This window comes from Stutzerimonas stutzeri (genome assembly GCF_024448695.1).
In the GTDB taxonomy this organism is placed as follows: Bacteria; Pseudomonadota; Gammaproteobacteria; order Pseudomonadales; family Pseudomonadaceae; genus Stutzerimonas; species Stutzerimonas stutzeri_T.
The window spans coordinates 1-57,515 of sequence record NZ_JAMOHY010000007.1 but is presented as its reverse complement, the minus strand read 5'-3'; the positions used below and the strand labels follow the sequence as shown (position 1 = coordinate 57,515).

At 60.5% G+C, this 57,515-nt stretch carries 52 protein-coding genes, 2 tRNA genes, 1 other RNA gene and 2 pseudogenes (1 of these 57 running past the window's edge); 24 read left to right on the top strand and 33 right to left on the bottom strand.

Features of this window, described 5'->3' with window-relative positions:
- The 10 genes from NAV32_RS08340 to NAV32_RS08295 all read left to right on the top strand — a co-directional run.
- Nucleotides 1–312: the 3' end of a polynucleotide adenylyltransferase PcnB gene (locus tag NAV32_RS08340; protein ID WP_256052334.1), read on the top strand. 1,092 nt of this gene lie to the left of the window's left edge; the window shows 312 of its 1,404 coding nt (coding positions 1,093–1,404); the start codon falls outside the window, past its left edge; it ends in the stop codon at nt 310–312.
- On the top strand, nt 312–818 hold the full coding sequence (gene folK / locus NAV32_RS08335) for a 2-amino-4-hydroxy-6-hydroxymethyldihydropteridine diphosphokinase (RefSeq protein ID WP_256052333.1): 507 nt from the start codon (nt 312–314) through the stop codon (nt 816–818). Before NAV32_RS08340 ends, folK begins: the two co-directional genes overlap by 1 nt.
- 133 nt (nt 819–951) lie before the next feature.
- Nucleotides 952–1,752, top strand: a complete 801-nt coding sequence (gene panB / locus NAV32_RS08330; protein WP_256052332.1) for a 3-methyl-2-oxobutanoate hydroxymethyltransferase — start codon at nt 952–954, stop codon at nt 1,750–1,752.
- Complete coding sequence (gene panC / locus NAV32_RS08325; protein WP_256052331.1) at nt 1,749–2,612, top strand: pantoate--beta-alanine ligase; 864 nt, start codon at nt 1,749–1,751, stop codon at nt 2,610–2,612. The genes panB and panC overlap by 4 nt, the downstream gene beginning before the upstream one ends.
- An 88-nt stretch (nt 2,613–2,700) precedes the next feature.
- Entirely contained in the window at nt 2,701–3,081 is a 381-nt protein-coding gene (gene panD, locus NAV32_RS08320) for an aspartate 1-decarboxylase (RefSeq protein ID WP_025240609.1), read from the top strand.
- 351 nt (nt 3,082–3,432) lie between these two features.
- A complete protein-coding gene (gene pgi / locus NAV32_RS08315; protein ID WP_256052330.1) occupies nt 3,433–5,097 on the top strand; it encodes a glucose-6-phosphate isomerase in 1,665 nt (554 codons plus the stop codon).
- Between the two features lie 111 nt (nt 5,098–5,208).
- Nucleotides 5,209–6,084, top strand: coding sequence for an oxygenase MpaB family protein (locus NAV32_RS08310; protein ID WP_256052329.1), 876 nt, complete (start codon nt 5,209–5,211; stop codon nt 6,082–6,084).
- Between the two features lie 92 nt (nt 6,085–6,176).
- A complete protein-coding gene (locus NAV32_RS08305; protein ID WP_256052328.1) occupies nt 6,177–9,080 on the top strand; it encodes a DUF748 domain-containing protein in 2,904 nt (967 codons plus the stop codon).
- 1 nt (nt 9,081) lies between these two features.
- The gene (locus NAV32_RS08300) at nt 9,082–9,378 is read left to right on the top strand and encodes a DUF2845 domain-containing protein (protein ID WP_256052327.1); all 297 of its coding nucleotides are present in this window, start codon (nt 9,082–9,084) and stop codon (nt 9,376–9,378) included.
- Nucleotides 9,379–9,390: 12 nt separating this feature from the next.
- Nucleotides 9,391–9,696 (top strand): DUF2845 domain-containing protein, encoded by a 306-nt coding sequence (locus NAV32_RS08295; protein WP_256052326.1) that lies wholly within the window; start codon nt 9,391–9,393, stop codon nt 9,694–9,696.
- Between the two features lie 76 nt (nt 9,697–9,772).
- On the opposite strand, the gene NAV32_RS08290 is transcribed toward NAV32_RS08295, so the two are convergent.
- The 16 genes and pseudogenes from NAV32_RS08290 to NAV32_RS08215 all read right to left on the bottom strand — a co-directional run bounded on the left by NAV32_RS08290 (nt 9,773) and on the right by NAV32_RS08215 (nt 25,380).
- On the bottom strand, nt 9,773–10,147 hold the full coding sequence (locus NAV32_RS08290; RefSeq protein ID WP_256052325.1) for a BON domain-containing protein: 375 nt from the start codon (nt 10,145–10,147) through the stop codon (nt 9,773–9,775).
- 299 nt (nt 10,148–10,446) lie between these two features.
- Entirely contained in the window at nt 10,447–12,552 is a 2,106-nt protein-coding gene (gene pnp, locus NAV32_RS08285; RefSeq protein WP_256052324.1) for a polyribonucleotide nucleotidyltransferase, read from the bottom strand.
- A 168-nt stretch (nt 12,553–12,720) separates the two neighbouring features.
- Nucleotides 12,721–12,990 (bottom strand): 30S ribosomal protein S15, encoded by a 270-nt coding sequence (gene rpsO, locus NAV32_RS08280; RefSeq protein WP_003280896.1) that lies wholly within the window; start codon nt 12,988–12,990, stop codon nt 12,721–12,723.
- Nucleotides 12,991–13,108: 118 nt separating this feature from the next.
- Complete coding sequence (gene truB / locus NAV32_RS08275; RefSeq protein WP_256052323.1) at nt 13,109–14,026, bottom strand: tRNA pseudouridine(55) synthase TruB; 918 nt, start codon at nt 14,024–14,026, stop codon at nt 13,109–13,111.
- Between the two features lie 3 nt (nt 14,027–14,029).
- The gene (rbfA, locus tag NAV32_RS08270) at nt 14,030–14,413 is read right to left on the bottom strand and encodes a 30S ribosome-binding factor RbfA (RefSeq protein ID WP_256052322.1); all 384 of its coding nucleotides are present in this window, start codon (nt 14,411–14,413) and stop codon (nt 14,030–14,032) included.
- Nucleotides 14,414–14,536: 123 nt separating this feature from the next.
- A complete protein-coding gene (gene infB / locus NAV32_RS08265) occupies nt 14,537–17,023 on the bottom strand; it encodes a translation initiation factor IF-2 (protein WP_256052321.1) in 2,487 nt (828 codons plus the stop codon).
- 28 nt (nt 17,024–17,051) lie between these two features.
- Entirely contained in the window at nt 17,052–18,533 is a 1,482-nt protein-coding gene (gene nusA / locus NAV32_RS08260; protein WP_256052320.1) for a transcription termination factor NusA, read from the bottom strand.
- Nucleotides 18,534–18,581: 48 nt separating this feature from the next.
- Complete coding sequence (rimP, locus tag NAV32_RS08255; protein WP_256052319.1) at nt 18,582–19,040, bottom strand: ribosome maturation factor RimP; 459 nt, start codon at nt 19,038–19,040, stop codon at nt 18,582–18,584.
- Nucleotides 19,041–19,167: 127 nt separating this feature from the next.
- Nucleotides 19,168–19,244: transfer RNA gene (locus NAV32_RS08250), tRNA-Met, on the bottom strand.
- 90 nt (nt 19,245–19,334) lie between these two features.
- Nucleotides 19,335–19,420: transfer RNA gene (locus NAV32_RS08245), tRNA-Leu, on the bottom strand.
- 11 nt (nt 19,421–19,431) lie between these two features.
- Nucleotides 19,432–19,815 carry a preprotein translocase subunit SecG gene (gene secG / locus NAV32_RS08240; protein WP_256052318.1) on the bottom strand — a complete coding sequence of 128 codons (384 nt, stop codon included), beginning with the start codon at nt 19,813–19,815 and terminating at the stop codon, nt 19,432–19,434.
- A gap of 4 nt (nt 19,816–19,819) precedes the next feature.
- The gene (tpiA, locus tag NAV32_RS08235; RefSeq protein WP_256052317.1) at nt 19,820–20,575 is read right to left on the bottom strand and encodes a triose-phosphate isomerase; all 756 of its coding nucleotides are present in this window, start codon (nt 20,573–20,575) and stop codon (nt 19,820–19,822) included.
- Nucleotides 20,576–20,641: 66 nt separating this feature from the next.
- Complete coding sequence (gene glmM, locus NAV32_RS08230) at nt 20,642–21,979, bottom strand: phosphoglucosamine mutase (protein WP_256052316.1); 1,338 nt, start codon at nt 21,977–21,979, stop codon at nt 20,642–20,644.
- A 9-nt stretch (nt 21,980–21,988) separates the two neighbouring features.
- Complete coding sequence (gene folP, locus NAV32_RS08225; protein ID WP_256052315.1) at nt 21,989–22,840, bottom strand: dihydropteroate synthase; 852 nt, start codon at nt 22,838–22,840, stop codon at nt 21,989–21,991.
- Between the two features lie 14 nt (nt 22,841–22,854).
- Nucleotides 22,855–24,765, bottom strand: a complete 1,911-nt coding sequence (gene ftsH / locus NAV32_RS08220) for an ATP-dependent zinc metalloprotease FtsH (RefSeq protein ID WP_256052314.1) — start codon at nt 24,763–24,765, stop codon at nt 22,855–22,857.
- Between the two features lie 182 nt (nt 24,766–24,947).
- Nucleotides 24,948–25,380, bottom strand: a pseudogene (locus tag NAV32_RS08215) (SAM-dependent methyltransferase).
- Between the two features lie 81 nt (nt 25,381–25,461).
- On the opposite strand from NAV32_RS08215, the gene NAV32_RS08210 reads away from it, so the two are divergent.
- Nucleotides 25,462–25,773, top strand: coding sequence for a YhbY family RNA-binding protein (locus tag NAV32_RS08210; protein WP_256052313.1), 312 nt, complete (start codon nt 25,462–25,464; stop codon nt 25,771–25,773).
- Nucleotides 25,774–25,795: 22 nt separating this feature from the next.
- Here the strand turns inward: NAV32_RS08210 and NAV32_RS08205 are convergent, their stop codons facing one another.
- From NAV32_RS08205 to grpE, 8 genes are all read right to left on the bottom strand, one after another.
- Nucleotides 25,796–26,215, bottom strand: a complete 420-nt coding sequence (locus NAV32_RS08205) for a DUF4149 domain-containing protein (RefSeq protein ID WP_256052399.1) — start codon at nt 26,213–26,215, stop codon at nt 25,796–25,798.
- A gap of 10 nt (nt 26,216–26,225) precedes the next feature.
- On the bottom strand, nt 26,226–26,702 hold the full coding sequence (gene greA, locus NAV32_RS08200) for a transcription elongation factor GreA (RefSeq protein WP_256052312.1): 477 nt from the start codon (nt 26,700–26,702) through the stop codon (nt 26,226–26,228).
- Nucleotides 26,699–29,920: a carbamoyl-phosphate synthase large subunit gene (gene carB, locus NAV32_RS08195; RefSeq protein ID WP_256052311.1), complete on the bottom strand. Its 3,222-nt coding sequence runs from the start codon at nt 29,918–29,920 to the stop codon at nt 26,699–26,701. The genes greA and carB overlap by 4 nt, the downstream gene beginning before the upstream one ends.
- A 31-nt stretch (nt 29,921–29,951) precedes the next feature.
- Complete coding sequence (carA, locus tag NAV32_RS08190) at nt 29,952–31,100, bottom strand: glutamine-hydrolyzing carbamoyl-phosphate synthase small subunit (protein WP_256052310.1); 1,149 nt, start codon at nt 31,098–31,100, stop codon at nt 29,952–29,954.
- A gap of 191 nt (nt 31,101–31,291) precedes the next feature.
- Complete coding sequence (gene dapB / locus NAV32_RS08185; protein ID WP_256052309.1) at nt 31,292–32,098, bottom strand: 4-hydroxy-tetrahydrodipicolinate reductase; 807 nt, start codon at nt 32,096–32,098, stop codon at nt 31,292–31,294.
- Between the two features lie 52 nt (nt 32,099–32,150).
- Nucleotides 32,151–33,278, bottom strand: coding sequence for a molecular chaperone DnaJ (dnaJ, locus tag NAV32_RS08180; protein ID WP_256052308.1), 1,128 nt, complete (start codon nt 33,276–33,278; stop codon nt 32,151–32,153).
- Between the two features lie 169 nt (nt 33,279–33,447).
- Nucleotides 33,448–35,361 carry a molecular chaperone DnaK gene (gene dnaK / locus NAV32_RS08175; protein WP_256052307.1) on the bottom strand — a complete coding sequence of 638 codons (1,914 nt, stop codon included), beginning with the start codon at nt 35,359–35,361 and terminating at the stop codon, nt 33,448–33,450.
- Between the two features lie 100 nt (nt 35,362–35,461).
- On the bottom strand, nt 35,462–36,031 hold the full coding sequence (gene grpE, locus NAV32_RS08170) for a nucleotide exchange factor GrpE (protein WP_256052306.1): 570 nt from the start codon (nt 36,029–36,031) through the stop codon (nt 35,462–35,464).
- Between the two features lie 251 nt (nt 36,032–36,282).
- On the opposite strand from grpE, the gene recN reads away from it, so the two are divergent.
- Nucleotides 36,283–37,956: a DNA repair protein RecN gene (gene recN / locus NAV32_RS08165; RefSeq protein ID WP_256052305.1), complete on the top strand. Its 1,674-nt coding sequence runs from the start codon at nt 36,283–36,285 to the stop codon at nt 37,954–37,956.
- A 54-nt stretch (nt 37,957–38,010) separates the two neighbouring features.
- Here recN and fur read toward each other — a convergent pair whose 3' ends face one another.
- Nucleotides 38,011–38,418, bottom strand: coding sequence for a ferric iron uptake transcriptional regulator (gene fur, locus NAV32_RS08160; protein ID WP_256052304.1), 408 nt, complete (start codon nt 38,416–38,418; stop codon nt 38,011–38,013).
- A 93-nt stretch (nt 38,419–38,511) separates the two neighbouring features.
- On the opposite strand from fur, the gene NAV32_RS08155 reads away from it, so the two are divergent.
- Nucleotides 38,512–39,021: an outer membrane protein assembly factor BamE gene (locus NAV32_RS08155; RefSeq protein ID WP_256052303.1), complete on the top strand. Its 510-nt coding sequence runs from the start codon at nt 38,512–38,514 to the stop codon at nt 39,019–39,021.
- Between the two features lie 86 nt (nt 39,022–39,107).
- Here the strand turns inward: NAV32_RS08155 and NAV32_RS08150 are convergent, their stop codons facing one another.
- Nucleotides 39,108–39,428 carry an RnfH family protein gene (locus tag NAV32_RS08150; protein WP_256052302.1) on the bottom strand — a complete coding sequence of 107 codons (321 nt, stop codon included), beginning with the start codon at nt 39,426–39,428 and terminating at the stop codon, nt 39,108–39,110.
- The gene (locus tag NAV32_RS08145; RefSeq protein ID WP_181086260.1) at nt 39,421–39,855 is read right to left on the bottom strand and encodes a type II toxin-antitoxin system RatA family toxin; all 435 of its coding nucleotides are present in this window, start codon (nt 39,853–39,855) and stop codon (nt 39,421–39,423) included. The genes NAV32_RS08150 and NAV32_RS08145 overlap by 8 nt, the downstream gene beginning before the upstream one ends.
- 235 nt (nt 39,856–40,090) lie before the next feature.
- Here NAV32_RS08145 and smpB point away from each other — a divergent pair, with 235 nt between their 5' ends.
- Nucleotides 40,091–40,573 carry an SsrA-binding protein SmpB gene (smpB, locus tag NAV32_RS08140; protein WP_256052301.1) on the top strand — a complete coding sequence of 161 codons (483 nt, stop codon included), beginning with the start codon at nt 40,091–40,093 and terminating at the stop codon, nt 40,571–40,573.
- 25 nt (nt 40,574–40,598) lie between these two features.
- On the opposite strand, the gene NAV32_RS08135 is transcribed toward smpB, so the two are convergent.
- The gene (locus tag NAV32_RS08135) at nt 40,599–41,405 is read right to left on the bottom strand and encodes a GntR family transcriptional regulator (protein ID WP_256052300.1); all 807 of its coding nucleotides are present in this window, start codon (nt 41,403–41,405) and stop codon (nt 40,599–40,601) included.
- A gap of 276 nt (nt 41,406–41,681) precedes the next feature.
- On the opposite strand from NAV32_RS08135, the gene NAV32_RS08130 reads away from it, so the two are divergent.
- The 7 genes from NAV32_RS08130 (at nt 41,682) to ssrA (ending at nt 50,245) form a co-directional block, all read left to right on the top strand.
- On the top strand, nt 41,682–43,376 hold the full coding sequence (locus NAV32_RS08130) for an L-lactate permease (RefSeq protein WP_256052299.1): 1,695 nt from the start codon (nt 41,682–41,684) through the stop codon (nt 43,374–43,376).
- A 90-nt stretch (nt 43,377–43,466) separates the two neighbouring features.
- On the top strand, nt 43,467–44,288 hold the full coding sequence (locus NAV32_RS08125; protein WP_256052298.1) for a (Fe-S)-binding protein: 822 nt from the start codon (nt 43,467–43,469) through the stop codon (nt 44,286–44,288).
- Nucleotides 44,285–45,727, top strand: coding sequence for a LutB/LldF family L-lactate oxidation iron-sulfur protein (locus tag NAV32_RS08120; RefSeq protein ID WP_256052297.1), 1,443 nt, complete (start codon nt 44,285–44,287; stop codon nt 45,725–45,727). The genes NAV32_RS08125 and NAV32_RS08120 overlap by 4 nt, the downstream gene beginning before the upstream one ends.
- Entirely contained in the window at nt 45,724–46,395 is a 672-nt protein-coding gene (locus tag NAV32_RS08115; protein ID WP_256052296.1) for a LutC/YkgG family protein, read from the top strand. The genes NAV32_RS08120 and NAV32_RS08115 overlap by 4 nt, the downstream gene beginning before the upstream one ends.
- On the top strand, nt 46,392–49,250 hold the full coding sequence (locus NAV32_RS08110) for an FAD-binding and (Fe-S)-binding domain-containing protein (protein WP_256052295.1): 2,859 nt from the start codon (nt 46,392–46,394) through the stop codon (nt 49,248–49,250). Before NAV32_RS08115 ends, NAV32_RS08110 begins: the two co-directional genes overlap by 4 nt.
- Nucleotides 49,251–49,407: 157 nt before the next feature.
- Nucleotides 49,408–49,716: a hypothetical protein gene (locus NAV32_RS08105; protein ID WP_256052294.1), complete on the top strand. Its 309-nt coding sequence runs from the start codon at nt 49,408–49,410 to the stop codon at nt 49,714–49,716.
- A gap of 138 nt (nt 49,717–49,854) precedes the next feature.
- Nucleotides 49,855–50,245: a transfer-messenger RNA gene (ssrA, locus tag NAV32_RS08100) on the top strand.
- 158 nt (nt 50,246–50,403) lie between these two features.
- Here the strand turns inward: ssrA and NAV32_RS08095 are convergent.
- Nucleotides 50,404–50,952 carry a cysteine hydrolase family protein gene (locus tag NAV32_RS08095; protein WP_256052293.1) on the bottom strand — a complete coding sequence of 183 codons (549 nt, stop codon included), beginning with the start codon at nt 50,950–50,952 and terminating at the stop codon, nt 50,404–50,406.
- A gap of 106 nt (nt 50,953–51,058) precedes the next feature.
- Here NAV32_RS08095 and NAV32_RS08090 point away from each other — a divergent pair.
- Nucleotides 51,059–52,047: pseudogene (locus tag NAV32_RS08090) on the top strand (GlxA family transcriptional regulator).
- A 188-nt stretch (nt 52,048–52,235) separates the two neighbouring features.
- On the opposite strand, the gene NAV32_RS08085 reads toward NAV32_RS08090, so the two are convergent.
- Together NAV32_RS08085 and nirK are read right to left on the bottom strand one after the other, a co-directional pair.
- Nucleotides 52,236–52,967 carry an SUMF1/EgtB/PvdO family nonheme iron enzyme gene (locus tag NAV32_RS08085; protein WP_256052292.1) on the bottom strand — a complete coding sequence of 244 codons (732 nt, stop codon included), beginning with the start codon at nt 52,965–52,967 and terminating at the stop codon, nt 52,236–52,238.
- A 4-nt stretch (nt 52,968–52,971) separates the two neighbouring features.
- Nucleotides 52,972–54,048, bottom strand: coding sequence for a copper-containing nitrite reductase (nirK, locus tag NAV32_RS08080; RefSeq protein WP_256052291.1), 1,077 nt, complete (start codon nt 54,046–54,048; stop codon nt 52,972–52,974).
- Nucleotides 54,049–54,340: 292 nt separating this feature from the next.
- Here nirK and cmoA point away from each other — a divergent pair, with 292 nt between their 5' ends.
- Nucleotides 54,341–55,084: a carboxy-S-adenosyl-L-methionine synthase CmoA gene (gene cmoA, locus NAV32_RS08075; RefSeq protein ID WP_256052290.1), complete on the top strand. Its 744-nt coding sequence runs from the start codon at nt 54,341–54,343 to the stop codon at nt 55,082–55,084.
- Nucleotides 55,081–56,043, top strand: coding sequence for a tRNA 5-methoxyuridine(34)/uridine 5-oxyacetic acid(34) synthase CmoB (gene cmoB, locus NAV32_RS08070; RefSeq protein WP_256052289.1), 963 nt, complete (start codon nt 55,081–55,083; stop codon nt 56,041–56,043). The genes cmoA and cmoB overlap by 4 nt, the downstream gene beginning before the upstream one ends.
- Nucleotides 56,044–56,050: 7 nt before the next feature.
- On the opposite strand, the gene pdxJ is transcribed toward cmoB, so the two are convergent.
- A complete protein-coding gene (pdxJ, locus tag NAV32_RS08065; RefSeq protein ID WP_256052288.1) occupies nt 56,051–56,797 on the bottom strand; it encodes a pyridoxine 5'-phosphate synthase in 747 nt (248 codons plus the stop codon).
- Nucleotides 56,790–57,491, bottom strand: a complete 702-nt coding sequence (gene recO / locus NAV32_RS08060; RefSeq protein WP_256052398.1) for a DNA repair protein RecO — start codon at nt 57,489–57,491, stop codon at nt 56,790–56,792. The genes pdxJ and recO overlap by 8 nt, the downstream gene beginning before the upstream one ends.
- Nucleotides 57,492–57,515: the final 24 nt, after the last annotated feature.

Genomic DNA, 57,515 nt, shown 5'->3' with positions numbered 1-57,515 from the left:
ATGCGCGAGATCTGGGACATGCAGGAACGCCTGCCGCGCCGTCAGGGGCGTCGCGCCGATCAGTTACTGGATAATCCACGCTTCCGCGCCGGTTACGACTTTCTGCTGCTGCGCGAGAGCGCCGGTGAGCAGACCGACGGCCTTGGCGACTGGTGGACCGAGTACCAGGAAGTGAGCGACAGCGAACGGCGCAACATGATTCGCGACCTCAGCAAGCGGGGCGATGACAGCGGCGCACCGCGCAAACGTCGACGCAGCGGTGGACGACGCAAACGCGGCCCGACCGAAGGCGCGCCGACAACGAACGAATGATGGAGCGCACATATATAGGTCTTGGCAGCAATCTTGCCGAGCCGCGGGAGCAGTTGCGTTGCGCGCTGATGGCGCTGGACGCCCTCCCTGATTGCCATCTCGTCGCTGCCTCTTCACGGTATGCCAGCGATCCGCTTGGCCCGGCGGATCAACCGCGCTACAACAATGCTGTCGCAGCGCTGGATACCGGCTTGTCGCCCCTGCAACTGCTCGATGCACTGCAGGCGATCGAACTGGCCCAGGGCCGAGAGCGCAAGGCTGATCGCTGGGGACCGCGCACACTGGACCTCGACATCCTGCTGTTCGGCGAGCGCATGCTTGACGAGCCCCGGCTGACCGTCCCGCACTATCACCTGCATGCCAGAGCCTTCGTGCTCTACCCGCTGGCCGAAATCGCACCGCAGAACCTGCAGTTACCCGACGGTCGCCGGCTTGCCGAGCTGCTTTCAGCCTGCCCCTTCGAGGGGATCGAGCGGCTGGATGAGCTTCTGCCAGCGATCAGGTAACAGGCGTAACGCCTCCGGTAACACTCACGATTGACTTGGCACGCCGCCATCGAGACTATAAGCGCCCTCTGCCGGCACGCGCTTTATTGACGCAGCAATGCGGCTTGCGGCAAAACCTAGGAGGACGGCATTCATGCCTGACGTAACCCTGACCACCCTGCAAGGCCTCAAACAGAAAGGCGAAAAGATCGTCATGCTCACCTGCTATGACGCCACATTCGCCAAGACCGCCAGCGAAGCCGGGGTCGAGATGCTGCTGATCGGCGACTCCCTGGGCATGGTCCTGCAGGGGCATGACAGCACGCTGCCCGTTTCCGTCGAAGAGATGGCCTACCATACCGCCTGCGTCAAACGCGGCAACCGGGGCGCGATGATCGTTGCCGACCTGCCGTTCATGGCCAATGCCACTACCGAACAGACGCTGAACAACTCAGCCGCGCTGATGAAGGCCGGCGCGCACATGGTCAAGGTTGAAGGCGCGGCCTGGCTGGCTGAGTCCATCCAGCTACTGGCTGAGCGCGGCATTCCCGTCTGCGCCCACATGGGCCTCACGCCGCAGGCGGTGAATATCTTCGGCGGCTACAAGGTCCAGGGCCGCCAGGAGGCCCAGGCGCAGCAGATGATTGCCGACGCACAATCACTGGAAGCCGCTGGCGCAGCCCTGCTACTACTCGAGTGCGTACCCAGCGAACTGGCGGCACGCATCACTCAGGCAGTCGGCATTCCGGTAATCGGCATCGGCGCCGGCAGCGACACCGACGGTCAGGTACTGGTCCTGCACGATATGCTGGGCCTGTCGCTCAGCGGGCGCACGCCGAAGTTCGTGAAGAACTTCATGGCTGAACATGGCGACATCGCAAAGGCCATCGCTGCGTACGCGGCAGCCGTCAAGGCCGTGGAGTTCCCCGCTGCCGAACACGGGTTCTCAGCATGAACGTGGTCAGAACCGTCGCCGACCTGCGCGCTGCAATCAACCGTGCGCGCACCGAAGGCAAGCGCATCGGCTTCGTGCCCACCATGGGCAACCTGCACGACGGCCATATCGCGCTGATCAGAAAGGCCGGGCAGCGAGCCGATTTCGTCGTTGCCAGCATCTTCGTCAACCCGCTGCAGTTCGGCCCGAGCGAAGACCTGGCCAGTTACCCGCGCACCCTCCCCGCCGACCAGGACAAGCTGTTCGAGGCTGGCTGTCATCTGCTGTTCGCGCCTAATGTGCAAGAGATGTACCCCAGCGGCCAGGCCCTGCAAACCATTGTCAGCGTTCCCGGCGTATCCGAAGGGCTCTGCGGCGGCAGCCGGCCAGGACATTTCGATGGTGTTTCGACGGTCGTCAACAAGCTGTTCAACATGGTGCAACCAGATCTCGCGGTGTTCGGCGAGAAGGATTTCCAGCAGCTGGCAGTGATCCGCACCATGGTGCGCGACCTGAACATGCCGGTGCAGATCATCGGCGAACCCATCGTGCGCGCAGCAGACGGCCTGGCACTGTCCTCGCGCAACGGCTACCTCAGCCCGGAAGAACGTACCAGCGCCCCGGCGCTGTACCGCATCCTGTGTCAGATGGCCGAAGCGCTGCGCAACGGCGAGCAGGACTATCCGGCATTGCTGCTCCGAGGGCGGGAAGCGCTGCAGGCTGCAGGTCTGCGCCCTGATTATCTGGAAATCCGCAGCGCCACCGACCTGCAACCGGCCAGCGCCGAGACACGCGAACGCGTCATCCTCGCGGCGGCCTTTCTCGGCAAGACCCGCCTGATCGATAACCTGCAGGTCGATAGCGGCTCAACCCAGCCGTAATCATCAATATCCCGCAAGCCCTCGGCCTTGATCACACCCGAGGGTTCGGGCACACTCTGCGCCGCTTGCGCACCCGGAGGACCCCGCCATGCACGCCATCATGCTCAAGGCCAAACTGCACCGCGCCCAGGTGACCCACTCGGTGCTGGATTACGAAGGCTCCTGCGCCATCGACGGCGACTGGCTGGACCTGGCTGGCATCCGTGAATACGAACAGATTCAGATCTACAACGTCGACAATGGTGAACGCTTCACCACCTACGCCATCCGTGGCGAGGAAGGCTCGAAGATTATCTCGGTCAACGGCGCTGCAGCACACAAGGCCGGCGTTGGTCATCGACTGATCATTTGCGCCTACGCTCACTACAGCGAGGCCGAGCTGGCCAGCTTCAAGCCGCACGTCCTTTATATGGGCGCCGATGGCGATCTCAGCCATACCAGTAACGCCATTCCGGTGCAGGTTGCCTGAAACGCCAGTCTGCACTCCGAAAGCCCGCAACGCCCAGCGCGTCGCGGGCTTTTTACTGTTTCAGGGATTTCACTTGGCAGGTAAATCTGCAATGGTTTGGCTGTTATGCCGAGGACACCGAAGCGGCAAGCTTGCTTCGGAACGCAGCGCGCTTTTTCCAGTCTGACCAGTCTGCGACACCGGATATGTCGCAGCCGCTTCGACTGCGCCGGAGCGGTCCGCGCCTACAGGATTCAGGATGAATACCCACGCGCCAGCATGATCGAGTGACTTTCAAAGTCGCCCTTATCAGTGCAACGCATGCAACCGCAACCGTGCAGACAGTCCGCCACGCAAAGGAAGCCGCACCACATGAGCTACTATCAGCACCCTCTCGACGCCACTGCCCTGCCCTCCTGGAAGGCTCTGGAAGACCATCGCCTGGCCATGCAGAAGTTCAGCATGCGCGAGGCGTTCAAGGCTGACCCGGCACGTTTCGAGGACCTCTCGGCATCCTGCTGCGGCCTGTTTCTCGACTACTCAAAGAACCTGATCACGCGTGAAACCCGCACATTGCTGGTCAACCTCGCACGTGAGGCCGGTGTCGAGCAGGCGACGCACGCCATGTTCGAAGGCGAGCGAATCAATGCTTCGGAGAACCGCCCGGCACTGCACACCGCATTGCGCCGCCCGATGGGTGACAGCGTGACGGTCGACGGGCAGAACATCATGCGCGAGGTACACACGGCACTGGCGCAGATGACGGATTTCGTCACGCGCATCCACAACAATCTCTGGCGCGGCTTCAGTGACAAGACCATCACCGATGTGGTGAACATCGGCATCGGCGGTTCCTTCCTCGGCCCTCAGCTGGTGTCCGAAGCACTGTTGCCGTTCACCCAGCACGGCGTGCGCACGCATTACCTGGCCAATATCGACGGCAGCGAATTTCGCGAAGTGACCGCCAAGCTGAATGTCGAGACCACCCTGTTCATCATTTCCAGCAAGACCTTCAGCACCCTGGAAACCCTGAAGAATGCCCAGGCCGCGCGCAACTGGTATCTGGGCAAGGGCGGCACGGAAGAGAAGCTTTACCGCCACTTCGTCGCAGTGACCAGCAACCGCCAGGCCGCCGTCGAGTTCGGCATTCATGAAAAGAACATCTTTCCCATGTGGGACTGGGTCGGCGGACGCTACTCGCTGTGGTCGGCTATCGGCCTGCCCATTGCGCTGGCCATCGGCATGTCCAACTTCAAGGACCTGCTGTCCGGCGCCTACAGCATGGACCAGCATTTCCTCAGCGAGCCCTTCGAAAGCAATATGCCGGTGCTGCTGGCCATGCTCGGCATCTGGTATCACAACTTCTGGGGGGCACAGAGTTACGCCTTCCTTCCCTACGATCATTACCTGCGTAACTTCGTCAAACACTTGCAGCAGATGGACATGGAATCCAACGGCAAGAGCGTGCGCCAGGACGGCTCTGCAGTTGCCTGCAGCACCGGGCCAGTGATCTGGGGCGGCGTCGGCGCCAACGGCCAGCACGCCTATCACCAGTTGCTGCACCAGGGCACCCCCCTGATTCCGGCTGACTTCATTGTTCCGGTGGTCAGCCACAACCCGGTCGCCGATCACCAGGAGTGGCTCTACGCCAACTGTCTGTCCCAGAGCCAAGCGCTGATGCTCGGCAAGACCCGCGAGGAAGCCGAGGCCGAATTGCGCGCCAAGGGGCTGAGTGAAGCGGAGATCCAGCGCCTGGCGCCGCACAAGGTGATTCCGGGCAACCGCCCGAGCAATACGGTGGTGATGGAAACCATCAGCCCCGGCCGCCTCGGCGCGCTGATCGCACTCTATGAACACAAGGTGTTCGTTCAGGGCGTCATCTGGGGGATCAATTCCTTCGATCAGTGGGGCGTTGAACTCGGCAAGGATCTGGGCAAGGCCGTCTATGGCCAGATGACCCGTTTCGATGCCGCCCCCGCCGAAGACGCCTCGACCCAGGGCCTGATCAACTTCTTCCGCAGCCGTCATCGCGGCTGACCCCGCACGCTGCAACCGGATGGCGCAGCGGTGGCTGTCCGGTTCCTTGTTCCGCGCGACGGAAGAGGTTCAGGTAACATTCGTCCTCTTCCGCCACCGCCACCGCCCGCCATGGAATTTGTCCGCCGCCATATCGAAACCCAGGTACTGAGCCTCACCGGCCTCGCCATCGGCGGTGTCGACTATGAAAACCCGCCGGGCGATCCAGGCCTGTTCGGCCCGGAGTCGGTGTGCTGGAAGGTGCATGGGGATTTCACCTCGATGCTGATCGGCGGCATTTCGGCCTTGCTGTTGCAAGCGCTGCATCCGCTGGCCCTCGCCGGCGTCTGGGACCATTCGAACTTTCGTGAAGACCTGCTCGGACGCCTGCGCCGCACCGGACAGTTCATCTCGGCTACCACTTTCGGCAGCCATGCCGATGCCGAGTGCCTGATCAAACGGGTACGTTCGATACACCTGAACGTCACTGGCCATGCAGCGGATGGGCGCCCCTATTCCGCCAGCGACCCGGAACTGCTGACCTGGGTTCATGTGGCCGAAGTCAGCAGCTTTCTCAAGGCGCACCTGCGCTACCTGAATCCCTCCCTGCCCGGCAGCGAGCAGGATCGCTACTACGCCGAAGTCGCACGGATCGCCGAAGCCCTTGGCGCACGTGACGTACCCCGCTGTAGAGACGAGGTCGCCGACTATCTCGAAACCCTGCGCCCACACTTGCAGTGCGACGAGCGCTCGCGGGAAATCCTGCGCTTCCTGTTCGATGCGCCGGCGCCCAGTACCTTAGCCAGACCCTTCGGCACCCTGATGATGCAAGCCGGCGTGGACCTGCTACCGGACTGGGCCGGTGGCATGCTCGGACTGCAGCAAGGCCCGCTCCAGCGCCAGGCCATACAGCTCGGCGTCCGAAGCACGGCACCGTTGCTGCGCTGGGCGGTGCGCAACGGCTCCGTACACCGCGCCAGACGCCGCATGGGCCTGCCGATTCGATAGCCATACCGCAGTCCGCTTTGCCTGTGTCACACACCGGAACCCGGGTCCCATGCCATACTCCAAAGCAGTCAATCGCCTGGAATCAACGTCGCATGCCCAACGGAATGAAGCGCGCGCTCATCGGCCTGATGACCGCACTGACCTGCTATTGCCTGCTCGGCTTTCTGGTACTGCCGGGCATCGCCCAGCGCATCGTCAACCAGCAACTGATCCAGTACGCCACGGTCCCGGCTCGCCTGGAGCGGATCGAGTTCAATCCCTTCACGCTGGAGCTGACGCTATTCAACCTGCACCTGGGCGAGGAAGGTCAGCAGCAACTCGGATTCGAACGCCTCTACCTGGATCTGGAATGGAGCAGTCTGTGGCGCCGCGAACTGCAGATCGCTGACCTCGAACTGGTCCGGCTGCAAACGCAGGTGTTGTTCGACAAACAGGGCGTACTCAACCTGAGTCAGCTGTTCAACCTGCCGGCAAGCAGTGAAGAAAAGCCTGACGAAGCTGATCAGGAACCCTTTGCCCTGAGTATCGGCCGGCTGCAACTGGTGGAGGGTTCGATTCGATTCGCCGATGAGCGACCAGCCGATCCCGTCGACTTTCTGCTTGATTCGCTGAATTTCGAACTGCTCAACTTCGCCACTCGCTCGGATGAGTCCGCCGAAGCGGTCCTGGTTGCCACCGGCCCCAGCGGCGCACGTGTGGATTGGACAGGCCAGCTCAGCCTGTCGCCCATGGCCTCATCCGGCCGAATGAAGATCAGTAACCTGCAATTGAAGGACTTCTGGGCCTACGCACAGGACGCCCTCCCCCTGCGACTCATTGAAGGCCAGGCCAATTTCGCCAGTGACTACCGGCTCGACCTTGGCGAAGGCACCGAACTGCAGCTAAGCGATCTGAGCCTGCAGCTTTCACCCTTCAAGCTCGACACCCCGGCTGGCCAGCCACTGGTGCGCCTGGAGCAGCTCGAGATCAGCCAGACAGCGGTGGATCTGGCCAGACAGCAGGTCATCATCGGTGCGTTGCGCAGCCAGGGACTTGAAACCTGGGCAACCCGCGAGCGCGACGGCAAGCTGAACTGGCAGAAGCTGCTCTCACCCTCCAGTGACGAAGAGTCGACAGTCGCAACCACGGACTCAGCAGATGATGCCGACACGAAGACGAGCTGGCAGGTTCTCTTGAAAAGCGCGCAGTTGCGCGACTATCAGTTGCATTTGAGTGATCGGGTTCCAGAACAGGAAGTCGCTCTGGAGCTGGGCCCGCTGAATCTCGACTTGTCCGATTTCGACAGCCAGGGCACCACACCTTTCAATCTTGAACTCAATACCGGCATCGGCAAGCGGGGCGCTCTACAGGCACAGGGGCAGTTGCAGCTGACACCACTGGCGGGCACGCTGGCAATCGACAGTCAGGACATCGACCTGCGTATCGCCCAGGCCTACCTGACGCCATTCGTACATCTGGAGCTGCGCAGCGGCTTTCTTGCCAGCCAACTGAAACTCGAACTGATCGAAGCCGAACCGCTGGCGTTCAACCTGGCCGGGGCGGTCGAAGTCACCCAACTGCATACGCTGGACACCATCAAGAACCGCGACTTCCTCAAATGGCAGCGACTGCAGCTCAAAGGTCTGGATTACCGTCACCCCCGGCAATTACAGATGGAGCGCATCGATCTGACGCAGCCTTACGCCCGCTTCATCATCAATCCCGACCTCACCACCAATATCAATGACCTGCTGGTAGACAAGCCTTCGACGCCTCCGGGCGGCGCTGCCACTGAAACAGCGGAGCAGGAACCTCAGCTGGCCATCCGTATCGGGGGCGTCAATATCGCCGATGGCTCGGCCAACTTCTCTGACCTTAGCCTGCGTCCGCCTTTCATTACTGCCGTGCAGGAACTCAATGGTGCGGTGGGCACACTGGACAACCGTCAGCAGCAACCCGCCTCGGTAGACATCGCAGGCAAGGTTGATCGCTATGCACCGGTCAGTATCAAGGGGAGCCTCACCCCATTCGACCCCTTGCAGAGCCTGGACATCGCCACCCGTTTCAAACAGATCGAACTGACCACCTTATCGCCCTATTCCGGCAAATTTGCCGGCTATCGCATCCAGAAGGGCCGAATGGATCTTGATCTGCACTATCGCATTCAACAGGGCCAGCTCAACGCCGAGAACAAGGTCGTGCTGCAACAGCTGCAACTAGGCGAACAGGTCGACAGCCCCGAGGCCGTCGATCTGCCCGTTCGGCTGGCCGTGGCACTGCTCAAGGACAGCAAGGGCACCATTTCTCTCGAACTGCCGGTGCAGGGCGATCTCAATAACCCACAGTTCGATGTCATGCCCATCGTCTGGCAAACGCTGCGCAACCTGATCAGCCGCGCGGTTCAGGCGCCATTCAAGTTCCTTGCAGGGCTCGTGGATGGCGATCAGGCTGACCTCAGCCAGGTACTTTTCGCACCCGGCAGCAGCGAACTCGACGCCCAGGCACGCAGCAATCTGGACACTCTGGCCCATGCGCTGAACGAGCGCCCGGTGCTGCGTCTTGAAATCGAAGGGCAGAGTTCACCGCAGGCAGACGGCCCCTTGCTTGCCGAACAGTGGCTGCAACGTGAATACCAGAAAACCCTGTACAGCATGCTGCAACGACGCGGCGACAAGGTGCCAGCCGATGCGGCGCAACTGGAGGTCAGCGAGGATGACAAGGCCGCTCTGCTCGAAGGTATCTACCGTAGCCGCCTGAAGCAGCAACCGCCCGAGCAATGGAAAGAACTTGATGAGGTGCAGCGTCGGCAGAACATGCATGACGCCGTGATTGCCAGCCGGGCGGACAGTACCGCACTGCTGCGCAGTTTGAGCCGAGCCCGCGCCAATGCGATCAAGGATTATCTGGTCGATCAGGCCAGCCTTGATGCGTCCCGGGCCTACCTGCTTGACACAGGCACCAGCGAAGCCGGAGCGGACGGACAGATCCCGACCACCCTGCATCTGGGAAGCGAATGATATGCGCACGGGTTTCCAAATCCTGCTGCTCGGCCTGATGTTTGCCAGCCCAACCTCACAGGCCGACACCCTGCGCTGCGGCACTCAGCTGGTCAGCACTGGCGACAGGACCTTCGAGGTTGAGCGCAAATGCGGCGCCCCTAACCAGCGAGACCTGGTTGGCTACACCCTCGGGCCACATGCCAGGCAGGAAATGATCATCGAGGAATGGCTCTATGGCCCCACCAACGGCAAGCTCAGTATCCTGACTTTTGAAGGCAACCGATTAATACGTATCGAGTCACGACGCGACCGCTGACAAGGAACCCATATGTCCATTGCACCGCTATTCACATTACTGATGCTTGCCGTTGCCAGTACTGCGCAGGCTTCTTCCACCTATCGCTGCGCAAGCGCATTGGTCAGCCTGGACGCCTCAACGGCTGAAGTCAGAGCCAAATGCGGCGAGCCCGCCGGCGCTGCGCAGGTAGGCTTCAAGACTCTTGTTGACAGGTATGGGTATCAACAGGAAGTAGAGGTCGAAGAATGGACCTATGGCCCCATCCATGGGATGTACCATTTCCTGCGTTTCGAAGGGAACCGCCTGCGTCATATAGACAGCGAGCGGGGTCGCTGAAAAATCATCAAGGACAGCCGGCTGGCGAGGCATCCGTACCTCGCCAGCAAGCGTGTCAATGTGTCAGCACAAAGGATCAGTCAACCGTTTTCAGGCCGTCTGCCGAAACTTCACGTACGCCCTTGATGCCTTTGGCCTTGCTGATAGCCACTTCACGTTCAGCCTCGGTGGCTACGGTGCCGGAGAGGGAAACAACGCCATCCTTGGTTTCAACTTCGATATCCATTCCGGGTGTGGCATCCTCGGCCAGCAAGGTGGACTTCACCTTGGTGGTAATCCAGGTATCGGAAACGGCATCACCGGCTTCATCCATGCGGTCATTGGTGGCCAGCATAAGTGCATCCGCTTTCTGCGCAGCAGGGCTGACCTCGGCGACCGCGACACCCGAAAGCGACAGGCTCAGGGCAGCAGCAATGGCGGTGGCTGTAAGAGAGTTCTGGATTGTATTCATAATGGCACTCCTGTTTCTTTAATCACTGCGGAATCACTCCGACCGCAGTTCCACAAGAGTTATCGCAAGCGGCATGCCAGTTTTTCAGACCAAAAATATCTTTATATATCAATAGCTTGAAAAACTACGGTAGCGTAACGCTACTAGCACACTGCATGTTTCGCCTCTGCAAGGCGTGCAAGTTGCAATAAGTCAGCATCCGCTTAAAAGCAAACGCCCCGGAAATCCGGGGCGTTTGTTTAACCTGCAGGCCTGAAGAACTCAGAGTCTGCGGAGGGCTTTTTCACACATCAGGCCACTCAGGCGTCGGAAGCCTTCGCCGCCGCGACATCCTTGATCGAAAGCTTGATGCGACCGCGGTTATCCACGTCCAGCACCAGCACTTCAACTTCCTGGCCTTCCTTGAGGATGTCGGTGACTTTCTCGACACGCTGATCGCTCAGCATCGAGATGTGCACCAGACCATCCTTGCCCGGCAGGATGTTGACGAAGGCACCAAAGTCGACAATGCGCTCGACCTTGCCAACATAGATCTTGCCGATCTCCGCTTCTGCAGTGATGCCCAGCACGCGCTGACGTGCAGCCTCTGCCGCTTCCTTGGTTTCGCCGAAGATCTTGATGGAGCCGTCGTCTTCAATGTCGATCGACGCCTTGGTCTCTTCGCAGATACCACGGATGGTCGCGCCACCTTTGCCGATCACGTCGCGAATCTTGTCCTGGTCGATCTTCATCGCGATCATGGTCGGTGCGTTGGCCGACAGTTCACTGCGCGATTGCGCAATGACCTGGTTCATCTGGCCGAGGATGTTCAGGCGAGCTTCCAGCGCCTGCTCCAGCGCCTGCTCCATGATCTCTTCGGTGATGCCCTGGATCTTGATGTCCATCTGCAGCGCGGTGACGCCCTTGGCGGTACCGGCTACCTTGAAGTCCATGTCGCCCAGGTGATCTTCGTCACCGAGGATGTCGGTCAGAACGGCAAACTTCTCGCCTTCCTTGACCAGGCCCATGGCGATACCGGCTACCGGTGCCTTCATCGGCACACCCGCGTCCATCAGCGCCAGGGAAGCACCGCAAACGGAGGCCATGGAGCTGGAACCGTTGGATTCGGTGATTTCCGAGACCACGCGAATGGTGTACGGGAACTCGTCGGCGCTTGGCAGCATGGCTGCAACGGAGCGACGCGCCAGACGGCCGTGACCGATTTCGCGACGGCCAGTTGCGCCCATGCGGCCACATTCGCCCACCGAGTACGGCGGGAAGTTGTAGTGCAGCATGAAGGGGTCTTTCTTCTCGCCTTCAAGGGTGTCGAGCAGTTGCGCATCACGGGCGGTACCGAGGGTAGCGACCACCAGAGCCTGGGTTTCGCCACGGGTGAACAGCGCTGAACCGTGGGTCTTGTCCAGGACACCGACTTCGATGTTCAGACCACGCACGGTACGGGTGTCACGGCCATCGATACGCGGCTTGCCGTTGACGATGTTCTCGCGCACGGTGCGGTATTCGATTTCGCCGAAAGCCTCTTTGACTTCGCCCGCGGACGGTTGACCTTCTTCGCCGGAGAACTTGGCAACCACCTGATCTTTCAGCTCGCCCAGACGCGCATAGCGGTCCTGCTTGATGGTGATGGTGTAAGCCTGGGAAATCGCCTCGCCGAACTCGCTACGAATAGCCGACAGCAGCGAAGTGTTTTCCGCTTTAGGCTGCCAGTCCCAACGCGGCTTGGCAGCTTCGGCAGCCAGCTCGGTCACGGCCTGGATCACAGCCTGGAATTCATCGTGGGCGAACAGTACGGCGCCCAGCATCTGGTCTTCGGTCAGCTCTTTGGCTTCCGATTCGACCATCAGTACGGCGTCCTTGGTGCCGGCGACGACCATGTCCAGGCTGGAAGCCTTGAGCTGCTCGTAGGTCGGGTTCAGCAGGTAGCCGGTTTCCGGGTGGAAGGCAACGCGCGCGGCACCGATTGGGCCGTTGAAGGGAATGCCGGAGACCGCCAGGGCAGCCGAGGTACCGATCATCGCAGCGATGTCCGGATCGGTCTTCTTGCTGGTGGACACCACGGTGCAGATGACCTGCACTTCATTCTGGAAACCTTCCGGGAACAGCGGACGGATCGGACGGTCGATCAGGCGCGAGGTCAGGGTTTCTTTTTCGCTCGGACGCGCTTCACGCTTGAAGAAACCGCCAGGGATCTTGCCGGCAGCGTAGGTTTTTTCCTGATAGTGAACGGACAGCGGGAAAAAGCCCTTGCTCGGGTCGGCGGTTTTCGCGCCGGTTACAGCGACCAGTACAGCAACGTCGTCGTCAACGGTGACCAGCACAGCGCCGGAGGCTTGACGGGCGATGCGGCCAGTCTCGAGGGTTACGGTCGATTGACCGAACTGAAATTTCTTGATTACCGGGTTCACGGTGTTTTCCTTCTCTCTGTTGCCTTTGGGGAAATTGGCGGAGGGGCGGGAATCGGACCCGTTCTCTCCTGCAAAAGCCAAAAAGCTGAAAGCTCGAAGCCGCAAGTGGAGGATTGCTCCGACTTTCGACTTCAAGCTTCCAGCTCCAGGCTTCCAGCTCGCTACGTCTTAACGACGCAGACCCAGACGACCGATCAGGGTGCTGTAACGAGTAGTGTCCTTGCCCTTCAGGTAATCCAGCAGCTTACGACGCTGGTTGACCATACGGATCAGGCCACGACGTGAGTGGTGGTCCTTGCCGTTGGCCTTGAAGTGGCCTTGCAGCTTGTTGATGTTGGCGGTCAGCAGGGCAACCTGCACTTCCGGGCTACCGGTATCGCCTTCAGCTTGCTTGTACTCGTTAACGATCTGGGCTTTTTCTTCAACGCTAAGTGCCATGATGGGCTCCTTACAGTGAACAGGCCGGGAAAATCCCGTGTTTTAAAAGAGGGCTGACCGTGCCTGCCAACAGCCATCCTCATGACGCAACACACCACCCGGGCGCATTGCGTATCGGTCATTCCGACCGAATCAGTCGACGCGGCGCTATGCGTCCGTCTTCACTCACTTCACCGATACCAATAAAGCGACCGGTGTGATCCTGTACACGCATCATGCCGAACTGCGGCGCCTGCGGTGCACGCACCGGTTGTCCGTGCAGCCAGTAAAATGCGCTGTGTTCCGAAAGCTGCAACAGCGGCCAGTGCTCCAGCCCGCTGTCGACCGGTTTCAGAAAAGCGTCAACCGCCTCTGCTCCGCCCTCGGCATGAGCCTGTTCCAGCGCTTCAAGCGTCACCGTCTGGGTCAGGTCGAAGGGGCCTGCCTGGGTACGCCGCAGCTCTGCCACGTGCGCTCCACAGCCCAATTCCCGTCCAATGTCTTCAACCAACGTGCGGATATACGTGCCTTTGCTGCACGAAACTGCAAATCTAGCCCGGTCGGCGTCCAGTGACAGCAGATCCAGGCGCGCAATGGTAACAGAACGCGGCTCTCGCTCCACCACCTCTCCGGCCCGCGCCAGCTTGTAAAGTGGCTGACCGTCACGCTTGAGAGCCGAATACATAGGGGGAATCTGCTGAAGCTCGCCCCGAAACTGCGGCAAGAGGGCTTCAAGCTGGGCCAGGGAGACATCGACCGGCTTGCGCTCGATAACCTCGCCTTCCGCATCAGCCGTGGTGGTGGTCACACCGAGCTGAGCAACCGTCTCGTAGCCCTTGTCGGCATCGAGCAGATATTGCGAAAACTTGGTGGCCTCACCGAAGCACAGAGGCAACACCCCGGTGGCAAGCGGATCGAGGCTGCCGGTGTGCCCCGCCTTTTCTGCATTGAGCAGCCAGCGAACCTTCTGCAGCGCCGCGTTGGAGGTAAATCCACGCGGCTTGTCGAGCAGGATGATGCCGCTGACGGCACGGCGAATGCGTTTTACCTGGGCCACGCCTTATTCTCCATCGCTGTGCTTGCGGTCTTCGGCAACCGCCCGCTCGATCAGCGAGGTCAACTCAACCCCGCGACGAACGCTGGCGTCATAGCTGAAATGCAGCTGCGGTACCGTGCGCAACTTCATTGCCTTGCCCAGCTGCATGCGCAGGAATCCGCCGGCATCGTTGAGGATCCGCAAGTTGCCCTTGACCGCATCCTCGTCGTCGTCCTTGCCCATGATGGTGATAAACACCTTGGCATGGGACAGATCGCGACTGACTTCGACAGCGGTAATGGTTATCAGACCGAGACGCGGGTCCTTGATCTCGCGCTGGATCAGCGATGCCAGCTCACGCTGCATCTGGTCGCCTATACGCTGGGTACGACTGAATTCTTTGGCCATAAGATTTGCCTCAAGCTGCAGGCAACAAGCTGCAAGCCATGAAAAAATTTCAAGCCACAAAGCCAAACGGCAAGCACCAAGTGATCACACTTGAGGCTTGCCGCTTGAAGCTTGCAGCTCGGGTTACAGCGAACGTGCCACTTCGACTTTCTCGAAGACTTCGATCTTGTCGCCAGCCTTCACGTCGTTATAGCTCTTCACCGCGATGCCGCATTCCATACCGGCACGCACTTCGGCAACGTCATCCTTGAAGCGACGCAGCGATTCCAGCTCACCTTCGAAAATGACCACATCGTCACGCAATACACGGATAGGACGGTTGCGGTGCACCATGCCCTCGAGGACCATGCATCCAGCAACGGCACCGAACTTCGGCGAACGGAACACGTCACGCACTTCCGCAATACCCAGGATATTCTCGCGAACATCACTGCCGAGCATGCCGGTCAACGCTTTCTTGACGTCTTCGATGATGTCGTAGATCACGTTGTAGTAACGCAGATCCAGACCTTCCTGCTCGACGATCCTGCGTGCGCCCGCGTCGGCCCGCACGTTGAAGCCGAACAGCACCGCATTGGATGCCAGCGCCAGGTTGGCATCGCTCTCGGTGATACCACCGACACCGCCACCAATCACGCGCACCTGCACTTCATCATTGCCGAGCCCGCTGAGCGAGCCTTGCAAGGCTTCGAGGGAGCCACGGACATCGGATTTGAGGACGATATTGAGCGTCTTCTTCTCTTCCTGCCCCATGTTCTCGAAGATATTTTCCAGCTTGCCGGCATGGGCGCGGGCGAGTTTGACTTCGCGGAACTTGCCCTGACGGAACAGCGCTACTTCACGCGCCTTCTTCTCATCGCTCAGCACGCTGAGTTCGTCACCTGCTTCAGGGGTGCCATCCAGACCGAGGATCTCCACTGGAATCGAGGGACCCGCTTCCTTGATGGACTTGCCGTTCTCATCGAGCATCGCGCGAATGCGGCCGAAGGTCGAGCCGACCAGGGCCATGTCGCCCTGACGCAAGGTGCCTTCCTGTACCAGAACGGTCGCCACCGGACCACGTCCCTTGTCGAGACGCGATTCAACCACCACACCACGGCCGGGAGCCGAAGGCGTAGCCGTGAGTTCCAGCAGCTCGGCCTGCAGCAGCACAGCCTCAAGCAGCTCGTCTACGCCTGTACCCATCTTCGCCGATACAGATACGAACGGCGTGTCGCCGCCCCATTCCTCGGGAATCACATCCAGCGCAGCCAGGCCGTTCTTGATGTTGTCCGGGTTGGCATCCGGCTTGTCGATCTTGTTCACCGCAACCACGATCGGCACGCCAGCAGCCTTCGCATGCTGGACGGCTTCCTGAGTCTGCGGCATCACGCCATCGTCGGCAGCAACCACCAGAATCACGATATCGGTCGCCTTGGCCCCACGGGCACGCATGGCGGTAAAGGCCGCGTGACCCGGAGTATCCAGGAAGGTAACCATTCCGCGCTCGGTTTCCACATGGTAGGCACCGATATGCTGGGTGATGCCGCCAGCTTCGCCAGTCGCAACCTTGGCACGACGGATGTAGTCGAGCAGCGAGGTTTTGCCGTGGTCGACGTGACCCATCACGGTCACAACAGGCGCACGTGTAATAGCTTCGCCTTCGAACCTCAGCAGTTCCGCGAGTTGCTCTTCCAGGGCATTGTCGCTGACCAGTCGGACCTTGTGGCCCAGCTCCTCAGCGATCAGCTGAGCAGTTTCCTGATCCAGCACCTGATTGATAGTCACCGGAGTGCCCATCTTGAACATGAACTTGATGACTTCCGCGGCCTTGACCGACATCTGCTGTGCCAGATCGGCGACCGAGATAGTCTCACCGATGGCCACGTCACGAACGATGGGGCCGCTCGGACTCTGGAAGCCGTGCGCATTGCGCTTCTTCAGCTTGGACTTGCCACGACCGCCACGGCGGAAACCGTCTGCATCGTCATCACCGCTACGCACGGTACGCGACAATGGAGCCTTGGCCTTGGCAGCGGGACGTGGCTGAGCCTGCTTGCGATCACGACGCTCGTCGTCATCACTGCGTGCCTTCTCGGTGCGACGCGGCTCTTCCTTCTTGCGCTCGTCAACCGGCGCAACAGGCTCGACCGGGACTTCCCGCGCAGGAACAGGTGCAACAACCGGCGAGCCGACCCGCGACTCCACTTCGGCCTGCGTCTTGCGACGCGCCTCTTCCTCGGCACGCTGACGCGCTTCTTCTTCGCCCTTCAGGCGGGCGGCCTCTTCGGCGGCGCGCTGCTCTTCGAGCTCGCGCTGCTTGTCGGCCTCGATCTCATCCGGGGTACGTTTGACGAAGGTTTTCTTCTTCCGAACCTCGACACTGATGGTCTTGCTGCCACCCACCTTGAGCTTGGTCGTAGTCTTGCGCTGCAGGGTAATCTTGCGCGGCTCATCCACCTTGGCGCCGTGGCTGCTCTTGAGGTGCGCCAACAGGGCCTGCTTTTCGTTATCGGTCACTACTTGCTCGGCGCTGGTGTGCGGCAGTCCTGCCTCACGCATCTGCTGCAGCAGTCGCTCGACCGGTGTGGCGACCACCTGGGCCAGTTCTTTCACCGTGACTTGCGTCATGCATCTCTCTCCTCAGGCCGCTAATTACTTACTCGAACCAATGGGCTCGGGCGGCCATGATCAGCTTGCCGGCACGTTCTTCATCCATGCCGTCTATGTCGAGCAGGTCGTCAATCGACTGCTCGGCCAGGTCTTCACGGGTGATGACACCCCGTACTGCCAACTCGACCGCCAGTTCCTTGTTCATGCCTTCCAGCGCAAGCAAATCCTCGGCTGGCTGAGCATCTGCCAGTTTTTCTTCCGTTGCGATCGCCTTGGTCAGCAGACGATCCTTGGCACGGGTTCGTAGCTCATTGACGATGTCTTCGTCGAAGCCTTCGATGCCGAGCATTTCCTCCATGGGGACGTAGGCGATCTCTTCGAGGGACGTGAAACCCTCTTCGACCAGTACTTGTGCCAGCTCTTCATCGACATCCAGCTCTTCAATGAAATTACGCAGGATGTCGCCCGTTTCTTCCTGCTGCTTGGCCTGAATGTCGTCCTCGGTCATCACATTTAGCGTCCAGCCGGTCAGCTGACTGGCCAGGCGCACGTTCTGGCCGCCGCGACCGATGGCCTGGGCCAGATTATCTTCACCGACTGCGATATCCATGGCATGGGCATCCTCATCGACGATGATGGCCGCCACTTCAGCCGGCGCCATTGCGTTGATGACAAACTGTGCGGGGTTTTCATCCCACAGCACGATATCGACGCGCTCGCCACCGATCTCGCCAGATACCGCTTGGACACGCGAACCACGCATGCCGATGCAGGCGCCCTGCGGGTCGATGCGCTTGTCCTTGGAGCGAACCGCGATCTTGGCCCGGGAGCCAGGGTCACGCGAAGCACCCATCACCTCGATCAACTCTTCGGCGATTTCCGGCACTTCGATACGGAACAACTCAATCAGCATCTGCGGCGCGGTGCGCGACAGAATCAGTTGCGGGCCGCGGTTCTCGGTACGGATTTCCTTGAGCAGCGCACGCACGCGAGCGCCGACACGGAAAGTTTCGCGGGCAATGATGTCCTCGCGCGCCAGCAGCGCCTCGGCATTGTTGCCCAGATCGACGATGACGCTGTCACGCGTCACCTTCTTGACTGTGCCGGAAATAATCTCACCCAGACGGTCGCGATAGGCCTCGACAACTTGCGCACGCTCGGCCTCGCGCACTTTCTGCACGATGACCTGCTTGGCGGTCTGGGCGGCAATGCGACCAAACTCAATGGACTCGATCTTGACTTCAAGCACATCGCCAACCTTGGCATTGGCTTCACGAGCCTGCTCCATATCGGTCGTCAACTGGTGCGCTGGATCGTCGAAATTCTCTTCCTCGACAACGGTCCAGCGACGGAACGTTTCGTAACTACCGTTCTGCCGATTGATTTCCACACGCAGGTCAACTTCGTCTTCGAAGCGCTTCTTGGTGGCAGTGGCCAAAGCCAACTCCAGCGCCTCGAAAATCACACTGGCCGGTACGCCTTTTTCATTGGATACCGACTCCACAACCAGCAGTACTTCTTTGCTCATCGTACGCCTCGCCTTTCGCAATCCATTGGGGTCCGCGGGAACCGCGTTTCACTCAAAACGGGGAACAATATTTGCCTTGTCGATCATGTCGATCGGCAATAGATATTCGTGGTCATCAACCAGCACCACCACATCCTGCTCTTCCACCCCGCGGAGAAGACCCTGGAAATTGCGCCGGCCCTCGAAGGGCGAGCGCAGCTTGATTTTTATCTGTTCGCCTACATTCGCAGCGTACTGCTCAAGCGTGAACAGTGGTCGATCCAACCCAGGCGAAGACACTTCAAGGGTGTAGTCGCTGCTGATGGGATCTTCAACGTCAAGAACACCGCTGAGTTGACGACTGACCTTTTCACAATCATCGACAAGAATCCCGTTGGAGTGGTCGATATAGACCCTCAACAGGGAGTGCCGACCCTGCGAAAGAAACTCAACGCCCCAACACTGATAACCCAGTGCTTCGACCACCGGCGCCAGCAAGGCGTGCAACTGTTCTAGCTTGCTCGACATCAAAGCCCCTCGCGCATGCTGTAAAAATGAAAAATGGGCGAAACGCCCATCCCTGTTGATCGCCTGTAAATGCCGGCGACCTGGCTAGAAGCCAATAAAAAGCCCCTCGATAGGGGCCTTTATCAACTGGTTGCGGGGGCTGGATTTGAACCAACGACCTTCGGGTTATGAGCCCGACGAGCTACCAGACTGCTCCACCCCGCGACAAACTGGGCACGAATTATACAATCGCACCACACACAGGTCAACCAAACCGAAGAAACAAGAAAGCCCGCAATTGCGGGCCTGCTTGTTTGGTACCGAGGAGGGGACTCGAACCCCTACAGCCTATGGCCACTACCACCTCAAGGTAGCGTGTCTACCAATTCCACCACCTCGGCAAAAACCTTTACTAGCGCCCTTCTTCTACAGGAGGAACATCGCCAGTAGCACCTGCAGACGGAGCAGACTCCAGAACAGGTACATCTTCAACAGCGGGCTTGCTGACCGGAATTTCCAGCACCGCTGGATCCGGCAAACCTGCCTGCGACATCTGACCCGCCTGCTGCGTTGCAAAAAACGCCAAACCCAGACTGGTCACGAAAAAAACGCCGGCCAGTATAGCAGTAAAACGACTAAGGAAGGTAGTAGAACCTTGACTTCCGAAGACGGTCGCCGAGGCTCCCGAACCAAACGAAGCGCCAGCATCCGCACCTTTACCCTGCTGCAGCAACACCAGCACAACCACAGCGATGGCAACCAGCAGATGCACCACGATCACAACAGTCTGCAACATCTGATCAGTTCCCTGCAGCGCGACAAATCGCACCGAAATCATTGGCTTTCAGAGAGGCGCCACCGACAAGCCCCCCATCGATATCCGCCATCCCAAAAAGCTCAGCGGCATTCTCCGCCTTTACACTGCCACCGTACAGAATACGCACGCCATCGGCGACACGCTTATCTTCACGCGACAGCTGCTCTCGAATGGCAGCATGTATTTCCTGCGCCTGCTCGGGCGTCGCCGTCAATCCAGACCCGATTGCCCAGACCGGCTCATACGCCACAACAGCCCTCTCAAAAGAGGCAATTCCAGCAGCCGCTATCACACAGGCCAACTGACGCTCGACAACCTCAAGCGTCTGCCCTGCCTCACGCTGCTCCAGCGTTTCACCAAGGCACAGCACCGGCATCAACCCACACGCCAACGCCGCTTTGAATTTCTGACTCACCACCCCGTCGCTTTCGCCCAGGATCAGGCGTCTCTCGGAGTGACCAACCAACACCCATTCGCACCCGGCATCAGCCAACTGGGAAGCAGACACTTCACCGGTAAGAGCACCGAAACCAGCCTCTGTTGAACAGTCCTGAGCGCCGACGGCAATTGACACATTCGCCAGCTCACTCACGACACGCCCAACATGCAAACAGGTTGGAAAAACCACCACTTCAACAGTTGCTAAAAGCGCCTGTTGCTTAAGCGCTTCGGTCAGCTCTGCGACGCTGGCGCGGGTACCGTTCATCTTCCAGTTACCAGCTACCAAGGGGCGACGCATGCTTTACCTCGTCGATCAAAGTGGGCGCAGATGGTACTCAACGAAAACCAACCTGGCAAGCGAGAATCACGCACAAACTTCAGCAACCACAGCTGCCAGCTCTTCGGCATAGCTGCGTACCCGACTTTCATCGTCACCCTCAACCATCACCCGCACCAGCGGCTCGGTTCCGGACTTGCGCAAGAGCACCCGCCCACGTCCTGCCATTCGCTCGGTAACGCTGTCACAGACAGCTTGCACCTGCGGGTCGGCAATCGGATCACGATCCCCGGAAAACCGAACATTGATCAGCACCTGCGGGCATTTTTTCCAGGCCAGACGTTCTTGCGCCAGGCTTTGTCCGCGCCGCCGGAGCGCAAGCAGTACCTGCAATGCGGCAATGATTGCATCGCCCGTGCTCACATGCTGCGAGCAGACGATGTGCCCTGAATTCTCGCCACCCAGCACCCAGTTACGCTCCAGCATCTCTGCCATTACATACCTGTCACCCACCTTGGCGCGAACAAAAGGAATCTCGCGCTCCTTGAGCGCAAGCTCAAGCCCAAGATTGCTCATCAGAGTACCGACCACGCCACCCTCAAGACGCCCACGCTCTTGCAGATCGGTCGCAATCACATAGAGCAGCTCGTCACCGTCGACCAGAGCCCCTGTGTGGTCGACCATCATCACGCGGTCGCCATCGCCATCGAAGGCGATACCAAGATCGGCGCCATGCTCGATCACTGCCCTCTGCAGCTGCCCTGCATGGGTCGAACCGACATCCGCATTGATATTGAGGCCGTCAGGCTGCGCGGCGATTACCACCACTTCTGCGCCCAGTTCGCGAAATACACTGGGCGCCACCTTGTAAGTCGCACCATGCGCACAATCGACCACCAGTTTGAGACCAGAAAAGTCGGTACTGGTCGGTACACTGCTCTTGCAGAACTCGATATAGCGTCCAGCCGCATCATTGATACGTGAAGCCTTGCCCAACTGGGCGGATTCAACCACCGTCATCGGCGTATCGATCAGCTCCTCGATCATCAACTCGACCTCATCGGGGAGCTTGGTCCCGCGCCCGGAGAAGAACTTGATGCCGTTGTCATGATGCGGATTGTGCGAAGCGCTGATGACGATACCCGCCTCAGCGTGGAAGGTACGGGTCAGATAGGCCACCGCCGGAGTCGGCATCGGGCCGAGCAGAAGTACATCTGCGCCCGCTGCGGAAAGGCCGGCCTGCAGAGCGGACTCGAACATATAGCCTGAAATGCGCGTGTCCTTGCCAACCAGGATGCGGCATTTCCCCTGCTTGCGAAATGCCATCCCCGCCGCCCAGCCAAGCTTGAGCATGAAATCCGGAGTTATCGGAAATTGTCCTACATGGCCGCGAATGCCATCGGTCCCAAAATATTTTCTGCTCATGCTTATTCCCTATTCTGCAGCCTGTACCGCAGCAATCATTCGAACCACATCAACTGTTTCAGCCACATCATGCACACGCACGATTCGAGCGCCCATGCTGACAGCCAGTGCCGCCAGCCCCAGACTGCCATACAGGCGCTGCGAGACCTCCCGGCCAAGCGCCTGCCCGATCATGCTTTTCCGCGAAACGCCAACCAGCAACGGACGCCCCAGTGCGTGCAGGCGCTCCATATGCTTGAACAAACTCAGATTGTGCGAAAGATTCTTGGCGAAGCCGAAGCCCGGATCAAGCACGACTCGCTCGCCGGCAATCCCCGCTGCAGCACATGCGGCCATACGCTCGGAGAGAAACGCGTAAACCGCATCGGTCACGTTGTCGTAGCGCGGATCGTCCTGCATATCACCCGGCTCACCATGCATATGCATCAGGCATACCGGAAGGCCACTGTCGGCTGCAGCATCCAGCGCACCATCACGCATGAGCGAACGCACATCGTTGATCAGGCCTGCGCCCAGGCGTGCGCACTCGCGCATCACGGCCGGCGTGGACGTATCCACCGAAATGATCACATCGAGTTCGCGCGCGATGGCCTCCACGACAGGGGCGACACGTTCCAACTCCTCAGTCGGCGAGACAGCACGTGCACCGGGGCGAGTCGACTCCCCACCTACATCTACCAGGCTTGCACCAGCTGCCACCATCGCAACGGCATGGCGCAATGCGGCATCGACACCGGCGTGCCTGCCACCGTCGGAAAACGAGTCGGGGGTAACGTTGAGAATGCCCATGACATGCGGGCGCGATAAATCAAGAACCCGACTGCCGCAGGACAGTCGGGTCGGGTGTATCGTTTCAGTCATTTAGAAGCCTTGGCTCAGTGTTCGCCCGCAGGACCACCAATGGGCGCCTGTGGAAGGTCGCCTTCAGGCTGCACAGGCGTACCCGCCGAGCCGGAGCCATCCTGCCAGTCACGCGGCTCACGTGGAGTGCGACCGGACATGATGTCGTCGATCTGCTCGGCATCGATGGTTTCGTACTTCATCAACGTCTCGGCCATGACATCGAGCTTGTCACGGTTATCGGCAAGGATCTGCTTCGCCGTGCCGTAGCATTGGTCGATGATGCTGCGCACTTCAAGGTCAATCAGCTTGGCCGTGTCGCCGGAGACGTTTGCCTGCTGGCTGCCCATACTGCGACCCAGGAACACTTCGCCCTCTTCCTCTGCGTACATCAACGGTCCCAGCTTTTCCGACAAGCCCCACTTGGTCACCATGTTTCGAGCCAGTTGAGTGGCCCGCATGATGTCGTTGGATGCGCCAGTGGTGACGCCATCAAAGCCAAGGGTCATCTCTTCAGCGATACGGCCACCGAACAGCGAGCAGATTTGACTGATCAGGGCTCGCTTGGACAGGCTGTAACGATCTTCCTCCGGGAGGAACATGGTTACACCCAGGGCACGACCACGGGGAATGATCGACACCTTGTAAACCGGATCATGCTCGGGCACGAGGCGCCCGACGATGGCGTGGCCCGCTTCGTGATAGGCGGTATTAAGCCGCTCCTTCTCTGACATGACCATGGACTTGCGCTCGGCACCCATCATGATCTTGTCCTTGGCCAGCTCGAACTCCTTCATCTCGACCACACGCTTTCCGGCACGTGCCGCGAAAAGGGAAGCTTCGTTGACCAGGTTAGCCAGGTCAGCACCGGAGAAGCCCGGCGTGCCGCGCGCGATCAGAGCCGGCTCGACACTGTCACCCAGCGGCACCTTGCGCATGTGTACGTTGAGAATCTGCTCACGACCGCGGATATCCGGCAGACCGACCACAACCTGACGATCGAAGCGGCCCGGACGCAACAAGGCCGGATCAAGCACATCGGGACGGTTGGTGGCCGCAATGACGATGATGCCATCGTTCATTTCGAAACCGTCCATCTCCACCAGCAACTGGTTGAGAGTCTGCTCGCGCTCATCGTGGCCGCCCCCCATGCCAGCGCCACGATGGCGACCGACGGCGTCGATCTCGTCGATAAAGATGATGCAGGGGGCGTGCTTCTTGGCCTGCTCGAACATGTCGCGCACACGACTGGCGCCGACACCGACGAACATTTCCACGAAATCGGAACCGGAAATGGTGAAAAATGGCACCTTGGCCTCGCCCGCCACCGCCTTGGCCAGCAGCGTCTTGCCGGTACCCGGCGAGCCGACCATCAGCACACCGCGCGGAATTCGACCGCCGAGACGCTGGAATTTGCCAGGATCACGCAGGAACTCGACCAGCTCGGTCACTTCTTCCTTGGCCTCGTCACAGCCGGCCACATCGGCAAAGGTCGTCTTGACCTGATCTTCGGAAAGCAGGCGCGCCTTGCTCTTGCCGAAGCTCATGGGCCCGCCCTTGCCGCCTGCGCCACCTTGCATCTGGCGCATGAAGAACATGAACACCGCGATGATCACCAGAATCGGGAAGCTGGCTACCAGCAACTGGGTCCAGATGCTCTGCTGCTCGGGCTGCTTGCCTTCAATCAGCACGTTGTTGTTGATCAGGTCACCAATAAGACCGTTGTCCTGGATAGCCGGACGGATCGTCTTGAAGCTCTCACCATCGCTGCGCTTGCCGATGATCACGAAGCCGTCGACAGTTACGCGTTCGACACGGCCCTCCCTGACCTGCTCAAGAAATTGCGAATAATTGAGCGTCTGCGGCTCGGTCGGGCTGGAAAAGTTGTTCATCACCGTCACCAGGACGGCGGCGATGATCAACCACAGAATCAGGTTTTTTGCCATGTCATTCAAATTCGTTACCCTCTGGAACAGACCCGCTGTCGTTGGCCCGCGTGACGGCCCTGTTGGCTGCTCTTGCTAACTTACTACACAACCCGCCCAAACACGCGAGCTGGTCTGTAACCCCGTATGAAACAATGTTAGCCCGCTTGCGCCGGATCGGCGCGAAAACCTCGCGCCAGCATTCACTGTTCGCAAGAACGGTCTCTGGACAAAGGCTTGCATATCCGCACCTTGATCGAAGCTCTGGCGGATACCCTTCGGGTTAGCGTCGAAGCCGTCGCCCTGAAATATCTTGACCAGAAAATCGCCACCCGGACGCAAAACGCGCATGGCCAGATCCAGCGCCAGCTCGCTAATAAAAAACGCACGAGCCTGATCAGGCTTCATAACACTCATATTGGGTGCCATATCGGAAACTACAAGGTCTACACGCTTACCGTCCACCGCCTCAAGAATCTGCGCGAGCACTTCACTCAGGCAAAATGTGATCCTTCTTCTGTATCTCCGGCAGCCTGGAGCTGGCGCTCGAAGGACAGCCGTCGCGCTGCGTCACCCTCACACTGGGATCGCCAGGTGTTCTTTCAGCCAGCACGCGCAGGTCTTGAAGCGAGCCAAGCTGTTACCTCACCTGTGCGACCCGGAACCTCTCGGTTACACTAGCGGACGTTTTTCAGGTTTTGACGCAAGGGTCGAATTATGCCGCTCACCAACGAGCAGAAGAAACACTACAAATCCATCGGCCATCATCTGAAGCCGGTGCTGATCGTATCCGAAAACGGCCTGACCGAGGGCGTGCAGGCCGAACTGGAGCGCGCACTGAGCGATCATGAATTGATCAAGGTACAGCTGCGCATCACCGAACGCGATGATCGTCGCGCATTGATCGACGAACTATGTCGGATTGGGCACTGCGAACTGGTGCAATCAATCGGCAAGATGGCGCTGGTCTACCGCAAGAACCCCAAGGTCAACAAGCAACTGTCCAACGTTTATCGCCACCAGGCTTGACCTGCAAGCCTGGCCATCCGGCTCAGGCTACGGGAATCCCAGCAGAGCCCGCCGCTCGCGGCGGCTCCTGCAATACGAGCATCAACCCGCACAGCCCGATGATCAGATAGCTGAACAGCATCCAGCGAGCCGATTCGAGCCATGGAGCGCCGGCGGCGAAAAAGCTCGCGGCAAGCAGCAAAACCGTCAGCAACAATTGCCCGCGAACATCCCGCCAAATACTGCGAAAACCTGCCGCCTGTATCAGTACAACGATTTGCAGTACTGCGCAAAAAGCCGCAAAGCCCACCAGCAACGGTCTCAGGGTCCCGGCGATTTCTGCCACCAGCAACGGTGCCAGGCCGATCTTGTCCAGTGCCGGCAACATCACGAACTGCAGCAGCCAGAGGCCGCCGACCCAGAAGGTCTGGGCCAGCTGCCAACTGATGATGCCTGCGCGCATGGGCTGCGATTCAGAGATGGCGAACCTCGACGATCTCGAATTCGACCAGCCCACTGGGCGTCTTGACCACTGCGATATCGCCTTCCATCTTGCCGATCAGCGCGCGCGCGATGGGCGAGCTCACTGAAATCTTGCCCAGCTTGATCTCCGCCTCGTCCTCGCCAACGATCTGGTAGGTCACCCGCTCGTCAGTCTCGGCATTAGCGATCTCGACCGTGGTTCCAAAGATCACCTTTCCGGTGTGCGCTATAGCCGTGACATCGATGATCTGTGCGTTCTGCAGACGACCTTCGATATCGCGAATCCGCGCCTCGACCATGCCTTGCTGTTCCCGAGCCGCATGGTATTCGGCGTTCTCCTTGAGATCGCCAAGCTCACGCGCCACGCCGATATCGTGGCTCAGCTTGGGTCGCAGCACCTTGGTCAGGTGGTGATGCTCTTCTTCCAGGGCGCGCGCGCCTTGGACAGTCATTGGGTATTTGGTCATGTCTCAATTCCTGCATGGAGATCCTGCAGTCGGCGCACGGTCTTCTCGGGACCGAACTTGAGCGCCTCACAGATTGCCTGGCCACCGGCAATGGTGGTGGTGATACAGATCTTATGCTGCAGAGCGTTGCGGCGGATGGAATACGAATCGGCGATGGACTGACGCCCCTCGGTGGTATTGATGATCAGCGTGACTTCGTCATTCTTGATCATGTCGACCACGTGCGGACGACCTTCAGTCACCTTGTTAACGCGACGCACCGGCAGACCGGCTGCCTCGATGATACGCGCCGTGCCGGCGGTGGCGACAACCTCGAAACCAAGGCCGACCAGATCACGGGCAACCTGCTCGACGAAGGGCTTGTCGTCCTCGCGAACGCTGATGAAAGCACAGCCGGAGGTCGGCAGGATTTCGCTGGCACCCAGCTGCGCCTTGGCGAAGGCCTCGGCGAAGCTGTCGCCAACGCCCATCACCTCGCCGGTTGACTTCATTTCCGGCCCGAGGATGGTATCCACGCCCGGGAACTTGGCAAAGGGGAACACCGCTTCCTTGACGCTGAAGAAGGGTGGAATGATTTCCTTGGTAAAACCGATTTCGGTCAGCGTTTTGCCAGCCATGACGCGCGCGGCAATCTTGGCCAGCGACTCACCGATGCACTTGGAGACGAAGGGCACGGTGCGCGAAGCACGCGGGTTCACTTCCAGCACATAGATGTCTTCACCCTGTACCGCCATCTGCACGTTCATCAGGCCGATCACGTCGAGCTCCAGCGCCATCTTGCGCACCTGCTCGCGAATCTCGTCCTGAATGTGCTGCGCCAGCGAATAGGCCGGCAGCGAACAGGCAGAGTCACCGGAGTGAACACCCGCCTGCTCGATGTGCTGCATGATCGCGCCGATCACCACAATTTCGCCGTCGCATACGGCATCAACGTCCACTTCGATGGCGCAGTTGAGGAAGTGGTCGAGCAGCACAGGGCTGTCGTTGGACACTTTCACGGCTTCGCGCATGTAGCGCTTGAGCTCGTCTTCCTCATAGACAATTTCCATGGCGCGCCCGCCCAACACGTAGGACGGGCGCACCACCAGCGGATAGCCGATGGCCTTGGAAGCGGCAATGGCCTCTTCCTCGCTGCGCGCGGTGGCGTTCTGAGGCTGACGCAGGCCCAGGCGCTGCACCATCTGCTGGAAGCGTTCGCGATCTTCGGCGCGGTCGATGGCATCAGGGCTGGTGCCGATGATAGGCACGCCAGCCTCTTCCAGCGCGCGACAGATCTTCAGCGGGGTCTGGCCGCCGTATTGCACGATCACGCCCTTGGGCTGCTCGATACGCACGATTTCCAGCACGTCTTCCAGTGTCACCGGCTCGAAATACAGGCGGTCAGAGGTGTCGTAGTCGGTGGAGACGGTTTCCGGATTGCAGTTGACCATGATGGTCTCGTAACCGTCTTCGCGCATGGCCAGCGCCGCGTGTACGCAGCAATAGTCGAACTCGATGCCCTGGCCGATGCGGTTCGGCCCGCCGCCGAGGATCATGATCTTCTCGCGGTTCGACGGATTGGCCTCGCACTCTTCCTCATAGGTCGAATACATATAGGCGGTGTCGGTGGCGAACTCGGCGGCGCAGGTGTCAACGCGCTTGTAGACCGGCAGCACCTTGAGCTTGTGGCGATGGCTTCGCAGGTTCTTTTCGGTCACGCCGAGCAGCTTGGCCAGGCGCGCATCGGAGAAACCCTTGCGCTTGAGCTTGTACATCAGATCACGGTCGATACTGGACAGGCCGAGGGTCTGGACCTGCTCTTCTTCCTTGACCAGATCCTCGATCTGGACCAGGAACCAGGGGTCGATCTTGGTCAGGGCAAAAACATCCTCGATGCTCTTGCCAGCCCGGAAGGCATCAGCCACATACCAGATACGGTCGGCACCAGGCACGGTCAGCTCGCGGGTCAGCGTGCTTTCAGCCTCGGCAGACTCCAGATTCAGTTTGGGGTCGAAACCGGTGGCGCCGACTTCCAGGCCGCGCAGGGCCTTTTGCATCGACTCCTGGAAGGTCCGACCGATGGCCATGACCTCACCCACGGATTTCATCTGGGTGGTCAGACGGGCGTCGGCCTTGGGGAATTTCTCGAAGGCAAAACGCGGGATCTTGGTGACGACATAGTCGATGGCCGGCTCGAAGGACGCCGGAGTGCGACCGCCCGTGATGTCGTTGGACAGTTCGTCGAGGGTGTAACCGACCGCCAGCTTGGCGGCGATTTTGGCGATCGGGAAACCGGTGGCCTTGGAGGCCAGCGCCGATGAACGCGACACACGCGGGTTCATCTCGATCACCACCATGCGACCCGTGTCCGGGCAGATACCGAACTGCACGTTGGAGCCGCCGGTCTCCACGCCGATCTCACGCAGCACCGCCAGGGAGGCATTGCGCATGATCTGGTATTCCTTGTCAGTGAGCGTCTGCGCCGGGGCGACGGTGATCGAGTCGCCGGTGTGCACGCCCATCGGATCGAAGTTCTCGATGGAGCAGACGATGATGCAGTTGTCCTTCTTGTCGCGGACCACCTCCATCTCGTACTCCTTCCAGCCGATCAGCGATTCGTCGATCAGCAGTTCCTTGGTCGGCGACAGGTCCAGACCACGGGTGCAGATTTCTTCGAACTCTTCACGGTTGTAGGCGATGCCGCCACCAGTGCCGCCCATGGTGAACGAGGGACGGATGATGCAGGGGAAGCCGACCTTGTCCAGCACGCCGTAGGCTTCTTCCATGCTGTGGGCGATACCCGAAACCGGGCAAGCCAGGCCGATATCCTTCATGGCCTTGTCAAAGCGCGAGCGGTCTTCGGCCTTGTCGATGGTATCGGCATTGGCGCCGATCATCTCGACGCCAAATTTTTCCAGGATGCCGTGCTTTTCCAGGTCCAGGGCGCAGTTCAGCGCAGTCTGGCCACCCATGGTCGGCAGCAGGGCGTCAGGGCGTTCCTTCTCGATGATCTTGGCGACGGTAGCCCACTTGATCGGCTCGATGTAGGTGGCGTCGGCCATGGCCGGGTCGGTCATGATGGTGGCCGGGTTGGAGTTCACCAGAATGACGCGGAAGCCTTCCTCGCGCAGGGCCTTGCAGGCCTGGGCGCCGGAGTAATCGAACTCGCACGCCTGACCGATGACGATGGGGCCGGCGCCGAGGATCAGGATGCTTTTGATATCTGTACGTTTTGGCATGAAGTAACTCTCGAATTCCTGGACTCAGCGATCAGCGACGGGCCGCCATGGCGGAGATAAAGCGATCAAACAGCGGCGCGACATCGCACGGACCCGGACTGGCTTCAGGGTGTCCCTGAAAACCAAAGGCCGCCTTGTCGGTACGTTCGATACCCTGCAGGGTGCCATCGAACAGCGATTTGTGGGTGGCGCGCAGATTGGCCGGCAGGGTCGTCTCATCGGCGCAGAAACCGTGGTTCTGGCTGGTGATCATAACGACGCCGGTTTCCAGATCCTGCACCGGATGGTTGGCACCATGATGGCCGCTGGGCATCTTCACAGTAGTCGCACCGGAAGCCAGCGCCAGCAACTGATGACCGAGGCAGATACCGAAGACGGGCACATCGGTTTCCAGCACTTCCTGAATCGCCTTGATCGCGTAATCGCACGGTTCGGGATCGCCCGGGCCATTGGCCAGGAAGATGCCATCCGGATTCAGCGCCAGAGCCTCGCTGGCCGGCGTCTGCGCCGGTAGCACGGTGATGCGGCAGCCGCGCGCAACCAGCATGCGCAGGATGTTCCACTTGACGCCGTAATCGAAGGCAACCACATGGTAGGGCAGCTCGCTGGCCGGGATTTCCGGATGGCTGTCGCTCTCCAGGCTCCAGAGGCCGGAACGCCATTCGTAGCGCTCTTTGACGCTGACCTCCTTGGCCAGGTCCATGCCCTTGAGACCGGGGAAGCTGCGCGCCAACTCCAACGCCTTCTCTTCAGTCGCGTCTGCGCCGGTCAGGATGCAACCGTTCTGTGCGCCTTTTTCGCGGAGGATTCGCGTCAGGCGACGGGTGTCTATACCAGCGATGGCGACGGTGCCGTTTTCCTTCAGATAGGCATCCAGCGGCTGTTTGTTGCGCCAGTTGCTGGCCAGTAACGGCAGGTCGCGAATCACCAGACCGGCCGCCCACACCTGGCGGGACTCGGCATCTTCCGGCGTGGTGCCGGTATTGCCGATGTGCGGATAGGTCAGCGTGACGATTTGCTTGGCATAGGACGGGTCGGTAAGAATTTCCTGATAGCCGGTCATGGCGGTGTTGAACACCACCTCGCCGATTGTCTGGCCGTCGGCACCGATGGATTCGCCGCGAAAGATGCTGCCATCGGCAAGGGCCAGAATGGCTGGCGTAGGGGCTGGCTTAGTCAAGAGACCTCCCAAAGATCAAGGCTGAAGCAGGCGCAGATTGTAAAAAAGCGGGATGACGTGTGAAGGTCATCCCGCTTTTTATTGGAGTCATTCTGCGCAACTTTTAGTGGACACACTAAAGCGGGAAGCTTACAGAAAACCCCTTTTGCGGTCCAGCCGAAATCCACCCGAATTGCATGACAGCGGTGAAATCAACACAAACCCAGTACATCCTGCATGTCGTATAACCCGGCAGGTTTCTCGTCCAGCCACAGCGCCGCACGGACCGCGCCCCTGGCGAAGGTCATGCGACTGGAAGCCTTGTGCGTGATCTCCACGCGCTCGCCGTCGGCAGCAAAAAGCACCGTATGGTCACCCACCACATCCCCGGCACGAACAGTGGCGAAGCCGATAGTGTCGCGCTCGCGCGCGCCCGTCTGTCCTTCACGACCGTAGACCGCGACCTTCTGCAGATCGCGTCCGAGCGCATCGGCCACCACTTCACCCATGCGCAATGCGGTGCCGGACGGCGCATCGACCTTGTGCCTGTGGTGCGCCTCGATGATCTCGATATCGACCTCATCGCCCAGCACCCGCGCTGCGGTATCCAGCAGCTTCAGGCACAGATTCACGCCAACGCTGAAGTTAGCCGCAAAGACGATCGGAATGTCCCTGGCCGCAGCCGCCAGCCGCTCCTTTTCCTCCGGTGAAAAACCGGTGGTACCGATCACCATCGCCTTGCCTGCACGCCGGCACACCTCGAGGTTTTTCAGGGTCACCGAGGGGTGCGTGAAGTCGATCAGCACGTCGAACTCGTCGACCGCCTTTGCCACGTCACCCGTCAGCGGCACACCCAGACGACCGATGGCCGCCAGCTCTCCGGCATCCGCCCCCACCAGGGTACTGTCCGGCCGGTCGATCGCGGCGGTCAGCCCCGCGGCCCCAGCAGTCTGCTGCACCGCTTCGATCAGGATCTTGCCCATGCGCCCGGCGGCGCCCATCACTGCAATACGTCGCATACCATCAGCTCCAGGCTGCAAGCCTCAAACAACGCCCTGAGGCTTGCAGCTGTCAGACATCACCAAAAAAGCGCTTCACACCCTCGAACCAGCCGCTGGCCTTGGGTGAATGGGAGGTGTCACCCTGCAGGGTGCCGCGAAATTCTTCGAGCATCTCGCGCTGACGCTTGCTGAGATTGACCGGCGTCTCCACCGCAACCCGGCACAGCAGGTCACCCGCGGCGCCGCCACGTACCGGGGCCACGCCCTTGCCACGCAGACGGAACTGCTTGCCGGTCTGGGTGCCCTCGGGAATCTTCAGCTTGACGCGACCATCCAGGGTCGGCACTTCCAATTCGCCGCCCAGTGCTGCATCAGCAAAGCTGATCGGCACTTCGCAGTAAAGATGCTTGCCATCGCGCTGGAAGATCGCGTGTTCACGCACGTTGACCACTACATACAGATCACCCGCCGGACCGCCCTGACTCCCGGCCTCGCCCTCGCCGGTCAGGCGAATACGATCCCCGGTGTCGACGCCCGCAGGAACCTTGACTGAAAGCGTCTTCTGCTCCTCCACACGACCCTGACCGTGGCAGCTGCCACAAGGATCGGAGATCATCTTGCCGCTGCCATGACAGCGTGGGCAGGTCTGCTGCACCGAGAAGAAGCCCTGCTGCATGCGCACCTGACCGATACCGCCGCAGGTGGTGCAAGTGACGGGGCTGGTGCCCTTCTTCGCCCCGGAACCATCGCAGGTCTTGCACTCAGCGAGCGTCGGCACGCGAATGGTCACGGTCGTGCCGCGCACGGCCTCTTCCAGATCCAGCTCCAGCGTGTAGCGCAGATCGCTACCGCGCTGGGCACCGCCGCGTGAGCTGCCGCGCGCGCCGGTGAAGAAGTCGCTGAATACGTCACCGAAGATATCGGAGAAGTTCGCGCCACCATAGGCCGCACCCGCACCAGCACCCATCTGCGGGTCAACACCCGCGTGACCGTATTGATCATAGGCCTGACGCTTGCTGGCATCGGAAAGCACTTCGTAAGCCTCGTTGGCCTCCTTGAAGGCTTCCTCGGATGCCTTGTCATCCGGATTGCGATCGGGGTGGTGCTTCATGGCGAGGCGGCGATAAGCCTTTTTCAGCTCCGCTTCGCTGGCGCCACGCTCGACGCCCAGCACTTCGTAATAATCACGTTTGGCCATAAATTTCCTGAACCTTCAAATTCGTACCCTCCAGACACGCCGACGCGGGAGCAAGCCCCCGCGCAGCGGTCACGCCTGTCACGAGCAAGTCGCGGCAGGGCGGAAGGAAAGGCAGACCGCGCCGGAGGCGACAAGCTGCACTCCTTCCATGTGGGTCACAAGTGGCGGATTACTTGTTGTCCTTGACCTCTTCAAACTCCGCATCGACCACGTCGTCGCCCGGCTGCGCACCGTTATCAGCCGGCTGGCCTTCGCCACCCTGAGGCTGTTCGGCGTACATCTTCTGCGCCAGCGGAGTGGAAGCCTGGGACACCGCCGCGATCTTGGCTTCGATCTCGGCCTTGTCATCGCCCTTGATGGCTACTTCCAGCTCGCCGATGGCCTTCTCGATAGTGGTCTTGTCTTCTTCGGTGGCCTTGTCGCCCGCCTCGACCAGCATCTTGCGTGTCGCATGGACCAGCTGGTCGCCCTGGTTACGGGCGCCGGCCAGCTCTTCGAACTTGCGGTCTTCCTCGGCATTGGCCTCGGCGTCACGCACCATCTGCTCGATCTCCTCCTCAGACAGACCGGAGTTGGCCTTGATCACGATGGACTGATGCTTACCGGTGGCCTTGTCCTTGGCGGACACATGCAGAATGCCGTTGGCGTCGATGTCGAAAGTGACTTCGATCTGCGGCATGCCACGCGGCGCCGGCGGAATCTCGGCCAGATCGAAACGCCCCAGCGACTTGTTGCCGCTGGCCTGCTTGCGCTCACCCTGCAGCACGTGAATGGTCACGGCGCTCTGGTTATCGTCGGCGGTGGAGAACACCTGGGACTTTTTGGTCGGGATGGTGGTGTTCTTCTCGATCAGCGCGGTCATCACGCCGCCCATGGTTTCGATACCCAGGGTTAGCGGAGAAACGTCCAGCAGCAGCACGTCCTTGACGTCACCGGCCAGTACCGCTCCCTGAATGGCTGCCCCCATGGCAACCGCTTCATCCGGGTTCACGTCCTTGCGCGCTTCCTTGCCGAAGAACTCGGCAACCTTCTGCTGCACCAGTGGCATGCGGGTCTGGCCACCGACCAGAATCACGTCGTCGATCTTGCCGACATCAATACCGGCGTCCTTCAGGGCGATGCGGCACGGCTCAATGGTGCGCTGTACCAAGTCTTCGACCAGGGCTTCGAGCTTGGCGCGGGAAATCTTCACATTGAGGTGCTTCGGACCGGTCGCATCTGCAGTGATATACGGCAGGTTGACGTCGGTCTGCTGGCTGGAGGACAGCTCAATCTTGGCTTTCTCGGCGGCTTCCTTCAGGCGCTGCATGGCCAGCGGGTCGCCCTTGAGGTTCATGCCGCTTTCTTTCTTGAACTCGTCGACGAGGTAGTCGATCAGGCGGATATCGAAGTCTTCACCACCGAGGAAGGTGTCACCATTGGTGGCCAGCACTTCGAACTGATGCTCGCCGTCGACTTCGGCGATTTCGATCACCGACACGTCGAAGGTACCGCCGCCCAAGTCATAGACGATAACGGTGTGGTCGCCCTTGGCTTTGTCCATGCCATAGGCCAGCGCAGCCGCAGTCGGCTCATTGATGATGCGCTTGACGTCCAGACCGGCGATGCGACCGGCGTCCTTGGTGGCTTGGCGCTGGCTGTCATTGAAGTAGGCCGGCACGGTGATGACCGCTTCGGTAACCGGCTCGCCGAGGTAGTCTTCGGCGGTCTTCTTCATCTTCTTCAGGATTTCCGCGGAAATCTGCGGTGGTGCCATCTTCTGGCCATTCACTTCCACCCAAGCATCGCCGTTGTCGGCCTTGGATATCTTGTACGGCACCATCTGGATGTCTTTCTGCACGACATCTTCGTCGAACCGACGGCCGATCAGGCGCTTCACCGCGTACAGGGTGTTGTGCGGATTGGTTACTGCCTGACGCTTGGCCGACTGACCTACCAGAATCTCGCCATCATTGGCATACGCAATGATCGACGGGGTGGTGCGACCGCCTTCGGCGTTCTCGATGACCTTGGCCTTGCCATTTTCCAGAATGGAGACGCAGGAGTTGGTGGTCCCCAGGTCGATACCGATAATTTTGCCCATTTATCTATCTCCGAAAATCTTGGATGAAATCCGCGCCTGTTTACCGGCTGCGGGTAACACAAAAACGCTTGACTACCAGATGGGGGTCAGCCGTGAGAATTCAAGCCTTCTCATCGATCGAAGGCGGCGTTTGCGCAGGCGCCTTGCTGACCACCACCATCGCCGGACGCAGCAGACGGCCATTGAGCAGATAACCCTTCTGGAACACCTTGAGCACGCTGCCCGGCTCGGCATGGGTGCTTTCTTCCATCGCCATGGCCTGATGATGCTCGGGATTGAAGGGCTCACCCTGCGGATCGAGCTGCAGCAACTGATGGCGCGCCAGGGTATCGAGCAGCAGTTTGAGCGTCAGCTCCAGACCTTCACGGACCGCTTTCACGGCGCTATCGTCCGGATTCGACAGTTCAAGGCCTCGCTCCAGGCTATCGGCCACCGCCAACAGGTCACCGGCAAATTTTTCCAGGGCGAACTTATGCGCCTTTTCGACATCCTGCTCGGCGCGGCGACGGATATTCTGCAACTCCGCTGCAACCCGCAAGGACTGATCCTGCGCAGCTGCCAGCTGCTCTTCCAGAGTCGCCACGCGCGCCGCCAGATCCTCTGGCGCCTCGGCGTGTACGTTTTCATTCTCTTCAGGGGTCTGGTTGTCCAGGTTCTGCTCGTCGGCCATGCAATCCTCCTCATCAAGACTTCAGCGGACTGTCGGGCCCGCGCTTGTGCGGCTATATGGGGGCGCGAAATTGTGGTTCAAGGGCCAGCATCAGCTGCAACTTGCAGGTCGCGACAGCCAAGGCGCAATCCGCGGGAAAAGCCATTCATCGGGCCAATAAGAAGTGACTCGACCTGACGTGCAGCTTGCCGCTTGTAGCCAACCCGAAAACCACTGTATAAATAGCCAGCCAAAGCCTTCGGAGTCCCGCCATGCTGGTTCATCTGTCCGTTCACAACTTTGCCATCGTCGAACACCTCGATCTCGAACTGCAGCGCGGCATGAGCGTGATCAGCGGTGAAACCGGAGCAGGCAAATCAATCATGCTCGACGCGCTCGGGCTCGCCCTGGGAGATCGCGCCGACAGCAGCGCGGTACGCATCGGTGCGGACAAGGCCGATATTCTCGCCAGCTTCGATCTGGACGACATTCCCGATGCCCGTGCCTGGCTTGCCGAGCGGGACCTGGATAACGACGGCCCCTGCATTCTGCGCCGGGTCATCACCGCCGAGGGGCGTTCACGCGGTTACATCAACGGTACCCCCTGCCCGCAGGGCGACCTCAAGGCGCTGGGTGAGTTGCTGATTGATATTCACAACCAGCACGAGCACCAGTCCCTGCTCAAGACCGATACCCATCGACGACTGCTCGACGAGTACAGCGGCAGCCAGGAACTCGCCCGCCAGGTACAGCTGGCTGCGCAACGCTGGCGCCAGACCCGACAGACACTGGAGCGACTGAGCAACAGCAGCGACGAACAGCGGGCGCGCCACCAACTGCTCAGCTACCAGCTGGAAGAACTGGAAAATCTCGCCCTCGGCGAGCATGAACAGGAACAGCTGGAGCACGAGCATAGAAACCTGGCCAACGCCGAACAGCTGCTCGGCGCCTGCCGTCAGGTCATCGACATGTGCAGCGAGAGCGATGCCGGTAATGTTTTGTCGGCGCTGACCGGCAGCCTGCAACGTCTCTCCGCCTTCCAGAACCAGCCCAGCGCACTGTCCGAAGCGGTGAACCTGCTGTCCAGCGCACAGATTCAGGTGGAAGAAGCCATGGGCGAGCTGAATCGATTCGTCGATCACTTCGACGCCGACCCCGCGCGCCAACAGACACTGGAAGAGCGCCTGGACGCCATCTATACCCTGGCCCGCAAGCATCGCGTGCAGCCAGCAGAACTGCCATCACTGCAGCAGCGCCTGCTGACAGAACTCGAAAGCCTCAACGCCGATGACGAAGCCCTGGAGCGCCTGGGTGAAGAGCTGGCCGCCTACGGCCGTCACTATGAGGAAAAGGCGTCCGAGCTGAGCCGGATTCGTCAAAGTGCAGCCGAAACCCTCGCGGCCTCGGTTGAAAGCGAAATTCAGCGTCTGGGCATGCCGGGCGGTCGATTCAGCGTACAGCTCAAACCCGCAGCCGAGGGCGATTACATGCCTTTCGGCCTGGAGCAGGTGGAGTTTCTGGTCAGTGCCAACCCCGGCCAGCCGTTGCGCCCCTTGGGGAAAGTGGCTTCCGGGGGCGAACTCTCACGCATCAGCCTCGCAATCCAGGTAATCACCGCGCAGACTTCGCGCGTACCAACTCTGGTATTCGACGAAGTTGATGTCGGCATCGGCGGCCCGACTGCCGAAGTGGTGGGGCAGCTGCTGCGGCGGATTGGCGAACAAGGTCAGGTGCTGACGGTTACTCACTTACCTCAGGTGGCCGCGCAGGGCCATAACCACCTGTTCGTGCACAAGGCGCGCGGACAGGATGAAACCCATACCGCGGTTGCAACACTGGAAGAAAACGAGCGCATCGAGGAGATTGCGCGAATGCTCGGCGGTGTCGACCTGACCGAGCAGGCCCTGGCGCATGCGCGCCAGATGATCGATTCAGCCCAGGCATGACCGAGCGCGCATCAAAAAGGCGACCCTGCAGGTCGCCTTTTTGTGTTCCCGTAATTACTCGGGCTTCTTGCGTACGTAGAGCACCAGATTGTGGTCCACCAGCTCGTAACCGTGGCGCGTCACGATCTCTTTCTGCAACGTCTCGATTTCATGGTCGAAGAATTCTATGACCTCGCCACTGTCGACGCAGACCATGTGATCGTGATGACCGCCATCAGCCAATTCGAATACCGCATGGCCGCCGTCGAAGTTATGACGGACAACCAGTCCCGCCGCCTCGAATTGCGTGAGCACACGATAGACAGTGGCCAGGCCGACATCTTCGCCTGCCTCCATCAGCGCCTTGTAGACATCTTCGGCACTCATATGGCGCTGATCGGCGGTATCCAGCATCTGCAGGATCTTGACCCGTGGCAGGGTCACTTTGAGGCCAGCTTTGCGTAGTTCGCTATTTTCAACCATGGGTGGCTTTCTCGCTGCTGCTGTTTCGCAGCCTCCTTCAATACGGGTATGATCCGGGCTTTGCCCAGCCAAGATAGTGGAAGTCATCTACCGATGCAAAACACCAAGCTCATGCTGTCCAGCCTCACGCTCGTGGGCCTGTTCGCACTCGCCGGTTGTTCATTCCCCGGGGTTTACAAGGTGGACATTCAACAGGGCAATGTCGTTACACAGGACATGATAGACCAGTTGCGCCCCGGAATGACCCGGTCTCAAGTGCGGTTTATCATGGGCAACCCCCTGATCACCGACACTTTCCATGCCAGCCGCTGGGATTACCTGTACAGCATCCAGCCGGGCGGCAGCCAGCGCCAGCAGGAGCGCGTCAGCCTGGTCTTCAACGCAAATGACCAACTGGCAGGCCTTGCCGGCGACTTCAAGCCCGGCGTCAGCCGCGACGAAGCCATCCTTGGCACAGGCCAGCCTGCGGGTCAGATCCCGCATCGCACCGAAGCGCAAGACGATGCCATCGAGCCCGGCTCCCTGCTCGAACAGATCCAGCGCGAGGTCGACGCCGCCGAACCGGTACCGGTACCGACACCAACACCTATCGAAACAAACTAATCGCGCAGCGCCGAATTCATTCGGCCGCGATTTGCCAAAGGCCGAACACGTTCGGCCCTACGGGCCTGCTTGCTGGTGCCAGCCCCTCAGCTCTCTCCCGCTTCGGCCTTGATCTTCGCAGCCTTGGCGGCACGCTGCTTGCGCACTTCCTTGGGGTCGGCAATCAACGGGCGATAGATCTCGACCCGCTCGCCCTCTTCCAATATGCGCTCGTCCGGCTTGGGCACTGCCCTGCCGAAAATTCCCAGCGGGGCAGTGGTCAGGTCCAGCCCTGGAAAGAAGCCGTCCATTCCAGACAGCAACGCTGCCTGACGCACACTCGTTCCGGCAGGCACGGTCAGACTCAACAGCTTCTGCTTGTCAGCTAGCGCGTAGACGACTTCAATCGCAATCACGGCCTTATCCATAGAGCTGCTTCGCACGATCACAGAAAGCATCAACCAGGGTATTGGCCGCCTGATTGAACAGTGGTCCGAGGGTAGCCTTGACCAGCGGTCCGGCGTAATCGAAGGTCAGATCCAGGCTGATCTTGCAGGCCTTTTCCCCCAGCGCCTTGAATTCCCAGATGCCGTGCAAATGGCTGAAAGGCCCTTCTTCCAGCTTCATCTCGATACGTTTTCCCGGCTGCAACTCGTTGCGCGTCAGAAAGCGCTGGCTCAGCCCCGCCTTGGCCACCGTCATGCTGGCCTGCATCTGCGTCTCACTGGTGGACAACACTTCGGTAGCGGAACACCAGGGCAGAAACTGGGGATAGCTGGCCACATCGTTGACCATCTCGAACAGCGCGTGCGCCGGGTACGGCAGCAATGCCGAGCGTTGAATATGTGTCGTCATGCAGACCTTCTACTTCATCAGTCGACAGCCAAAGACCGCCACAACCCACCGACGTCATAGGCATCGATGGCAGGAATCAGGGCACCCGTACAGTTCTCCGACGCACAATGCAGCCGGCATGAACGCATAAAAAGCTGGCACATTGTCGGGGATAAGGCCGCCCCTCTCAAGTTTCATGCCGTCACAGCCTGCAGGTTCTCGCCAGTCGCAACCGGACTCCCTATAATGCACGGTTATGGCCAAACAGAAGAAACAGTCCCCAGGGACGATCGCGCTGAACAAAAAAGCGCTACACGACTACTTCATCGAACAGAAATTCGAGGCCGGCCTCGTTCTGGCCGGCTGGGAAGTCAAAAGCCTGCGCGCCGGAAAGGCTCAGCTGGTCGACAGCTATGTACTGCTCAAGGACGGCGAGGCCTGGCTGATGGGTTGTCACATCACCCCACTCAACACCGCCAGCACCCATGTCATTGCAGACCCCACACGCACCCGCAAGCTGCTGCTCAACAAGCGGGAGCTGGGCAAGTTGTTCGGTGCCGTCCAGCAGAAAGGCTATGCCTGCGTCGCCCTGTCGCTGTACTGGAAAAAGCACCTGATCAAGTGTGATATCGCACTGGCCAAGGGCAAAAAGGAATTCGACAAGCGCCATACCGAGAAAGAGCGCGACTCAGCACGCGAGATCCAGCGCGTCATGCGCACAAAGGGCAAGGAAGACTAAGCTTCAAGCACCGTATCTCCTTCCCTTAAACCGCACTTTCCTGCAGGCCTTTCGCCTTGCTGCCCCTGCTGCCTTGCCGCCGCTGCGCCCTTGCCACGCGCTGCGCCTCCTGCTGACCCTCGGCAAGAACCTCCTGCACGTAATTGATGTGCCGGTGAATGACGTCCCGCGCCTCTGTCGCCCGACGCTCGATGATTGCATCGTAAAGTTCCTGATGCTGCTTCATCAGCATATTGCGCGTCTCATCGCGCAACGCATACATGCCACCGATATTGGTCACGACGTTACGCTTGAGCAGATCGAACAGACCCCGGATTGTATGTAGCAACACTGTATTGTGGCTGGCCTCGGCGATGGCCAGATGGAAACGCGCATCGGCAGCGCCCTCTTCCGCTCGACTGACAGTGCCTTCTCGCGAATAGCAGTCCTGTAGCGCCGCAAAGGCTTCACCGAGTCGCCGCTGGTCGAGTTCGGTAGCCCTCAGCGCCGCGTAATAGGCACAACTGCCTTCCAGCGTATGGCGGAACTCCAGCAAGTCACGCTGGGCATCGGAATTGTTTTCCAGCAAGTGCAGCAACGGATCACTGAAGGTCGCCCCCAGAGACTCCACCACAAAATTCCCTCCGCCATGACGACTGACCAACAAGCCCTTTGCCGCAAGCTTCTGGATAGCCTCGCGCAACGATGGGCGAGACACCCCGAACTGCTCGGCCAGTACCCGCTCCGCCGGAAGTCGCTCACCTGCCTTGAGCGTCCCCTCGAGAATCATGGTTTCCAGCTGCTCCACAATTCTGTCAGCCAATCGCCGCTGACGAACCATTCCGACTTCCATGAGACCTCTCGACTGGTTTGACCACTAACAGGCTCAGCGTAACTACGCGGCAGCAGTGCCGCAAGACACGCCTTTGCGACGAAAGTATATAGCCAGCTAATTGACCTGATTGCCGGATAACTCTTACGCTGGCCGAACTCTATCGTAAATTGGTATTACCAATTGACAAAGTAGAGAGCCAACAAAAAGAGGACTCCTCATGCGGTCTCAAGATATCTGCTTCGCAATGGTCCATTCGGGCCCTCACCCGCACTTCATGACTCCGGGAGCCTGAACATGTCCGATGGACTACTCGCCCTTTTTGCTTTCGCTCCAATCCTGCTGGCTGCGGTGCTTCTGATTGGTCTGCGTTGGCCCGCCAGCCGCTCCATGCCGCTGGTATTTCTGTTTACTGCTGCAATAGGCCTGTTCGTCTGGGACATGAGCGTTACCCGGATCATCGCCTCCAGCCTGCAGGGTCTGGTCATCACCCTCGGCCTGCTATGGATCATCTTTGGCGCCATCCTGCTGCTGAACACCCTGAAACACTCCGGCGGCATTACTGCCATTCGCGCCGGTTTTACCACCATCAGCCCTGACCGCCGCATCCAGGCCATTATCATTGCCTGGCTGTTCGGTTGCTTTATCGAAGGTGCTTCGGGCTTCGGTACGCCAGCCGCCATCGCCGCACCGCTGCTTGTCGCGGTAGGTTTTCCGGCCATGGCTGCCGTGCTGATGGGGATGCTGGTACAGAGCACCCCCGTATCATTCGGCGCTGTCGGCACACCTATCGTGGTGGGCATCAACAGCGGCCTGGATACAGCGACCATCGGCGCTCAGCTGGCCGCCCAAGGCTCCAGCTGGGAAATCTTCCTGCAGCAGATTACCAGCAGCGTAGCAATCACCCATGCCATCGTCGGTACTGTAATGCCGCTGATCATGGTGATGATGCTGACACGCTTCTTCGGCAAGGAAAAAAGCTGGAAGGCCGGCTTCGAGGTGCTGCCTTTCGCGATCTTTGCCGGCCTCGCCTTCACCCTGCCCTACGCTGCCACCGGCATCTTCCTCGGCCCGGAATTCCCTTCGCTACTGGGCGGCCTGGTAGGCCTGGCTATCGTCACCACGGCCGCGCGCTTCAACTTCCTGACACCGAAGAACACCTGGGATTTCGCCGACGCCCGCGAATGGCCTGCCGAGTGGGTTGGCACCATCGAGATGAAGCTTGACGAACTTGCGGCGCGCCCGATGAGCGCTTTCCGCGCCTGGCTGCCCTACGTACTGGTGGGCGCGATTCTGGTGATCAGCCGCGTATTCCCGGGAGTTACCGCTGCGCTGAAATCGGTATCCATCGCCTTCAGCAACATCCTAGGCGAGGCGGGTATCAGCGCCAGTATCGAACCACTGTACTTGCCCGGCGGGATTCTCGTTGCAGTCGTACTGATCACCTTCTTCCTGCATGGCATGCGCGCCTCGGAACTCAAGACCGCCGTTAAGGAATCCAGCGGTGTTCTGCTCAGCGCCGGCTTCGTCCTGCTGTTCACCGTGCCAATGGTACGCATCCTGATCAACTCTGGCGTCAACGGCGCCGAATTGGCCAGCATGCCGATTCTCATGGCTCGCTACGTCGCCGACAGTGTGGGCGGCATCTACCCACTGCTGGCTCCGGCCGTGGGTGCTCTGGGTGCATTCCTGGCCGGCTCCAATACCGTTAGCAACATGATGTTCAGTCAGTTCCAGTTCGGGGTGGCGCAGTCGCTGGGGATTTCCGGCGCGATGGTGGTTGCCACCCAGGCCGTAGGGGCTGCTGCGGGCAACATGGTCGCCATTCACAACGTGGTTGCCGCTTCCGCAACGGTCGGGCTGCTGGGGCGCGAAGGCCTCACGCTGCGCAAGACCGTATGGCCTACGCTGTACTATGTGCTATTCACAGGCATCATTGGCCTGATCGCTATTTATGTGTTGGGCGTCACCGACCCACTGGTCGGCGTGTAAAAAGCAATGGCCGCCTTGCCCCCTGCCGGGCAAGGCGCATTCCAGAAACCGCGTATAGCGGACAACCGGGCCCACCCGGAGACCAAGCCGATGAGCGAACTTTTCTACGACGCCGCACCCAACGCTACCCGCGTTGCGCCGCCGCTGCCGAAACCACGTCAATACCCCGCCAAGCCGAGTCAGGTTTATCTGTTCGGTACCTGCGTGGTTGATCTGTTCTATCCCGAAGCCGGCCTGGATACCATTCAACTACTCGAACGTGAAGGCCTGACCGTGCATTTCCCCCAGGGGCAAACCTGCTGCGGTCAGCCGGCCTATACCAGCGGTTATACCGATGAGGCACGCAAAGTCGCGCGAAGTCAGTTGGCATTGTTCGCCAACGACTGGCCGGTAATTGTGCCGTCAGGCTCCTGCGCCGGCATGCTGCGTCACCATTATCTGGACCTGTTCAAGGACGAGCCGGAAACCTTGAAAAAAGCCCAGGCTCTGTCCGAACGTACCTTCGAGCTGGCCGAGTTCCTGCTGTTCGTCTGCAAGGCCGAATTCCGCGACCAGGGCACTCAAGTCAAGGTTGCCCTGCATACCTCCTGCTCGGCACGTCGCGAGATGAATACCCACCTGCATGTGCGCGAACTGCTCGCGCAGCTAGGCAATGTCCAGCGCGTCGAACATGATCATGAAAGCGAATGCTGCGGCTTCGGCGGCACCTTCAGCGTACGCATGCCGGACATCTCCGGTGCCATGGTGCTGGACAAGACCCGCGCCCTTAAGGAATCCGGCGCACACGAGGTAGTCAGCGCCGACTGCGGCTGCCTGATGAACATTAATGGTTCGCTGGAGAAGCAGCGTGAAGCCCTGCGTGGTCAGCATCTGGCGTCCTTTCTCTGGCAACGCACGGGAGGTGTCCGATGAACGCCGAACAGCGCATTCCGGCCATCGAGCTGGACTTCAAGGGCCGCGCCCATAACGCCCTGGGCGACGACCAGCTACGGCGCAACTTCCGCACGGCGATGGACTCGCTGATGACCAAGCGCGCCGCCTCCTTCAGCGACGCCGACGAGCGCGAACGACTGCGCGAGTTGGGTAATCATATCCGCGCACGAGCCCTCTCCAAGCTGCCCGAACTGCTGGAGCGTCTGGAAGGCAATCTGACCCGCAACGGTGTGAACGTGCACTGGGCGGAGACAGTGGAAGAGGCGAACAACATCGTCCTCGAGATCGCTCAGGCCCACAATGCGCGTCAGGTGATCAAGGGCAAATCGATGGTCAGCGAAGAAATGGAGATGAACCATTTCCTCGAAGGCCACGGTATTGAAAGCCTGGAGTCGGACATGGGCGAGTACATCGTACAGCTCGACCACGAAAAGCCCTCGCACATCATCATGCCGGCCATCCACAAGAACGCCGGTCAGGTTGCATCCCTGTTTCACGACAAGCTCGGCGTGGAATACACCAAGGACGTCGACCAACTGATCCAGATTGGTCGCCGCACCCTGCGTAAAAAGTTCTTCGAGGCCGATATCGGCGTCTCCGGCGTGAACTTCGCGGTGGCGGAAACCGGCACCCTGCTGCTCGTCGAAAACGAGGGCAACGGGCGCATGTCCACCGGTGTGCCGCCGGTTCACATTGCCGTCACCGGCATCGAAAAGGTGGTGGAGAACCTGCGCGACGTGGTTCCGCTGCTCTCGCTGCTGACCCGCTCGGCGCTGGGCCAGCCGATCACCACCTACGTCAACATGATCTCCGGCCCGCGCAAGGCCGACGAACTCGACGGTCCGCAGGAAGTGCACCTGATCCTGCTGGACAACGGTCGCAGCCAGGCCTTCGCCGACAGCGAGCTGCGCCAGACGCTCAACTGCATCCGCTGCGGCGCCTGCATGAACCATTGCCCGGTGTACACCCGCGTCGGCGGCCATACCTACGGCGAGGTCTACCCTGGCCCCATCGGCAAGATCATCACCCCACACATGGTTGGTTTACACAAGGTGCCCGACCACCCCAGCGCTTCGTCACTGTGCGGCGCATGCGGCGAAGTTTGCCCAGTGAAAATCCCGATTCCGTCGTTGCTGCGTCGCCTGCGCGAAGAAAACGTCAAGGCGCCGGACGATCCGCACAAGGTCATGCGTGGCCAGGGCAGCAAATACTCAAAAAAGGAACGGCTGATGTGGGCCGGCTGGCGCCTGCTCAACACCAGCCCGATGCTGTACCGCGTATTCGGCTTCTTCGCCACTCGTCTACGTGGCCTGACGCCATCGAACATCGGCCCCTGGACGCAGAACCACAGCGCACCGAAACCTGCCGCCCGCTCGCTGCACGAGCTGGCCCGCGAGCACCTGGAGGGCAAGCGATGAGCGCCAAGGCCAATATCCTCGCCAAGCTGAAAAAGAGCCTGGAAGGCACCACGCCTATCGTCGATGACTACGACGTATCGCTGGTCACCCAGCCCTGGAGCTACGCGCCCGAGCAGCGTATCGCCCGCCTGCGCCAGCTGATGGAAGCGGTGCACACCGAAATCCACCTGACCACGGATGCCGGTTGGCCCGCCCTGCTCGAGCAGCTGCTGCACGACCGCCAGCTGCCTAGCCTGCTGATTGCCCCGACCACGCCGTACGGCCAGCGCTTCACCGAGCATTGCGCCGGCCGTGAAAGCCTGCCGACGCTGAAGGCCTACGACCGCCCGGTCGAAGAGTGGAAGGCAGAACTGTTCGACGACACCCCGGCGAGCCTCACGGGCACCCTCGGCGCCATCGCCTCCACCGGCAGCCTGATCATGTGGCCGACCCGCGAGGAGCCGCGCCTGATGAGCCTCGTGCCACCGGTGCATTTCGCCATCCTCAAGGCCAGTGAAATCCACGACAACTTCTACGAGATCCAGCAGAAGTTTCAGTGGGCCGCCGGTATGCCGACCAATGCGCTACTGGTCTCAGGCCCGTCGAAGACCGCCGACATCGAACAGGTGCTGGCATACGGCGCCCATGGGCCGAAGGATCTGATTGTGCTGATCCTGGAGGACGCATGACAGCGGTCGCGCAACTCGAACGCGCGCCGCTGCCAAACGCGTTCATTCGCGAAGTCGAACGCCTGATCCCGGTCGAGCGCCGCTTCGACGATCCGCTCTCCACCCTGGCCTTCGGCACCGATGCCAGTTTCTACCGGCTGATTCCGAAGCTGGTGGTGCGCGTCGAATCCGAGGCTGAGGTGGTTCAGTTGCTCAAGCTGGCCCACGCCGAGAATGTGCCGGTGACCTTCCGCGCGGCGGGCACCAGCCTTTCCGGTCAGGCGATTTCCGACTCGGTGCTGATCGTGCTCGGTGACAACTGGAACGGCCGCGAGATTCGCAACGGCGGCGAGCAGATCCGCCTGCAGCCCGGCGTCATCGGCGCCAATGCCAACGCCGTGCTCGCACCTTTCCAGCGCAAGATCGGCCCTGATCCGGCCTCGATCAATGCAGCCAAGATCGGCGGCATCGTCGCCAACAATTCCAGCGGCATGTGCTGCGGCACGGCGCAGAACACCTACAAAACCCTCGCCGGGCTGCGCGTCGTACTGGCCGATGGCACCGTGGTCGACAGCGAGGACGCAACCAGCGTCGCCGCCTTCCGCCAGAGCCACGTGGCACTGCTCGAACAACTGGCCGAGCTGGGCCGCGAAACCCGCGCCAATGTTGAGCTAGCCACAAAGATTCGCCACAAGTACCGGCTGAAGAACACCACCGGCTTCTCGCTCAATGCGCTGGTCGATTACGACGAGCCACTGGATATCCTCAACCATCTGATGGTCGGCTCCGAGGGCACCCTGGGCTTTATCAGCGCAGTGACCTACGACACCGTACCCGACCATCCGCACAAGGCCAGCGCGCTGGTCGTGTTCCCCGACGTAGAAACCTGCTGCCTCGCCGTACCGGTACTCAAGCAGCAACCGGTGTCCGCCGTGGAGCTGCTCGACCGCCGCAGCCTGCGCTCGGTCGAACACAAGGCCGGCATGCCCGAGTGGGTGAAGGAACTGTCGCCGACCGCCTGCGCGTTGCTGATCGAATCGCGCGCAGCCAGTCAGTCGCTGCTGCATGAGCAGATCAACCTGATCATGACCTCCATCGCGCATTTCCCGGTGGAGAAGCAGGTCGACTTCAGCGAAGACCCGGTGGTCTACAACCAGCTATGGAAGATCCGCAAGGACACCTTCCCAGCGGTCGGCGCCGTGCGCCAGACCGGCACCACGGTGATCATCGAGGACGTGACCTTCCCCGTCGAGCGCCTGGCCGAGGGCGTCAACCGGCTGATCGAATTGCTCGACAAGCACCGCTACTACGAAGCGATCCTCTTCGGCCACGCGCTGGAGGGCAACCTGCACTTCGTCTTCACCCAGGGCTTCGATGATCCGGCGCAGGTCGCCCGTTACGAAGCCTTCATGGGCGAAGTGGCACAGCTGGTTGCCGTCGAATTCGGCGGTGCGCTCAAGGCCGAACACGGCACCGGGCGCAACATGGCGCCCTTCGTCGAGCTGGAATGGGGCAGCGAAGCCTACGCGCTGATGTGGAAGATCAAGGGCCTGCTCGACCCCACCGGCATCCTCAACCCGGACGTGGTGCTCTCCGAAGACCCGGACATCCACCTGAAGAACCTCAAGCCGATGCCGGCCGCCGACGAGATCGTCGACAAGTGTATCGAGTGCGGTTTCTGCGAGCCGGTCTGCCCATCCAACGGGCTGACCCTGACGCCGCGCCAGCGTATCGTCATCTGGCGCGATATCCAGGCGCGCAAGCGGGCCGGCGTCGACACCACGGAAATCGAGCGCCTCTACCACTACCACGGCGTGGAAACCTGCGCTGCCACCGGCCTCTGTGCCCAGCGCTGCCCGGTCGGGATCAACACTGGCGACCTGGTACGCAAGCTGCGCGGACGTGAAGCGAGCAAAACCGGCGCCGCCAACTGGCTGGCCGACCATTTCAGCACCGCCGTACAGGGCACCCGCTTCATGCTGCATGCCGCCAACGGCGCGCACATCATCCTCGGCACCAAGCGCCTGGCCAAGCTGTCCGCGAGCATGAGCAACGTCAGCAAGGGCCGCGTCCCGCAATGGACACCGGCCATGCCGCAGCCCCTGCAGCGCCTGCACCTGCCCCAGCCCGCCGCTCAGGATGAGCGCCCACGTGTGGTCTATCTGGCGGCCTGCGTTTCCCGTGCCATGGCGCCGGCCGCACGCGATCAGGAACAGGAGCCGCTGCTCGACAAGACCCGCAGCCTGCTGGAAAAGGCCGGCTACCAGGTGATCTTCCCCGAGCAGCTGAACGATCTGTGCTGCGGCCAGCCGTTTGCTTCCAAGGGTTACGCCGAACAGGGCGAGCGCAAGCGTCAGGAAATGCTCGACGCGCTGCTCAAGGCCAGCCGCGGCGGGCTCGACCCAATCTACTGCGATACCAGCCCCTGCACGCTGCGCTTGGTCCAGGGCCTGACCGATCAACGCCTCGACATGTACGATCCGGTGCGCTTCATCCGCACACACCTGCTCGACAAGCTGGACTTCGTCCCGCAGGAAAAGGCGATCGCCGTGCACGTCACCTGCAGCACCCAGCACCTTGGGGAAGCACAGGCACTGATCGACATCGCTCGTCGCTGCGCCAAGGAAGTTGTGGTGCCCGAAGGCATCCACTGCTGCGGCTTCGCCGGCGACAAGGGTTTCACCACGCCGGAGCTCAATACTCACGCGCTGCGCAGCCTGAAAGATGCAGTACAGGTATGCAGCGAAGGCATTTCCACCAGTCGTACTTGCGAAATCGGCCTGTCCCGTCACGGCGAGATCGACTATCACGGGCTGGTATATCTGGTAGATCGAGTCAGTCGCCCCAAGCCCACCCGCACCAGCCTGAACAGCTGAAGGACAAGGACGTCCATCACAAAAATGAAACGCTTGAGCGCAACCGCAGTCCGAAATTTAGAGCCCAGCAGTCCGAGGGCTCCATTTCGCCTCGGCGCTGCCACCATAGAATGAGTCAGGCAGGCCCGCCGGGAAGACAACTTCCAGGAGGACACCCATGAAACGATTCGCCCTATACGCCGCAGCCGCCCTGCTCGCCAGCCCCGGCGCTTTCGCCGCGGACAAGGACCTCTGCGAAATCAACATGCAGGAAATCGAAAACAATATGGCCACCACCATGACCACACTCGGCGAGCCCGCCAAAAGTCAGGTTGAGGAACACCTTGAACAGGCCCGGCAGGCCCAACAGGCCGGCGACACCGAAGCCTGTATCACCCACTCGACCAAGGCACTGCAGGAACTCAAGGGTCCAGGCAGCTCCGGCAGCGGCGGTACCAGCGGAAGTGGATCGGGCGCAGGCAACTGATCCATCCGATACGGGCAGGCCACCCTGCCCGTTTTTCATACAACCCTTGAAATCCGACAGAACGCCCTTATCTATTGATTCGACGCAGCCTCAGCTTTGGCGTAGACTGCACGAACATGAAGCTGCAACTCGCTTCATGGGGCCGATTAGGATTCGACGCCGGTAACGAAACTCTAGGTGCATGCCGAGTTGGTAACAGAACTCGTAAATCCACTGTTGCAACTTCTATAGTTGCCAATGACGAAAACTACGAGGGCTACGCTCTCGCTGCGTAAGCGGCGCGACTAGTCCTTCTGGTAGCTTCGGCTCCAGCGATCACTAGGGGATGCCTGTAAACCCAAAGTGATTGTCAAGCAGAACAGGATCGCCGCGTAGTACGTTGTGGACGAAGTGGCTAAAACTTACACAACTCGCCCAATGCACCCTGCCCGTCGGGCCGCTGAGGGTTAACTTAATAGACACGGCTAAGCATGTAGTACCGACAGCGGAGAACTGGCGGACGGGGGTTCAAATCCCCCCGGCTCCACCAATTCAACATCTAAAGACGTCCACGGACGTCTTTTTTTGTGCCTGAAAGGGTGACAGTCCAGTTTCGCCGGATGCTTTATTCCAGTCGAAGCACCGGACATCCGCCTACAATCTGGCCCTGTGTATCGTGTAGGCCGGCCTGAAGCTGTCGGCGCAGGCTCAGGCCGCAAGGTACTCCGCGGTCGTTTGCAGGCTCGCATAGGCAAAGCCCAAGGCTGCCATCATCGCAGCATGTACCTGTGCCGCGGGCACCTGGATGCCGCCAAACTCCAGGTCAAGCGTGGCGCAGGCGTCGTGGATGACGATGACGCTGTAGCCCATGTCAGCCGCCGCTCGCACACCGGCATCAACGCACATATGGCTCATGGCGCCGACCACGACCAGTTCGTCCACGCCCCGCTCATCCAGTAGCTGCTTAAGGTTCGTTTCGCGAAAAGAGTTCGGGTAGTTCTTCACCACCACCGGCTCGCCCGACTGGGGCGCGACGGCGGCCTGGATCTGCACACCCTCACTGCCAGGGACAAACGCCGGCATTTCATCGTGGACGAACTCATGACGGACGTGGATGACCGGTATGTTTTTGACGCGGGCGTCGGCGATCACTTTCGCCGCGTTGTCGACGGCAGCGTCGATGCCGCTAAGAGGCAACTTGCCCGTTGGTAGGTATTCGTTTTGCAGGTCGATTACGACCACTGCACGCTTGCTCATGGCTGGCTGCTCCGAAGATGCTGTAGGAAATGACGAGAACATCATTGGTCATCCACGGAGCACTGCGAAGGGGTGCGACCGACAACTTCAAGGGTGCTATCGACACATGCCGGATCAACTGCAAATCGAACTGGGTATCGTGCTTTATCCTGGCGTACAGATGGCGACGGTACTTGGCCTGACCGATCTGTTCGCCATAGCCGGGCGCTTTGATGGCACAACGGACGAACCACACCCACCACCGCTGCGCATCAGTCACTGGGCGTTGGACGAAACGGGCCAGGCACCCAGACGGGTCCATGATTCCCACCCCGAAGCATGCTGCACGCCCAGCATGCTGATACTGCCGCCCAGCCTGGAGGAGCCGATTTCCACCGAAACCGCTCGCCCTTATTGCGGCTGGCTGCGCCAACAGCACCAGGTTGGTGTCAGGCTGGCATCAATCTGTGCCGGAGCTTTTCTGCTAGGCGAAACCGGACTGCTGGCCGGGCGCACGGCGACCACGCACTGGCTGTATGTCGAGCGCTTCATGGCACGCTTCCCCGACGTACATCTGGATGCCGACCAGCTCATCATCGACGTCGATGACATCATCACCGCCGGTGGGCTCATGGCCTGGACCGATCTGGGGCTACGGCTGGTCGACCGCTACCTGGGCGCAAAAGCCATGATCGATACCGCGCAGATGCTGGTCATCGACCCACCAGGACGACAGCAGCGCTATTACAGCGCCTTCGCGCCACGACTGAACCACGGCGACAGCGCCATCCTCGCCGTTCAGCAATGGCTGCAGCAGACTGCTGCCGAAGAGGTTGCACTGGCCAAGCTGGCACAACGCGCGGGCTCGAGGAGCGCACCTTCCTGCGGCGCTTCCGCAAGGCTACCGGCATGACCACCACCGATTACTGCCAACGGATACGCGTCGGGCGCGCCCGCGAGTTGCTGCATGCCAGTCGGTTGCCCATCGAACGGGTCGCTTGGGAAGTCGGTTACGCAGACCCAGGGGCATTCAGAAAAGTATTTACTCGTGTCGTCGGGCTTACACCTGGCGCCTATCGCCGCCGCTTCGGCACGGAGCCAAGCACTGCGGGCTGAGAGCAAGTGCGATTGCACTGGCGACGGTTACCGAACTGGCCCGACTCTATCGATAAGTGCCAATTCGCGGCTGACCTGCAAGCCAGCGCGCTCAAGCAGACCAGGACGTTGCGCAACCTGTGGCATGTTCGGGTTGCATCTGGAGGGTTCCCGACTTCCAAGCTGCACCCCGGTACGCTTGCTACGGATCAGCCTTCACGCACCAGCCGCAGCCCCAGATGGGTCGGCGGCTGACCTACCGAGCAGGCTCCACTGGTGGGGTTGCGCTCGAACTCGGACAATACAGAAGGGTGGCGCCCGGCTGCGATGCGGATGCCGCAGAACTCGCCGCCAGTGGGCGAAAAGCAGGTGTCAGTCCACTCCCAGACATTTCCACCCGCATCCAGCAAGCCGTGCTCGTTGCGGCCATAGCCGCCGAAGGGCTTGAGCATTTCCGGCAGGCGCTCCCGCCCCGCACGCTGCGCATACTCGGCGAGCCAGCGGCGCGCCGGGTTGCGGGGATCATCCACCATCGGCTCCTCCTCCACGTAGGCTGAGGCCGCCGCCAGTATCCACTCACCGTGCCGCGGCAGCCGATAATGCTGTCCGCTGCGGTGCGACAACCAGGCAGCATAGGCCTGGGCATCCAGCCAGCTAAGCCCCACCGCCGGCAGTTGTGCCGCAGCCTCGTCCGGCGCCATCTCCAGAGCAGGACAACCCCCATCATCGATGCACGCCGAGTATTCGGCCTGGCTGACCTGCCGGCTCATGATTGCGAACCCATCCAAACGTTCTTCGTGCACCTCGCTGCTGCCGGGTAGATGGTAGCGCGCCAGACCTGCCGGCACCTCCACCAACTCCGGCTCGACCAGCGGCTTGCCACATGCGGTCAACAGGCCCAACAGCAGCAGCGGTGCCGTACGGTACACGAAGCGCTGCATGGCTTTACTCCTGCGAGGTGATAGGGCCTGGCGCTTTGACCTGCATCATCAGCTCATCGTCCCACTCGCCTTCCACGACGATGTGGCCGGCTGCCCCCATCTCCGCCTCGATCAGATTGTGGTTGAGATAGGCATAGACTCCGGGCTGACGGAAGGTATAGAGCGCCACACCCGCCGAACCACCACGCACGAACCAGGTCTCCAGGTTTTTCAACGGCGGATTGTCGAACTTGCCGGTTTCCCACACCCAGTCACCGTGGCCACCGATCAGGTGCGGACGGGAATCACGGTTAGCCTGCGAATGGATGAACAGGACCGACTCGCCGACATTGGCAGTCAAGGCGTTCTTGCCGGTCAACGCACCGACCCGGCCATTGAAGACTACGTGGCTGGGAATCAGGCCGCGCATGGTTTCTCGACTGTCGGCATAGCTGTCGAGCAGGGTGCTGTAATCTTTGTACTTGCCGTCCTTGTCCTTCGGGATATACAGGTCGGACTCACCGATGGTGTAGGCGCGGTCATAATGCAGCGCGTTGCCAGCCGGGTCCTTCAAACCTTCGCGCGGCAGCACCATCAGCGTACCGCTCATACCGGCCAGCACATGCCAGGCGACCATGCCTTCTGGGGCACAATGGTATACAAAAGTCCCGGTGCGGTCGGCCTTGAAGCGCAGCACTGCCTCCTGTCCTGGAGACACCAAGGTCAGCGCAGCACCCCCCAGCGCACCGGTGGCAGCATGCAGATCGATGTTGTGCGGCATACTGTTGCTGGCCGGGTTAACCAGCGTCAGCTCCACAAAATCACCCTCATGCACCACCATGGTCGGCCCGGGCATCGAACCATTGAACGTCATCGCCTGGAGCGTGGTGCCCTGGTCGTCGATGACCATTTTCTTTTCCTCGATCACCAGGCGGAACTGCACGACGCGCGGCTCCTTCGGCGCCACCTGTTCGTGGGCGTGCACCTGTGGCGGAGCCACCAGTCCCACCTTGACACGTGGCAGACCGTCTGCAGCATCCGCTAGTACCTGGCCGCTGAAAGCCAACGCAATGGATAAGGCCAGATGTTTGATTGTATTCACGAAAGACGCTCCTGCTGTACAAGGTTTACGTCATTACGCACCCAAAACCTGCAACAGAACTTGAGGTCAGACAAGAATTAACCCCGCGCAGGCCAAAAGCGGCAATTTGTCACGCACCCTCATCTGATACTTTCTTTTGGCATTTGCGTTGGACTGCAGTCAAAGCGCCCTCTACATACCTGGGTGGCAGAGTTCGTAGCGCCGCTGCAGCGCGACAAGATCACCCCCACGGGCTACGCACCACGCTTTTCGTTACAATGCCGCCCTGTTTTTTACCTGCCCAGACGCCGCCGTGAGTCACGACCCAGACCGCCTGTTCGCCAAGCCCCTCGCCCAGCCCCAGGATTTCGTTTTCAACGAGGACGTGGTGCGGGTTTTTCCCGACATGATCAAGCGTTCGGTGCCGGGCTACCCCACCATCGTCGAAAACATCGGTGTACTGGCGGCGCAGTTCGCCCAACCCAATACGCATTTGTACGATCTGGGTTGCTCATTGGGTGCCGTGACACAGGCACTGCGCAGACACGTCAAGACTGACAATTGCCAGGTGATCGCCGTGGACAACTCCGCGGCAATGGTCGAACGCTGCCGCGAATACTTGCATGGGCAGGATTCGATGTTTCAGGAACTACTGCCCGTCGAGATCATCGAGGCGGACGTCCTCACACTGCAGTTTCGACCCGCCTCGCTGGTAGCACTTAACTTCACCTTGCAGTTCATCTCACCGGAGCAACGCCCCTCTCTGCTGGCCAACATTCGCCAGGCACTGGTTCCGGGTGGAGCGCTGATCCTTTCGGAGAAGCTGCGCTTCGAGGACGAACAGGAGCACGATCTGCTCACCGACCTGCACGTCGCCTTCAAGCGTGCCAATGGCTACAGCGAACTGGAAATCGCCCAGAAGCGCAGCGCCATCGAAAACGTGATGAAGCCCGACAGCCTGGAAACTCACCGCCAACGGCTGCTGGATGCCGGCTTTTCAAAGGTTGTGCCCTGGTTCCAGTGCCTTAATTTCGCTTCGTTGATCGCCCTGCCATGAATCTCGACCTGACACCCCTCGCCTGGCGCCTGGCCGGCACCCCTCTGGCTGCATGGGCCAATGGCCTGCAGCAGCAACTGGACACAAAGCTTGCCGTCGGCCACGGCGACCTGCCGCGCTGGCGCCGTGCCGTTGATGCACTGCCGGATATACAGCCCGACCGTATTGAGCTGCGCGACGCCTTCCGGCTGGAAAGCGATTGCGACGAAGCGACGCGTGCCGTCACCCATGACGCGCTGTTCGGCCTGTCACCCTGGCGCAAGGGGCCGTTCGAAGTCTTCGGCGTCCATGTGGATACCGAATGGCGTTCGGACTGGAAATGGGAGCGCGTAGCGCCGCATCTCGACCTGGCCGGCAAGCGCATTCTCGATGTCGGCTGCGGCAACGGCTATTACATGTGGCGGATGCTCGGGGCCGGGGCCGACTCGGTCGTAGGCATCGATCCGAACTGGCTGTTCTTCTGCCAGTTCCACGCCATGAAACGCTATCTTTCCGAGCGGCCCGTCTGGCACTTGCCAATGGCGCTGGAAGAGCTCCCGGCAAAGCTCGAAGGCTTTGACACGGTATTTTCCATGGGCGTGCTCTACCACCGCCGCTCACCGGTCGATCACCTGCTGGAGTTGAAAGACTGCCTGCTCAGGGGCGGCGAGCTGGTGCTGGAAACCCTGGTGGTCGAAGGCGATGAAAGCACTGCGCTGGTGCCTGAAGATCGCTACGCACAGATGCGCAACGTCTGGTTCCTGCCTTCGGTGGCAGCGCTGGAGTGCTGGCTGCGCCGCGCCGGCTTCGTCGACGTGCGCTGTGTCGATGTGAGCATCACCAGCACTGACGAGCAGCGCAGCACGGACTGGATGCGCTATCAGTCGCTACCTGATTTTCTCGACCCGCAGGACCACAGCAAGACCATCGAGGGCCTGCCGGCACCGATGCGCGCCGTGCTGATTGCGCGCAAGCCCTGAGCCGGCATCAGGCCCGAACTGCTGCAGCCAGGATCAACTGCTTCATTTCGCTGACGGCCTGCTTGAAGCCGACAAACAGTGCATGGGCAACAATCGCATGTCCGATGTTCAGCTCGTTGATGCCCGCAATCGCGGCGATGGCTTCAGCATTGTGGTAGTGCAGACCGTGACCGGCATTGACGATCAGACCATGACTCAACCCCGCCTCCACGCCCTCGCGGATGCGCGCCAACTCGACAGTACGTTCCGCGCTGCCATGGGCATCGGCATAGCGCCCGGTATGCAGCTCAATCGCCGGCGCCCCCAGACGGGCGGCGGCTTCGATCTGGCGCGGATCGGCGTCGATAAACAACGAGACCTGCGCGCCACAGGCAGCCATGCGGTCGATGGCGTCACGGATGCGCGACTCCTGCCCCGCCACATCAAGCCCGCCTTCGGTGGTCAGCTCCTGCCGGGTTTCCGGGACCAGGCAGACATGCTCTGGTCGCAACTGCTCGGCGAAGACGAGCATGGCCTCGGTCACGCCCATCTCGAAATTCATTCGCGTCTGCAATGCGTCCTTCATCATCAGGACATCACGCTCCTGGATATGCCGGCGGTCCTCGCGCAGGTGCACGGTAATCCCGTCCGCACCGGCTTCCTCAGCATCCAGCGCAGCCTTGACCGGATCAGGATAGCGAGTACCGCGCGCCTGACGCAGTGTCGCGACGTGATCGACGTTGACCCCGAGCAGAATTCGATTGGCTTCAGTCACGCGATGGCTCCTTCATGTTCATGAACAGTTCACGGCTGACCAGTGGCCGACCGCCCAGATGGGGCGCCAGCGCCTGACGCATCAGACGTTTGGCCGCCGCCAGCGCTCCGGGCACGTCCCAGTCAGCCTCGGCCATCGCCAGCAGCTCCGCACCGTTGAACAGCCCCGGCTGAAACTGCCCGACGGGCTCCAGCCCGGTATCCGGCACGAGCCGGTAAAGCCCGGAACTGGCGATGGGCTGGTCACAGACGTCCCGATCAAGCGCGAAACCATAGCCCAGTTCGCTCAGCAAGCGCCATTCGAATGAGCGCAGCAGAGGTTCCAGCGGACGTTTCGCCGCCAGCCCGGACAGAGTGTGCAAGTAATGCTCGAACAGTGCGGGCTGTGCATCTTCGGCAGGCAGCAGGCGAATCAGCAATTCGTTGAGGTACATGCCACCGAACAAGGCATTGCCTTCGAGCCAGTGGGCTAGGCCATTGGCTTCGAGCCGGGCTACGCTCTTCAGCTCACCACGGCCACGAAACTCGACGTCCAGCGGCACGAAAGGCCTTGCCAGCGTACCGGCCTTGCCTCTTGCGCCCCGCAATACGGCTCGCAGCCGCCCCTGGGGCGTAAAAAAATCCACCAGGGCGCTGCTCTCGCGATAGGGGCGACTGTGCAGGACGAAGGCGGCCTGGGTAGGAAGAGAATCCATAGGTAGCACTGGCAGGGGCTGGTT

Excerpts from the sequence above, each read along its gene's own strand:
- folK (WP_256052333.1), top strand. The coding sequence starts at position 312 with ATGGAGCGCACATATATAGGTCTTGGCAGCAATCTTGCCGAGCCGCGG.
- panB (WP_256052332.1), top strand. The coding sequence starts at position 952 with ATGCCTGACGTAACCCTGACCACCCTGCAAGGCCTCAAACAGAAAGGC.
- panC (WP_256052331.1), top strand. The coding sequence starts at position 1,749 with ATGAACGTGGTCAGAACCGTCGCCGACCTGCGCGCTGCAATCAACCGT.
- panD (WP_025240609.1), top strand. The coding sequence starts at position 2,701 with ATGCACGCCATCATGCTCAAGGCCAAACTGCACCGCGCCCAGGTGACC.
- pgi (WP_256052330.1), top strand. The coding sequence starts at position 3,433 with ATGAGCTACTATCAGCACCCTCTCGACGCCACTGCCCTGCCCTCCTGG.
- NAV32_RS08310 (WP_256052329.1), top strand. The coding sequence starts at position 5,209 with ATGGAATTTGTCCGCCGCCATATCGAAACCCAGGTACTGAGCCTCACC.
- NAV32_RS08305 (WP_256052328.1), top strand. The coding sequence starts at position 6,177 with ATGCCCAACGGAATGAAGCGCGCGCTCATCGGCCTGATGACCGCACTG.
- NAV32_RS08300 (WP_256052327.1), top strand. The coding sequence starts at position 9,082 with ATGCGCACGGGTTTCCAAATCCTGCTGCTCGGCCTGATGTTTGCCAGC.
- NAV32_RS08295 (WP_256052326.1), top strand. The coding sequence starts at position 9,391 with ATGTCCATTGCACCGCTATTCACATTACTGATGCTTGCCGTTGCCAGT.
- NAV32_RS08290 (WP_256052325.1), bottom strand. The coding sequence starts at position 10,147 with ATGAATACAATCCAGAACTCTCTTACAGCCACCGCCATTGCTGCTGCC.
- rpsO (WP_003280896.1), bottom strand. The coding sequence starts at position 12,990 with ATGGCACTTAGCGTTGAAGAAAAAGCCCAGATCGTTAACGAGTACAAG.
- rbfA (WP_256052322.1), bottom strand. The coding sequence starts at position 14,413 with ATGGCCAAAGAATTCAGTCGTACCCAGCGTATAGGCGACCAGATGCAG.
- infB (WP_256052321.1), bottom strand. The coding sequence starts at position 17,023 with ATGACGCAAGTCACGGTGAAAGAACTGGCCCAGGTGGTCGCCACACCG.
- nusA (WP_256052320.1), bottom strand. The coding sequence starts at position 18,533 with ATGAGCAAAGAAGTACTGCTGGTTGTGGAGTCGGTATCCAATGAAAAA.
- rimP (WP_256052319.1), bottom strand. The coding sequence starts at position 19,040 with ATGTCGAGCAAGCTAGAACAGTTGCACGCCTTGCTGGCGCCGGTGGTC.
- secG (WP_256052318.1), bottom strand. The coding sequence starts at position 19,815 with ATGTTGCAGACTGTTGTGATCGTGGTGCATCTGCTGGTTGCCATCGCT.
- tpiA (WP_256052317.1), bottom strand. The coding sequence starts at position 20,575 with ATGCGTCGCCCCTTGGTAGCTGGTAACTGGAAGATGAACGGTACCCGC.
- glmM (WP_256052316.1), bottom strand. The coding sequence starts at position 21,979 with ATGAGCAGAAAATATTTTGGGACCGATGGCATTCGCGGCCATGTAGGA.
- folP (WP_256052315.1), bottom strand. The coding sequence starts at position 22,840 with ATGACTGAAACGATACACCCGACCCGACTGTCCTGCGGCAGTCGGGTT.
- ftsH (WP_256052314.1), bottom strand. The coding sequence starts at position 24,765 with ATGGCAAAAAACCTGATTCTGTGGTTGATCATCGCCGCCGTCCTGGTG.
- NAV32_RS08210 (WP_256052313.1), top strand. The coding sequence starts at position 25,462 with ATGCCGCTCACCAACGAGCAGAAGAAACACTACAAATCCATCGGCCAT.
- NAV32_RS08205 (WP_256052399.1), bottom strand. The coding sequence starts at position 26,215 with ATGCGCGCAGGCATCATCAGTTGGCAGCTGGCCCAGACCTTCTGGGTC.
- greA (WP_256052312.1), bottom strand. The coding sequence starts at position 26,702 with ATGACCAAATACCCAATGACTGTCCAAGGCGCGCGCGCCCTGGAAGAA.
- carB (WP_256052311.1), bottom strand. The coding sequence starts at position 29,920 with ATGCCAAAACGTACAGATATCAAAAGCATCCTGATCCTCGGCGCCGGC.
- dapB (WP_256052309.1), bottom strand. The coding sequence starts at position 32,098 with ATGCGACGTATTGCAGTGATGGGCGCCGCCGGGCGCATGGGCAAGATC.
- dnaJ (WP_256052308.1), bottom strand. The coding sequence starts at position 33,278 with ATGGCCAAACGTGATTATTACGAAGTGCTGGGCGTCGAGCGTGGCGCC.
- dnaK (WP_256052307.1), bottom strand. The coding sequence starts at position 35,361 with ATGGGCAAAATTATCGGTATCGACCTGGGGACCACCAACTCCTGCGTC.
- grpE (WP_256052306.1), bottom strand. The coding sequence starts at position 36,031 with ATGGCCGACGAGCAGAACCTGGACAACCAGACCCCTGAAGAGAATGAA.
- recN (WP_256052305.1), top strand. The coding sequence starts at position 36,283 with ATGCTGGTTCATCTGTCCGTTCACAACTTTGCCATCGTCGAACACCTC.
- fur (WP_256052304.1), bottom strand. The coding sequence starts at position 38,418 with ATGGTTGAAAATAGCGAACTACGCAAAGCTGGCCTCAAAGTGACCCTG.
- NAV32_RS08155 (WP_256052303.1), top strand. The coding sequence starts at position 38,512 with ATGCAAAACACCAAGCTCATGCTGTCCAGCCTCACGCTCGTGGGCCTG.
- NAV32_RS08150 (WP_256052302.1), bottom strand. The coding sequence starts at position 39,428 with ATGGATAAGGCCGTGATTGCGATTGAAGTCGTCTACGCGCTAGCTGAC.
- NAV32_RS08145 (WP_181086260.1), bottom strand. The coding sequence starts at position 39,855 with ATGACGACACATATTCAACGCTCGGCATTGCTGCCGTACCCGGCGCAC.
- smpB (WP_256052301.1), top strand. The coding sequence starts at position 40,091 with ATGGCCAAACAGAAGAAACAGTCCCCAGGGACGATCGCGCTGAACAAA.
- NAV32_RS08135 (WP_256052300.1), bottom strand. The coding sequence starts at position 41,405 with ATGGAAGTCGGAATGGTTCGTCAGCGGCGATTGGCTGACAGAATTGTG.
- NAV32_RS08130 (WP_256052299.1), top strand. The coding sequence starts at position 41,682 with ATGTCCGATGGACTACTCGCCCTTTTTGCTTTCGCTCCAATCCTGCTG.
- NAV32_RS08125 (WP_256052298.1), top strand. The coding sequence starts at position 43,467 with ATGAGCGAACTTTTCTACGACGCCGCACCCAACGCTACCCGCGTTGCG.
- NAV32_RS08120 (WP_256052297.1), top strand. The coding sequence starts at position 44,285 with ATGAACGCCGAACAGCGCATTCCGGCCATCGAGCTGGACTTCAAGGGC.
- NAV32_RS08115 (WP_256052296.1), top strand. The coding sequence starts at position 45,724 with ATGAGCGCCAAGGCCAATATCCTCGCCAAGCTGAAAAAGAGCCTGGAA.
- NAV32_RS08110 (WP_256052295.1), top strand. The coding sequence starts at position 46,392 with ATGACAGCGGTCGCGCAACTCGAACGCGCGCCGCTGCCAAACGCGTTC.
- NAV32_RS08105 (WP_256052294.1), top strand. The coding sequence starts at position 49,408 with ATGAAACGATTCGCCCTATACGCCGCAGCCGCCCTGCTCGCCAGCCCC.
- NAV32_RS08095 (WP_256052293.1), bottom strand. The coding sequence starts at position 50,952 with ATGAGCAAGCGTGCAGTGGTCGTAATCGACCTGCAAAACGAATACCTA.
- NAV32_RS08085 (WP_256052292.1), bottom strand. The coding sequence starts at position 52,967 with ATGCAGCGCTTCGTGTACCGTACGGCACCGCTGCTGCTGTTGGGCCTG.
- cmoB (WP_256052289.1), top strand. The coding sequence starts at position 55,081 with ATGAATCTCGACCTGACACCCCTCGCCTGGCGCCTGGCCGGCACCCCT.
- recO (WP_256052398.1), bottom strand. The coding sequence starts at position 57,491 with ATGGATTCTCTTCCTACCCAGGCCGCCTTCGTCCTGCACAGTCGCCCC.